This window comes from Siminovitchia terrae, from assembly GCF_003605405.2.
In the GTDB taxonomy this organism is placed as follows: domain Bacteria; phylum Bacillota; class Bacilli; order Bacillales; family Bacillaceae_C; genus Siminovitchia; species Siminovitchia terrae.
The window spans coordinates 1-57,671 of record NZ_QYTW02000027.1; the positions used below are offsets into that span (position 1 = coordinate 1).

The 57,671-nt window shown below is 38.1% G+C and carries 52 protein-coding genes, 2 pseudogenes and 1 riboswitch (1 of these 55 running past the window's edge); of the genes and pseudogenes, 39 read left to right on the forward strand and 15 right to left on the reverse strand.

Features of this window, described 5'->3' with window-relative positions; translation table 11 throughout:
* The 6 genes from D5F11_RS20275 to D5F11_RS20295 all read right to left on the reverse strand — a co-directional run.
* A partial coding sequence (locus D5F11_RS20275; RefSeq protein ID WP_185830816.1) for a helix-turn-helix domain-containing protein occupies positions 1–266 on the reverse strand: 266 nt, incomplete at its 3' end.
* Positions 267–392: 126 nt separating this feature from the next.
* Positions 393–881: a QueT transporter family protein gene (locus D5F11_RS20280; RefSeq protein WP_120117944.1), complete on the reverse strand. Its 489-nt coding sequence runs from the start codon at positions 879–881 to the stop codon at positions 393–395.
* A 7-nt stretch (positions 882–888) separates the two neighbouring features.
* Positions 889–933, reverse strand: a riboswitch (PreQ1 riboswitch).
* Between the two features lie 320 nt (positions 934–1,253).
* Entirely contained in the window at positions 1,254–1,424 is a 171-nt protein-coding gene (locus D5F11_RS26815; protein ID WP_185830817.1) for a hypothetical protein, read from the reverse strand.
* Between the two features lie 78 nt (positions 1,425–1,502).
* Complete coding sequence (locus D5F11_RS20285) at positions 1,503–3,470, reverse strand: aconitate hydratase (RefSeq protein WP_120117945.1); 1,968 nt, start codon at positions 3,468–3,470, stop codon at positions 1,503–1,505.
* Positions 3,471–4,231: 761 nt separating this feature from the next.
* Positions 4,232–5,365 carry a zinc-dependent alcohol dehydrogenase gene (locus D5F11_RS20290; protein WP_120117947.1) on the reverse strand — a complete coding sequence of 378 codons (1,134 nt, stop codon included), beginning with the start codon at positions 5,363–5,365 and terminating at the stop codon, positions 4,232–4,234.
* Between the two features lie 216 nt (positions 5,366–5,581).
* Positions 5,582–6,214: a spore coat protein gene (locus D5F11_RS20295; RefSeq protein ID WP_120117948.1), complete on the reverse strand. Its 633-nt coding sequence runs from the start codon at positions 6,212–6,214 to the stop codon at positions 5,582–5,584.
* A gap of 944 nt (positions 6,215–7,158) precedes the next feature.
* On the opposite strand from D5F11_RS20295, the gene D5F11_RS20300 reads away from it, so the two are divergent.
* Positions 7,159–8,016: an MBL fold metallo-hydrolase gene (locus tag D5F11_RS20300; RefSeq protein WP_120117949.1), complete on the forward strand. Its 858-nt coding sequence runs from the start codon at positions 7,159–7,161 to the stop codon at positions 8,014–8,016.
* 634 nt (positions 8,017–8,650) lie between these two features.
* On the opposite strand, the gene D5F11_RS20305 is transcribed toward D5F11_RS20300, so the two are convergent.
* Positions 8,651–9,739 (reverse strand): sensor histidine kinase, encoded by a 1,089-nt coding sequence (locus D5F11_RS20305; protein ID WP_120117951.1) that lies wholly within the window; start codon positions 9,737–9,739, stop codon positions 8,651–8,653.
* Positions 9,739–10,458 carry a response regulator transcription factor gene (locus D5F11_RS20310; protein ID WP_120117952.1) on the reverse strand — a complete coding sequence of 240 codons (720 nt, stop codon included), beginning with the start codon at positions 10,456–10,458 and terminating at the stop codon, positions 9,739–9,741. The genes D5F11_RS20305 and D5F11_RS20310 overlap by 1 nt, the downstream gene beginning before the upstream one ends.
* A gap of 90 nt (positions 10,459–10,548) precedes the next feature.
* On the opposite strand from D5F11_RS20310, the gene D5F11_RS26820 reads away from it, so the two are divergent.
* The 24 genes and pseudogenes from D5F11_RS26820 to D5F11_RS20405 all read left to right on the forward strand — a co-directional run bounded on the left by D5F11_RS26820 (position 10,549) and on the right by D5F11_RS20405 (position 32,559).
* The gene (locus D5F11_RS26820) at positions 10,549–10,686 is read left to right on the forward strand and encodes a hypothetical protein (RefSeq protein ID WP_185830818.1); all 138 of its coding nucleotides are present in this window, start codon (positions 10,549–10,551) and stop codon (positions 10,684–10,686) included.
* A gap of 363 nt (positions 10,687–11,049) precedes the next feature.
* Positions 11,050–11,970, forward strand: coding sequence for an ABC transporter ATP-binding protein (locus D5F11_RS20315; protein ID WP_120117953.1), 921 nt, complete (start codon positions 11,050–11,052; stop codon positions 11,968–11,970).
* On the forward strand, positions 11,963–12,667 hold the full coding sequence (locus tag D5F11_RS20320) for an ABC transporter permease (protein WP_120117954.1): 705 nt from the start codon (positions 11,963–11,965) through the stop codon (positions 12,665–12,667). The genes D5F11_RS20315 and D5F11_RS20320 overlap by 8 nt, the downstream gene beginning before the upstream one ends.
* Positions 12,668–13,495, forward strand: coding sequence for a DUF4097 family beta strand repeat-containing protein (locus D5F11_RS20325; RefSeq protein ID WP_120117955.1), 828 nt, complete (start codon positions 12,668–12,670; stop codon positions 13,493–13,495).
* 463 nt (positions 13,496–13,958) lie between these two features.
* Entirely contained in the window at positions 13,959–14,114 is a 156-nt protein-coding gene (locus tag D5F11_RS26825; protein ID WP_185830819.1) for a hypothetical protein, read from the forward strand.
* Positions 14,115–14,153: 39 nt separating this feature from the next.
* Positions 14,154–15,362 carry an acyl-CoA dehydrogenase gene (locus D5F11_RS20330; RefSeq protein ID WP_120117956.1) on the forward strand — a complete coding sequence of 403 codons (1,209 nt, stop codon included), beginning with the start codon at positions 14,154–14,156 and terminating at the stop codon, positions 15,360–15,362.
* A gap of 220 nt (positions 15,363–15,582) precedes the next feature.
* Positions 15,583–16,353, forward strand: coding sequence for an SDR family oxidoreductase (locus D5F11_RS20335; RefSeq protein ID WP_120117957.1), 771 nt, complete (start codon positions 15,583–15,585; stop codon positions 16,351–16,353).
* 66 nt (positions 16,354–16,419) lie between these two features.
* Positions 16,420–16,992, forward strand: a complete 573-nt coding sequence (locus D5F11_RS20340) for a TetR/AcrR family transcriptional regulator (RefSeq protein WP_120117958.1) — start codon at positions 16,420–16,422, stop codon at positions 16,990–16,992.
* 155 nt (positions 16,993–17,147) lie between these two features.
* Complete coding sequence (locus tag D5F11_RS20345) at positions 17,148–18,218, forward strand: phosphotransferase family protein (RefSeq protein WP_245998274.1); 1,071 nt, start codon at positions 17,148–17,150, stop codon at positions 18,216–18,218.
* 15 nt (positions 18,219–18,233) lie between these two features.
* On the forward strand, positions 18,234–18,962 hold the full coding sequence (locus D5F11_RS20350) for a 2-phosphosulfolactate phosphatase (protein WP_245998275.1): 729 nt from the start codon (positions 18,234–18,236) through the stop codon (positions 18,960–18,962).
* A 252-nt stretch (positions 18,963–19,214) separates the two neighbouring features.
* Positions 19,215–20,315 carry a YkvI family membrane protein gene (locus tag D5F11_RS20355; protein ID WP_120117960.1) on the forward strand — a complete coding sequence of 367 codons (1,101 nt, stop codon included), beginning with the start codon at positions 19,215–19,217 and terminating at the stop codon, positions 20,313–20,315.
* A 22-nt stretch (positions 20,316–20,337) separates the two neighbouring features.
* The gene (locus tag D5F11_RS20360) at positions 20,338–21,840 is read left to right on the forward strand and encodes a class I adenylate-forming enzyme family protein (protein ID WP_120117961.1); all 1,503 of its coding nucleotides are present in this window, start codon (positions 20,338–20,340) and stop codon (positions 21,838–21,840) included.
* Between the two features lie 33 nt (positions 21,841–21,873).
* Positions 21,874–23,091: a saccharopine dehydrogenase family protein gene (locus D5F11_RS20365; RefSeq protein ID WP_120117962.1), complete on the forward strand. Its 1,218-nt coding sequence runs from the start codon at positions 21,874–21,876 to the stop codon at positions 23,089–23,091.
* 32 nt (positions 23,092–23,123) lie between these two features.
* Positions 23,124–24,356 (forward strand): saccharopine dehydrogenase family protein, encoded by a 1,233-nt coding sequence (locus D5F11_RS20370; protein WP_120117963.1) that lies wholly within the window; start codon positions 23,124–23,126, stop codon positions 24,354–24,356.
* 8 nt (positions 24,357–24,364) lie between these two features.
* A complete protein-coding gene (locus D5F11_RS26830; protein ID WP_185830820.1) occupies positions 24,365–24,511 on the forward strand; it encodes a hypothetical protein in 147 nt (48 codons plus the stop codon).
* A gap of 91 nt (positions 24,512–24,602) precedes the next feature.
* Positions 24,603–26,141, forward strand: coding sequence for an acyl-CoA carboxylase subunit beta (locus D5F11_RS20375; RefSeq protein WP_425470878.1), 1,539 nt, complete (start codon positions 24,603–24,605; stop codon positions 26,139–26,141).
* A gap of 193 nt (positions 26,142–26,334) precedes the next feature.
* Positions 26,335–28,008: an AMP-binding protein gene (locus D5F11_RS20380; protein ID WP_120117965.1), complete on the forward strand. Its 1,674-nt coding sequence runs from the start codon at positions 26,335–26,337 to the stop codon at positions 28,006–28,008.
* A 45-nt stretch (positions 28,009–28,053) separates the two neighbouring features.
* Positions 28,054–29,610: an acyl-CoA carboxylase subunit beta gene (locus D5F11_RS20385; RefSeq protein ID WP_120117966.1), complete on the forward strand. Its 1,557-nt coding sequence runs from the start codon at positions 28,054–28,056 to the stop codon at positions 29,608–29,610.
* 154 nt (positions 29,611–29,764) lie between these two features.
* Positions 29,765–30,706: an MBL fold metallo-hydrolase gene (locus tag D5F11_RS20390; RefSeq protein ID WP_120117967.1), complete on the forward strand. Its 942-nt coding sequence runs from the start codon at positions 29,765–29,767 to the stop codon at positions 30,704–30,706.
* Between the two features lie 117 nt (positions 30,707–30,823).
* A complete protein-coding gene (locus D5F11_RS27870) occupies positions 30,824–30,973 on the forward strand; it encodes an ATP-binding protein (RefSeq protein WP_280519802.1) in 150 nt (49 codons plus the stop codon).
* 13 nt (positions 30,974–30,986) lie between these two features.
* A pseudogene (locus D5F11_RS27560) lies at positions 30,987–31,504 on the forward strand (ATP-binding protein).
* A gap of 149 nt (positions 31,505–31,653) precedes the next feature.
* Entirely contained in the window at positions 31,654–31,803 is a 150-nt protein-coding gene (locus tag D5F11_RS27565) for a hypothetical protein (protein ID WP_342776053.1), read from the forward strand.
* Complete coding sequence (locus D5F11_RS20400) at positions 31,796–32,008, forward strand: acetyl-CoA carboxylase biotin carboxyl carrier protein subunit (protein ID WP_120117968.1); 213 nt, start codon at positions 31,796–31,798, stop codon at positions 32,006–32,008. The genes D5F11_RS27565 and D5F11_RS20400 overlap by 8 nt, the downstream gene beginning before the upstream one ends.
* Positions 32,009–32,349: 341 nt before the next feature.
* Positions 32,350–32,559, forward strand: coding sequence for a Fur-regulated basic protein FbpA (locus D5F11_RS20405; protein WP_120117969.1), 210 nt, complete (start codon positions 32,350–32,352; stop codon positions 32,557–32,559).
* Positions 32,560–33,070: 511 nt separating this feature from the next.
* Here the strand turns inward: D5F11_RS20405 and D5F11_RS20410 are convergent.
* Entirely contained in the window at positions 33,071–33,295 is a 225-nt protein-coding gene (locus tag D5F11_RS20410) for a hypothetical protein (protein ID WP_120117970.1), read from the reverse strand.
* Positions 33,296–33,528: 233 nt separating this feature from the next.
* Here D5F11_RS20410 and D5F11_RS26835 point away from each other — a divergent pair, with 233 nt between their 5' ends.
* The 4 genes from D5F11_RS26835 (at position 33,529) to D5F11_RS20425 (ending at position 36,977) form a co-directional block, all read left to right on the forward strand.
* Entirely contained in the window at positions 33,529–33,705 is a 177-nt protein-coding gene (locus D5F11_RS26835; protein ID WP_185830821.1) for a hypothetical protein, read from the forward strand.
* 100 nt (positions 33,706–33,805) lie between these two features.
* Positions 33,806–35,464, forward strand: coding sequence for an AMP-binding protein (locus D5F11_RS20415; RefSeq protein WP_120117971.1), 1,659 nt, complete (start codon positions 33,806–33,808; stop codon positions 35,462–35,464).
* 86 nt (positions 35,465–35,550) lie between these two features.
* A complete protein-coding gene (locus D5F11_RS20420; RefSeq protein WP_126646642.1) occupies positions 35,551–35,739 on the forward strand; it encodes a hypothetical protein in 189 nt (62 codons plus the stop codon).
* Positions 35,740–35,834: 95 nt separating this feature from the next.
* Entirely contained in the window at positions 35,835–36,977 is a 1,143-nt protein-coding gene (locus D5F11_RS20425) for an HAD family hydrolase (protein ID WP_120117973.1), read from the forward strand.
* Positions 36,978–37,071: 94 nt separating this feature from the next.
* On the opposite strand, the gene serA is transcribed toward D5F11_RS20425, so the two are convergent.
* Positions 37,072–38,685: a phosphoglycerate dehydrogenase gene (gene serA, locus D5F11_RS20430; protein WP_120117974.1), complete on the reverse strand. Its 1,614-nt coding sequence runs from the start codon at positions 38,683–38,685 to the stop codon at positions 37,072–37,074.
* On the reverse strand, positions 38,678–39,835 hold the full coding sequence (locus tag D5F11_RS20435; protein WP_120117975.1) for a pyridoxal-phosphate-dependent aminotransferase family protein: 1,158 nt from the start codon (positions 39,833–39,835) through the stop codon (positions 38,678–38,680). The genes serA and D5F11_RS20435 overlap by 8 nt, the downstream gene beginning before the upstream one ends.
* 489 nt (positions 39,836–40,324) lie before the next feature.
* On the opposite strand from D5F11_RS20435, the gene D5F11_RS20440 reads away from it, so the two are divergent.
* The 5 genes from D5F11_RS20440 (at position 40,325) to D5F11_RS20460 (ending at position 44,960) form a co-directional block, all read left to right on the forward strand.
* Entirely contained in the window at positions 40,325–43,051 is a 2,727-nt protein-coding gene (locus D5F11_RS20440) for a GTP-binding protein (RefSeq protein ID WP_120117976.1), read from the forward strand.
* A gap of 41 nt (positions 43,052–43,092) precedes the next feature.
* Positions 43,093–43,500, forward strand: coding sequence for a methylglyoxal synthase (mgsA, locus tag D5F11_RS20445; protein WP_120117995.1), 408 nt, complete (start codon positions 43,093–43,095; stop codon positions 43,498–43,500).
* Between the two features lie 146 nt (positions 43,501–43,646).
* Complete coding sequence (locus D5F11_RS20450; RefSeq protein WP_120117977.1) at positions 43,647–44,231, forward strand: TetR/AcrR family transcriptional regulator; 585 nt, start codon at positions 43,647–43,649, stop codon at positions 44,229–44,231.
* A gap of 28 nt (positions 44,232–44,259) precedes the next feature.
* Positions 44,260–44,646 carry a DMT family transporter gene (locus D5F11_RS20455; RefSeq protein WP_120117996.1) on the forward strand — a complete coding sequence of 129 codons (387 nt, stop codon included), beginning with the start codon at positions 44,260–44,262 and terminating at the stop codon, positions 44,644–44,646.
* Positions 44,646–44,960 (forward strand): DMT family transporter, encoded by a 315-nt coding sequence (locus D5F11_RS20460; RefSeq protein ID WP_120117997.1) that lies wholly within the window; start codon positions 44,646–44,648, stop codon positions 44,958–44,960. Before D5F11_RS20455 ends, D5F11_RS20460 begins: the two co-directional genes overlap by 1 nt.
* A 744-nt stretch (positions 44,961–45,704) precedes the next feature.
* Here D5F11_RS20460 and D5F11_RS20465 read toward each other — a convergent pair.
* The gene (locus D5F11_RS20465) at positions 45,705–46,376 is read right to left on the reverse strand and encodes a CPBP family intramembrane glutamic endopeptidase (RefSeq protein ID WP_120117978.1); all 672 of its coding nucleotides are present in this window, start codon (positions 46,374–46,376) and stop codon (positions 45,705–45,707) included.
* On the reverse strand, positions 46,369–46,812 hold the full coding sequence (locus D5F11_RS20470; protein WP_120117979.1) for a MarR family winged helix-turn-helix transcriptional regulator: 444 nt from the start codon (positions 46,810–46,812) through the stop codon (positions 46,369–46,371). Before D5F11_RS20470 ends, D5F11_RS20465 begins: the two co-directional genes overlap by 8 nt.
* A 138-nt stretch (positions 46,813–46,950) precedes the next feature.
* On the opposite strand from D5F11_RS20470, the pseudogene D5F11_RS28240 reads away from it, so the two are divergent.
* The 4 genes and pseudogenes from D5F11_RS28240 to D5F11_RS20490 form a co-directional block, all read left to right on the forward strand.
* Positions 46,951–47,043, forward strand: a pseudogene (locus D5F11_RS28240) (N-acetylmuramoyl-L-alanine amidase); the annotation flags it as partial.
* 146 nt (positions 47,044–47,189) lie between these two features.
* Positions 47,190–47,375 carry a hypothetical protein gene (locus D5F11_RS20480; protein ID WP_126646644.1) on the forward strand — a complete coding sequence of 62 codons (186 nt, stop codon included), beginning with the start codon at positions 47,190–47,192 and terminating at the stop codon, positions 47,373–47,375.
* 34 nt (positions 47,376–47,409) lie between these two features.
* On the forward strand, positions 47,410–48,039 hold the full coding sequence (locus D5F11_RS20485) for a pyridoxamine 5'-phosphate oxidase family protein (RefSeq protein ID WP_120117998.1): 630 nt from the start codon (positions 47,410–47,412) through the stop codon (positions 48,037–48,039).
* A gap of 359 nt (positions 48,040–48,398) precedes the next feature.
* On the forward strand, positions 48,399–50,138 hold the full coding sequence (locus D5F11_RS20490) for an AAA family ATPase (protein ID WP_120117980.1): 1,740 nt from the start codon (positions 48,399–48,401) through the stop codon (positions 50,136–50,138).
* 54 nt (positions 50,139–50,192) lie between these two features.
* Here D5F11_RS20490 and D5F11_RS20495 read toward each other — a convergent pair whose 3' ends face one another.
* Positions 50,193–50,381 carry a hypothetical protein gene (locus tag D5F11_RS20495; protein ID WP_120117981.1) on the reverse strand — a complete coding sequence of 63 codons (189 nt, stop codon included), beginning with the start codon at positions 50,379–50,381 and terminating at the stop codon, positions 50,193–50,195.
* Positions 50,382–51,083: 702 nt separating this feature from the next.
* Positions 51,084–54,236: a hybrid sensor histidine kinase/response regulator gene (locus tag D5F11_RS20500; RefSeq protein ID WP_245998276.1), complete on the reverse strand. Its 3,153-nt coding sequence runs from the start codon at positions 54,234–54,236 to the stop codon at positions 51,084–51,086.
* 723 nt (positions 54,237–54,959) lie between these two features.
* Between D5F11_RS20500 and D5F11_RS20505 the strand changes: the two genes are divergently transcribed.
* Positions 54,960–57,671 carry the beginning of a Cna B-type domain-containing protein gene (locus tag D5F11_RS20505; protein WP_126646645.1) on the forward strand. 3,909 nt of this gene lie beyond the right edge of the window, so 2,712 of the gene's 6,621 nt are visible here — the first part of the coding sequence; its start codon is at positions 54,960–54,962; its stop codon lies off the right edge, out of view.

The window sequence follows — 57,671 nt, forward strand, 5'->3', positions numbered from 1 at the left end:
ATTAAGGAAGGATTGTTCAAGTTAAATTGAACTGCAGTTTCTAAATAAGAAGCACCTGTCTTTAACATAAATTGTACAGAATACTCCTTCTTTGTCTTTCTTCGTTTTAATCCTTCTATCCCTTGAGATTTATAGGCTTTCACCCATTCAACTATTGGTGTCTGGCTTCCCATATTATATTTTTTTGCCAATGATCCATATCCAAGATTTCCATATAAATACTCGGTGACAAGCTTTATTTTAAATTCTTCACTATATTTAGCCATAAAAACACCCCCGAAAGTTAGATTTTTCACTCTAACATTCGGGGGTCGGTACCTTTTCATGTGGTTTTATTTTACGACTTCTACTAATATCAATTCATTTTCAACTTATGTCCGATCCTCTTTTTCTTATGGCATAAGCCGGTCAAATCGGATTCGTTTGTTCAAGTAATAGACAACGGGAGCACCGACTGCCATGACAACAAACTCACCGACGGCTACTGTAAACCATGTAAAGAAAAACGGAAGGCCGAGTACTAAGTTCAGCTCATAGGCAATGATGAACATGGTAAGCGTGAAAACAGCTGTATTAAAAGCCATCCGCAGCCAGATGTTTTGGATGAATTTAGTTGAGGTGATGGTGATCAAAAGGGCAATCACTGACTGGGCTACGCCAAAAATAAGGTCATAAACGCCAAGCGGAGAAAATAATAAATTGGTCAAAAATACCCCTATGACAATTCCAAAAATGTACTTTTTGTTGAAGACAACCAAATGGTTGAACATTTCTGAAATGCGGAACTGAACATTTGTGAAGCCGAATGGCTGCACAAAAAAAGAAACGGCAATATATAATGCCGCTAAAATACCGTTGACAGCAAGTGTCCTGATTTTCATGATTAATCTCTCCCTAGTTTTTTTTCGTGGGATGGTTTCGAACCACGTCTTACTTAGCTTATAATACCAGTGTTTGCATAGGTTTGTAAATTTTCATGTTTAAAGCATGTGCAAAATGTTTTACATTGCCTCAAAGACATTGATTGTTTTTTTTCATCACCTTGTTTTCGTAGCTCTTTAATCATATGAGCGTATTTTTACATTTTATGAGCTTCAAAAAAAGAATATAGTTGAACCGGTAGGGCGGTGTCCCCATTGGTCGACATTACAATATATGTCAATATAGCAAATAACAAAAAAGCAATCGAAAAGCTTAAATAGCTTCTTCCTTAGTTAAATGGGGGAAAGAGCTTTGGGTAAAATGGTTTTTATTTAATCTAGCAGCCGGTTGTTTTCATCCACTTCCATGATTCTAGCGTTTGAAGTTTCTTCATTAATAAATCCTGCCCCCCTGCAAACACTGCATTTATACTGCCATCCTTCATCATCAGCCAGCATTCCTGTTCCATGGCAAGCTTTGCAATGACTATCCCGAACATCCATTACAGTCTCCTCCTTTTATTAAGGGGTCTGAGCCCCACCACGTTAAAGTGCTAAAGCGGGGTCTGACCCCAGAAATGCTTATTTTTCAATTGACGAAACTTTCTTCAGGCGCTCTTTCACTAGGTTGATCAATCCGCCTTGAAGTATCACATCGACTTGTCTCTGAGACAATGCATGAGAAACCTGGATAGATACATTTTTTCCTTTTACATTAATTGTAAACTCATTACTCTGTTGTACCTTATTCCGAAGATTATTAAGTTGAAGGATATCTCCCTGTTCTATTTGATCATAATCTTCTTCATTTACAAACGTTAAAGGGAGAACGCCGAAATTCACAAGGTTTTGCCAATGGATGCGCGCAAAATCCTTAGCCAGTGCAACGCGTAGCCCAAGGAACCTAGGGGCCAAAGCCGCATGCTCCCGACTGGATCCCTGACCGTAGTTGAATCCTCCAACGATGGCATGTCCTCCTGTAGTAACACTATCCATCCCCCTTGTATAATACGTCTTATCAATGATTTCAAAAGCAAATTTGCTTATTTCCGGGAGATTACTTCGGTACGGGAGCACCCGTGCTCCCCCTGCTAGTATTTCATCGGTTGAAATATTGTCATCCATTTTCAATAAAACCGGCAGATCCAATTCGTCAGGCAATGCATCCATAGGCGGGATGGAAGCGATATTTGGGCCTTTGTGCAGCTCGACTTTCTTTGCTTCTTCATACGGTAGCGGTTCGTCCAACAAAGAAGTATCAACTGTTGGATTTTCCGGTTCTTTGCTCTTTGGATACGGTATTTTAAGTGTTCGTGGATCAGTGATTTCTCCTTTTAATGCTGAAACTGCCGCAGTTTCCGGACTGCATAGATACACACTGTCTTCCTGTGTTCCGGATCGTCCGGGAAAATTACGAGGGGTAGTCCTTAGGCTGTTCCTTCCGGTAGCTGGTGCCTGCCCCATTCCGATACAGCCGTTGCAGCCCGCCTGATGAAGCCTTGCACCTGCCTGAAGGAGACTTGCGATATGGCTTTCCTTAACAAGGTCAGTCAACATCTGTCTGGATGTTGGATTGATATCGAATGAAATGCCGTTAGCGACCGTCTTTCCTTTGACGATTTCTGCCGCCACTGCAAAATCCCTGTAACCGGGGTTTGCCGAGGAGCCAATATATGATTGATAGATGGGGGTGCCTGCGACTTCAGAAACAGGTACGACATTTCCAGGGCTGGACGGTTTAGCAATCAGCGGTTCCAACTTGGAAAGATTGATCTCTTCCTCAATGTCGTATGAAGCGTCAATATCTGCAGTCAACTCAACCCAGTCTTCCGCCCGTCCTTGCTCCTTTAAAAATCTCCTGATTTCTTCATCTGAAGGAAATACTGTTCCCGTTGCCCCGAGTTCAGCCCCCATGTTCGCAATGACATGACGGTCCATGGCGCTTAATTGATCCAATCCGGGACCGTAGTATTCGATCACTTTACCGACGCCACCCTTAACATCATGCCTTCGAAGCAACTCTAAAATAACATCCTTGGCACTGACCCAGTCAGGGAGCTTCCCCGTAAGCTTGATTCCCCACACTTTAGGCATTTTTATATAAATTGGCTCACCTGCAATAGCTAACGCCACATCCATGCCTCCGGCGCCCATAGCGAGCATTCCCATACAGCCGTTTGCACAGGTATGACTGTCGGAACCAAGGAGAGTTTTACCCGGCTTTGCCAAACGCTGCATATGCACAGGGTGACTTACTCCGTTCCCTGGACGGCTGTAATACAGGCCGAATCTGCGTGTGGCGCTTTGTAAGAACAAATGGTCATCCGCATTTTTATTGTCGACCTGTATGATATTATGATCCACGTATTGCGCCGAAGCTTCTGTTTGAGCTCGCTCCACCCCCATGGCTTCCAATTCCAGCATAACCATCGTCCCGGTTGCATCCTGTGTAAGGGTTTGGTCGATTTTTAATCCAATTTCTTTTCCAGTAACCATCTCACCTTCAACAAGATGGGACTTGATCAGCTTTTCTGTAATATTCAGCGGCATCCTTCTTCCTCCTGTTAAAAATTTTGTGATGCAATACAATACTTTTATTTAGGATTGTTATTGTGGAAGTGAAATATTCATAGCTGCCTTTATTCAGGTTCACGGAATAATTCCCCAATCTTCTCTGAGGATTAATTAAAAATGTCGGCCTCCTTTTGATTTTTCAAGGAATGCTCTCACTTTTCTGTTACCGGTTCTTTATGAAAGGTCCAAACAGCAGGGCGGCCAAACCAAACAGAGCCAAGAATAAGAAGTCACGCAAAAACCATTTCCGAAGTATGCCTCCGATGGTTCCCTCATAAAGTCGACCATAAAGATAATAAAAGGACTTTATATTCATTTGCAAAGTTTTTCCTAATATGGCTTCTGTCAAGGGAGTGTTAGGGGAGAATTCAGCAAGTACAACGAAGCTTTCATTCACCGGAATAAGGTTCATTAATAATCAAAGTATTTTTTGGAAACTTCTATCTTCAATTGGAGCCTGCTCCATCATATCCAGCCAATTCTATTCCGATAAAACGAATTGATTCATAATTGTATTAATAATAAATAATGTTTTAATAAATGCATAAAGCAGTTATAACATAAGAAAAATGCTTAAACGACTATAAAATAATTTATGTAGGAATACTTTACCTTCAATTTTTATAGTGAAATAATCCTACATAATTTAATCCTTTTCTTTGGCAATTCCCGAATAAAACAGTTATAGAATTTTATAAATACATTGCGTTAAAAAGCCTGGTAGTTTAGATAGGTGACTATGGCTTTAATACAACTTTAATACAGTTATCTTCTTTGGTGTTAAATATATGATATCCGTGAGAGGCTTCTTCCAATGGCATAGTGTGAGTAATTATTTTTGTTGGGTCTATATCCCCGTTTTTTATTTTATCGAACAAGTATGGCATATAATGACGCGCTGGCGCTTGTCCCATTTTTATTGTGATGTTTCGAGCGAAAAAAGCACCTAATGGGAACATATTATATAAACCACCATAAACCCCTGTAATTTGAAATGTTCCACCTTTACGAACAGCCTTTGTAGCAATCTGGATAGCTCCTAACGTTCCACCTTGAAGCTTTAATTTCTGTTCTACCCATTCAAGTGGAGATTTTTTACCATCCATACCTACGCAATCGATCACAACATCTGCCCCGCCTTTTGTTAATTCCTTTAATGTTTCACCCATATCATTATATTCCGTGAAATTAAGTGTTTCTGTGTTATTCATTTTTTTTGAATGATCGAGCCGGTTTGTAATGTAATCTATAGCTATAACACGTTCTGCGCCTTTCTCCCAAGCAAATCGTTGAGCCATTAATCCAACGGGGCCACAGCCTAAGACAATAACAGTATCTCTTTTTTTTACACCTGCACTATCAACACTCCAATAGGCAGTAGGAAGTACATCTGATAAAAATAATAAGGACTCATCTTCTAACTCACAGCCCTTTGGTATAATAAAAGGGGTGTAGTTACCAAAAGGAACCCTTAAATATTCTGCTTGTCCGCCGGGATAATTTCCGAATTTTTCAGAATACCCAAAGTAACCCCCTGAATCATAGTGAGGATTAGAGTTATCACATTGACTTTCTAAATCATGTTGACAATATTGGCAGGTGCCACATGCTACGGTAAATGGAATGACGACACGGTCTCCCTTTTTTACAGCTGTAACATCCGGTCCCACTTCTTCAACAATTCCCATCGGTTCATGGCCAATAACATAACCAATAGGTAAAGGGAAATTTCCTTGATATAAATGAAGATCCGAGCCACATATAGCAGTTGATGTTACTTTTATAATCACATCTTCACGGTCTTGTATCTTTGGTGCTTCTACATTTTTTACCGCTATATCATATTTTCCTTGGTATGTTACAGCTCTCATGATATCCTCCTAACATATTCATAATGATACTATTATTTTTACTTACAAGAAGATAAAATGATCGAATACATTGAGCAAATCATTTCATTTGTAAGTAAAATCTTTTTCCAGCATTGGTTGAGGAAATGGAACGCTCAATACATTGATAATTGGGTGCTTTGATTAAGGAAAGGTAGCCACTTGTACAAAATAAAAAGATGTACAAGTGGTTATTTATTATTGATACATCTGATTACTTTCACCTGCTATTGGATTCTCATCAGCATATTTATGTAAAGTCTGCTGAATAATTTGTTGATCCTCTGGAACAACCTGGTAGGTTGAGCCAATTTTACTTATCATATTTTGGTCAGCTGGTTCTAATGGATAATAACCTTTTTTAACCATATATTGCCATATGTCATAGGCATGGCTACAACTCATCATAAAAGCAGTTTGTAAAAATGAGCGTAGTTCAGGATTTGCTGCTTCCATTGCAGAATAAGCATATTCTCTTCCTGCACGTTTTAGGGTTAGTAAATAAGCTGTGGCCATTTCACGGTCATTTAAGTCTGGTACTATTGTCCTTGGTTGAACAGGTGGGTACTGATTAACTGCGGATTGAGTATAGTCGGTTAAGTTTCCTTGTTCTTTGAAGAGAGGTAACTCTTTCTTTGCTCCCTCGGTTTGATTCAGAAACTCAACCTTCATATTATAATCTCTAATATGAAAAGGGTAATGTCTTTCTAGAAGACTTTTGAATTCTTGATCTTGAATATGTTGTAGCATGTAGGACATATTCGTAATCGAGTTTACACAACTCATTGTTAATTCGTGTAAATCTTGTAATTCATGGGCAGCTAACCTCATTTTTTTCCTCCTCATTTGTTTGTCTTAAGCAAGATTACTTTTTCCTTGATATTAAAAAAGATAATTGGAAGTTTATAGAAGTAATCAGATGATTATTTCTGAATGCTATGTATTAGTAATGTGCATTAAGGTATAAAGCTTCGGATTATTATTAAAAAGATGGGATTTTGGCATTAACGCCTAATTATTTATATGGTTGTTTATGTTGAATTAAGGGGATAAGAAAAAAATATGTGAATAACTCGCTGGTTATACAAAACTAGATTATTGTTGAACTAAACAGGGGATACTTGCCTTGATTGGACTAAAGGGGCCAGCTTCGTGGCGGGATAAAAATGCCAATTCAGTCATCGAATCAGTTCCTTATCAAATAACATCACTGGATAATCATTGGCTAAATCAGGGAACTGTTGAAGGGATCTTTGCGCATTGATAACCGCTTGAAGAATTTAACTTCATTCAGCAGAAGTCTCACACTTTTGTAAGTGGTGAGATGAATGCATATTGGTATTTCATTCAGTAGGGGTTCAACCCCCGGCTGAATAAAGTTAAAGCCTCCGGCGGATGCCACAGATTTTCAGAGGGAATTTATCGAACGGAGCTCGATAAAATCTGGGTACAAATACGCCAAGGCGCATTTGATATACGGGATACTCTAGCCCACAGCCAGATTCCTTTTTTGTTTATTTTACCTAATTTTTTTAAATTACGGCATAATAACGATGGTTGTTTAACTCATTCAGCAGAAGTCTCCCACTTCAGTAAGTGGTGAGATGAATGCCTATTGGTATTCCATTCAGTGGGGTTCAACCCCCGGCTGAATTAAGTTAAAGTCTCCGGCGGATGCCACAGATTTTCAGAGGAAATTTATCGAGCTTAAGCTCGATAAAATCTAGGCGCAAATACGCTAAGGCGCATTTGATCTCATTGAAGGAGGATTATAAATGGATAAAGAAATGAATTACGGAAGTGACTACAAATATATTCCAACAACCTCTATTGGAAGTGGCATTGGCATTGAGGTACTGCCAGATTTACTTTGTCATACTGTCCAAATCGTTAATATTCATTTAGTTGGAAATCCTGACATGAAGGAATTTGTACTAGTTGATACAGGAATGCCTGAGTCGGCAAATGAGATTATTTCCGTTACCGAAGAGCGCTTTGGGGCAAACAGTCGGCCAAAAGCAATTATTTTGACACACGGCCATTTTGATCATGTTGGGGCTGTTATTGATTTGGTTAAACATTGGGAAGTTCCTGTATATGCACATAAGTTAGAAATTCCTTTCCTGACAGGTCAGAAAAGTTATCCGGAACCAGACCCAACGGTTGAAGGCGGTATGGTTGCAAAAATGTCCCCTATGTTCCCTAATGAACCGATTGACTTAGGGAATAACGTGCAAATGCTACCTTTTGATGGAACGGTTCCCCATATGCCAGGGTTTAAATGGATTCATACACCAGGACATGCTCCAGGTCATATTTCGTTATTCCGAGAAAAAGATCGAGCGTTAATCGCTGGAGATGCTTTTGTTACGGTAAAACAAGAATATCTGTATAAAGTGTTCACGCAAGAACAAGAGATAAGCGGACCTCCTCGCTATCTGACAACGGATTGGGAAGCCTCCAAAGAATCCGTCATTAAACTTGAAGCATTGAAGCCTACAGTCGCTGTCACAGGCCATGGGTTGCCAATGTCTGGTGAATTGCTAACAACGAGTCTGAAAAAACTCGTTAATCAATTTGATCAAATTGCTGTACCTGATTACGGAAAATATGTAAATAAACATATGCAATAAAGAAGAAAGCGCCTTTTTTGGAATTAAGAAGTAGGGAGGATAAATGATATTATTGCTTAGGTATCCTTATTAAAAAATTTAACAACTTTATTTTACCCCCATCCAAAAACAGGACGGGGGTATGCGTGTTGGAATTACTAAGCTTGAACAATGCTCCTTGAATTTTGGATCCTTTATTAATTGTAATTCTGACATTTCCTTATTGCAGGTGATGACAGCTTCGCTGATTCTACCCCTACGATTGTGTTCTTTGGATTTTAGGGAAATAAAGAACTCCTATAAACGAAATTGTCCAATTTTATAATGTGGATTTCTTTACACAAATTTTACACCTTAAAAAGGGGCCTTACTTTTTTGTGTGAAAAGATTATAGCCTTGTTTTTTGGTAATCTACCTAGATATAACTTTCTTCCGCATTTGACAAATCATTTTTTCTTGCTGTTGGGCAGATTTTTGTAATTCTGTACAGTTTATAGTCTTCAGAGCTTGTCAGCAACTCCTTTGCACATACCCAATTTTTCTGGGAGTCTAACTGCGGGTTACATGCTTCATCATTAAATTGAAGCTGGGTGTCATAAAAGTCATTTTTCGAAACCAACTTCTAATTTTTGGGCTCCTCGTCAAACTCGCATTGTTAATTTAAAATAGGTAAGGTTATTGTGAATTTTGTACCTTGTTGCAACGCACTCTCTACTGAAATCGTGCCTTCATGCGCTTCAATCAAACTTTTCACAATCGCCATACCTAAGCCTGTTCCTTCAGATTTTTGTTCGGTCGTCGTACCTCGATAATAACGATTAAATAGATTTTGTTGTGTTTCCTCTGTCATCCCTATCCCGTTATCTTGGATACATATGTTTAACATTTCTTGTTGTTTTTCAATCGCAGTTGTAATCATAATGGGTGCTTCATTATGGATGACTGCATTCATATAAATATTTTGGAGTGCTCGTTTTAATAAATGTGGATCAAATCCCATGGTTAAATCATGTGATTCCGCTTGCAATTCAAAATGGTGCTTTTGTGCGCGCAAATCATTGCTAGAATCGGCTATAACATGTTGGACAAACGATACAATATTTTGTGTTGTTTTACGAATGGGTACAGACTGTGAGCCATCAAAGCGCATCGCTAAATTCAAGTCTTGCACAAGTTGCTCCATATGCGTCCCCTTATCATCAATTTCTTGAATGAAATTTCGCTGTTCTTCTTTTGACCAATCATAATCAGGATTTAATAATAATGTAGAATAGCCTTTAATATACGTTAAAGGTGTTTTCAAATCATGTGAAATCCCCGCAATCCAGTCCCGTTTTGCTTTCTCAAGTTGCGCGCGTTCGCCCTTGGCTTTTTGCAACTGTGCCCGCATATGATCAAGTTGGGTGATAACTTCTTGATATAAGTGAAAGCGCATTTTAAACTTTCCTTTACGATTATAAATTTTATTACGCTCTATGAGTGGTGAAAAATCTTCATTCCCCAATTGGTCAATCCATTTCATCACGAGTAATAAGGGGCTGCCAAAATACCAGCCGAACCATATGATCCATAGGATTGTAACAAAGCCAATGACAACCGTTACCAACCATTCATAACGTTCGTCACCAAAACCCAGTTTCGGCAAAATTCCTTCCATTGCAAGGGGCACAGTTAAAGCTAAAAGCAATAGCCAAAAGACAAAACCCAATAATAAATGCTGAATAAAGCGTTGCTGGATTTTCATTAAGCATCACCTGTTGGCGGAATAAATTTATAGCCAATCCCTCGCAAATTCACGATAATTTTTGGCTTCCTCGTATTGTCGCCTAACTTTTTGCGCAGCTTTGCAATATGAATCGTTACGGTTTTTTCTTCACCAAATACATCTTCTCCCCATACACGCTCATAAATTTGTGAAGTCGTAAATACGCGGTTTGGATTTTCGCAAAAGAAATGCAGTAATTCTAACTCTTTTGCGGTAGTTTGAACTACTTCCCCATGCACAGTTAATAAAGCTTCATCTGGTGAAAATGAGAACGCGTTATATACATAGTTTTTCATTTCAGATTGTGCTGGTTTTTTTTCGTACTCACGCTGCCGTCTTAAAATAGCACGTATTCTTGCTACAACTTCAAGAGGGTTAAAAGGCTTTGTAATATAATCATCACCGCCTACACTAAGCCCTGTTAATTTATCAAAATCACTGGAACGTGCACTAATAAATAAAATGGGGGCTGTTGTTTGCTGACGAATGGCCGAACATAATGCAAAACCATCTCCGTCCGGCAGCATGACATCCAATAAAATAATATCGAAATCCTGTTCCGTTAAGGCTTGCAGTGCCTCCGCTTTCGTTGCTGCCGTCGCAATATGTGTAAAATGCTCTTTTTGCAATGTGATCTCAAGGATTTTTAAAATGCCCACTTCATCATCCACTATTAAAATGTTTGCATCATCTGTCATGCGATTCCCTCTTTTTTGCAAGATAAAAAAGTTAATTTTTTTAGGTTTAACTTTATTCAGCAGAAGTCTCCCACATTTGTAAGTGGTGAGATGAATGCATATTGGTATTCCAATCAGTGGGGGTTCAAACCCCGGCTGAATAAAGTTAAAGTCTCCGGCGGATGCCACAGATTTTCAGAGGAAATTTATCGAGCAGAGCTCGATAAAATCTGGGCGCAAATACGCTAAGGCGCATTTGATCATTTTGAACAAAGTGCTTTGTTGTTCAGCTCCAGCGCCTATCGACTAGCAGACTTTGCGACAATGTGCTCCTGCGGCGAAGCGTATTCGAAGATGTTAACCTCACCTCGTCGCAAAGCTGCATGAAGCTTACTCACGAAGTAATCCAGTAAGCTGCTTTCCTACGATAAGTCAGTAGCACTCTAGTCTGTACGTCGATGAGCAAGGCGCTATTCTTATTCTATTCTAACAAGTTTTCTTCTGCCATACCTGTCTTTTAAGTAAAAATTACGTACATTTTCCTGCCTGTTTACTTTATTTTTACTTTCATCTTTTACGCTGTAATTAAGCAAATAAACGGGAGGCTTATGTATGGATAACATGATTCAAACAAATCTATTAACAAAACGTTATACAGTCAAACCTGTCATTAACCAAGTAAGTATGAATATTAAAGAAGGCGAAATTTATGGCTTTCTCGGTCCAAACGGTGCTGGAAAAACGACGTTGATGAAAATGATATTGAATTTGGTAAAGCCGACATCAGGGGAAATTTTCATTCAAAATCGACCCATTATGACAAGTTCGTATAAATATTTAAAGGACATCGGCAGCCTCATTGAATATCCGATTTTTTATGAGGAACTAACCGCACAAGAAAATTTGCAAATGCATTGTGCTTACATGGGATATAAGGACCAAAACCATATAAAAAAAGTGCTAGACATTGTAGGTTTACAGCAAATTGAAAAGAAGAAAGTAAAGGAATTTTCCCTTGGTATGCGTCAACGTCTGGCGATTGGGCGCGCCATTGTTGCTAAACCCAAAATTTTAATTTTAGATGAGCCCATTAACGGATTGGATCCCATCGGTATTAAAGAAGTGAGAGAGCTGCTTGTCATGCTAAAACAGCAATATGGAATGACCATTTTAATATCGAGCCATATCGTCTCAGAAATCGAATCCATTGCAGATACGATTGGCGTATTAAATGAGGGAGAACTAATTGAGGAAATTTCGATGCATTCCCTGCGTGATAAACAGCAATCCATGATAGAAATGGTGGTTAGTGACACGAAAAAAGCGAAACAGTTATTAGAGGAAAAATTCAACGCTAAAGTGCAGATCACGAATACTAGTACCCTGAATATTCAACAAATACACGAAAAGCCATCAACATTAACTAAGCATTTAATCATGCATGGTATAGATGTAGATGAGGTCGAAACTTTACACCAATCGTTAGAAGAATACTTTGTCAATCGTATTAATGGGAGGAAACAACATGCTTAAATTAATAAAATTAGAATGGCGCAAGCATCAAATGGGACGTTATATTACAAGCTTTTTCTCCTGTGTTATTGGCATCTATGGCTTTGTGGCACTCATTTCATTAACTTCAAAAAATGATGTAGACGCAGCTATGGAGTCCTTTCAGGAATTTATGTCAGTAGTTAATATTTTATCGAATATTACATTTATTATTTTGGGCAGTGTTATTTTATCTCGCTTGATCATTTCAGAGTTTCGTACGAAAACGATGCAAGTATTGTTTACCTACCCTATAAAGCGTAAAAAACTTTTATTTGCTAAGTTAACGCTTGCTTACTTATTTACTGCAGGTAGTTTATTTGCCGGGGTTTGGCTTATGCAAATAATCACATACTTTTTACAACCTTCACTCGGGTTATTTGAAGGCACAGTATCCATGCAAGATTTAGTTGCGACATTTCCAAAAACATTGACTAATGCGTTAACGATGAGCGCAATTGCTTTAATTCCGTTATTTTTCGGTATGCGTAAAAAATCGACCGCGGCCACAATTACATCTGCCGTCATTATTGGCTTTTTGATTAACTCAACCGTTTCTGATGGCGGTGCAACATTTAGCTTAGCCAATGTTGTATTTATTCCACTCCTATTAGCACTGCTTGGCATTGGTATTGCCTATTTATCATTCCGCAACATTGATGTAAAGGATGTGGCTTAAATGATCCGAAAAATGTTATTTGTACTATTGCTTGGAATAATCACTGTAGCCATTATTCTTTTTATGAAACAACCGGCTAAGACGATGACAATAGGTGAATATGAAGCGATGCCACATATCGATGTGACACTTGATGAGTTAAATATCGCTATTTCCAACTCACCAGATGATAAAATACATGTTCAAATCCAAGGACATAAATTAAATAAAAATATGCTGACAATCAATGAAGAGAACAATCGATTCTTCATTAAGGAGCAGCAGAGTAAGGAAAATTGGAAAGAAAATATCCGTTTTCGTCCAACGCCAACCATAATCGTACAACTCCCCAAATCCCAAAGTAAATCACTAACACTTAAAGGTGCAGATGGAGATTTCAACATTGAAGATTTAGCGTTGGATACAGTACAAGTAGAAACGTCGGCAGGCATGGCTTATTTAAAAAAACTGTCCATTTCAAATGCTGAACTTCATACGAACGATGGCAATGTGACAATCAATAAAAGTGCTATAGAAAACTTAAATATTGCATCAAGTGCAGGTGATGTTGCCATAAAAGAAAGCACAGGCTCAGAGCATATGATACAAACGATTGATGGGCAAATCAAAATGACAGAGGCAACAGAACAGCCGAATCTACATGTAAAAAGCGTTTCGGGTGATATAGTCATTCATTATAAAAAAGTACCAACTTCACTTCAAGTAACGACCGTGGGACCAGATATTGAAAATACTTTACCAAAATATGATAAGAAAACCCACATGATTGGTAATGGTGCAAATGTGCTTTCAGCTGAAACGAAAGATGGTGTTATTACGATTAAATAGAAAAATAGAGTGAGAACTCTATGAGATCATCCTCTAAAGAAGACCTTAAAAAGGTTGGTGACCGCTAAGAACATACTTATAAAAGGAAAGGGGGTTATGCAGGTAGCAGAACAGTTCAAAAGCGTCTGTGGCTGCTGCTTTTAATTTTATTCAGCGGGGGTTCAAACCCCGGCTGAATAAAGTTAAAGCCTCCGGCGGATGCCACAGACTTTCAGAGGAAATTTATCGAGCTAAAGCTCGATAAAATCTGGGCACAAATACGCCAAGGCGCATTTGATTAGTAAAAAAACACTTGCGTTTTTTCAAGCATTGGGATAGTATATCTTTAACCAACATACTATACGGTAGGTATATATAGAAATTTCAGTCTATTTATCACTAGCTGTTTTAATGGCTAAACTGCATATGTTAACTTCATTCAGCAGAAGTCTCTCACTTCAGTAAGTGGTGAGATGAAAGCGTATTGGTATTCCATTCAGTGGGGGTTCAAACCCCGGCTGAAATAAAGTTAAAGCCTCCGGCGGATGTCACAGATTTTCAGAGGAAATTTATCGAGCTAAAGCTCGATAAAATCCTGGCACAAATACGCCAAGGCACATTTGATTTAATTTGTCTTTAATATACTGACTATTTAGTATTATCGAAAGGAAGGATATGTTTGGATTTTTCTGTTTCGGAGAAAGTAGAAGTCTTACAAAAAGAATTGACAGAATTTATGGAAGAGTACATTTACCCAAATGAAAAAGTGTATCAAGATCAGCTGGAAGCCCAAGATGATCGTTGGGGCTCTGTTCCAACGATCATTGAAGAGTTAAAAGAAAAGGCAAAATCTCAAGGGTTATGGAATTTATTTTTGCCGGATAAAAAGTATGGAGCTGGTTTAACAAATATAGAATATGCCCCTTTAGCGGAGATTATGGGACGTTCCATGATCGCACCTGAAGTTTTTAATTGTAATGCCCCTGATACGGGGAATATGGAAGTACTCGTTCAATATGGTTCCCAAGAGCAAAAAAGAGAGTGGCTGGAACCATTGCTGGAAGGTAAAATTCGCTCGTGTTTTGCCATGACAGAACCGAGTGTCGCTTCTAGTGATGCGACTAATATTCAAGCAACTATTGTTAGAGCTGGTGATGAATATGTCATTAATGGGATAAAATGGTGGTCTTCTGGAGCTGGTGATCTCCGTTGCAAAGTGGCCATATTCATGGGGAAAAATGACCCAAGCGCCCCCCGCTATGAGCAACAGTCTATGATTCTTGTACCATTGGATACTCCTGGTGTAACGATTAAAAGAATGTTGCCTGTATTTGGTTACGATGGGGCACCCCATGGTCATGCAGAAATTGAGTTTAAAAATGTACGAGTTCCTGTTTCAAATATGATTTGGGGAGAGGGGAAAGGATTTGCGATTGCTCAAGGACGATTAGGACCAGGTCGTATACATCATTGTATGCGCTTAATCGGTTCCGCTGAACGAGCTCTTGAGTTAATGACGAAACGTACCCTGCAAAGAAGTACTTTTGGTGAGAAATTAGCAAATCATGGTGTTATTCAAGAATGGATAGCTGAATCAAGGATGGAGATTGAGCAGGCAAGATTATTGACACTTAAAGCTGCCTATATGATGGATACCGTCGGAAATAAAAAGGCAAAAACGGAAATTGCTATGATTAAAGTGGTAGCACCAAATATGGCACAACAAGTGATTGATCGAGCGATTCAATTGTTTGGTGGGGCAGGAGTTAGTGAAGATTATCCACTTGCCCATCTGTATGCAAATGCAAGGACATTACGGATTGCTGATGGCCCAGATGAGGTTCACAGGAGACAAATTGCAAGGTTAGAAATGAAGAAGTATTTTTAACTTCATTCAGCAGAAGTCTCTCACTTCAGTAAGTGGTGAGATGAAAGCATATTGGTATTCCATTCAGTGAGGATTCAAACCCCGGCTGAATAAAGTTAAAGCCTCCGGCGGATGCCACAGATTTTCAGAGGAAATTTATCGAGAGGAGCTCAATAAAATCTGGGCGCAAATACGCCAGGACGCATTTGATATAATCTATTATTTATGAAGGAGTAAAGTTATGACAATACTAGACACGTTTAAATTATCGAATAAAACGGCCATTGTAACGGGAGGTGGAAGAGGATTAGGGGCTCATATAGCTGAAGCTTATGCTGAAGCTGGAGCGAATGTAGTTGTTTGTTCTAGAGACATATCCGCTTGTGAAGAAATGAGTCATAAACTTAAAACATACGGTGTTCAGTCATTAGCAATAGAATGTGACGTTACGAACCAGGAGCATATCAAAAATGTTGTCAATGAGACACTAGAAAATTTCGGATCGATTGATATTCTAGTAAATAATAGTGGATCATCATGGGCTGCACCTGTTGAAGAAATGCCTTATGAAGCTTGGGCTAAAGTCATTGATGTGAATGTAACAGGAACATTTCTAATGAGTCAAGCAGTCGGTAAAGTCATGATCGAACAGAACAAAGGAAAAATAATTAACATTGCATCAATTGCAGGGTTTGGTGGAACACCAGCTTTTATGCAAACGATTGGATATAACACGAGTAAGGGAGCCGTTATGACGTTTACAAAAGATTTAGCGGTAAAATGGGGAAAATATAATATTAATGTAAATGCAATAGCACCGGGTTTTTTCCCAACAAAAATGTCTAAAGTACTGATCGACTATGGTAAAGAAACTATACTAAGCAATACTCCGTTAAAAAGATTAGGAAAAGATTCTGATATAAAAGGGGTTGCAGTATTCTTAGCATCAAATGCCTCAGATTATATAACGGGTGATATATTAACCGTTGATGGTGGAGCGCATGCATTGTAAGTGATGGAGAATGATAGATGTTTATGGTAAATTAAACATAAAAATAAAATAGTGGTGAATTCAAAAATGAAGAAGAAAATTACAGAAAAAAGCATCGAACTTTTTGAAAAAAAAGGTTTTACCCAAACATCTATCCAAGATATAGTAGATGAATTAGAAGTAACAAAAGGTACATTTTATTACTACTTTTCTAGTAAAGAGCAATTATTAATGGCCATTCATCTTGAATATATAGATGATTTATTGGAACGACAAGAGAAAATTATGAAAGATGAAAGAAAATCTAGTGTTGAAAAAATAAGGAATGTAATAGCGTTATTAATTAATGATATTAAAGATAAAGGACCTAGTGGGCGTGTTTTTTTTCGAGAAATAAGGCATTTATCTAATCATAATATCGGTATTATAAAGAAAAAGCGCAACCAAATTAGATTAAATATTGAAAAGGTTATTAGAACTGGAATGGACAATGGTGAATTACGCCCTAATCTAAAACCAGATATCATTACTTTTGCCATTTTAAGCTTAACGAATTACAGCTATCAATGGTTTAAACCAAATGGTGAAATTCATTCAGATGAATTAGTTCAAATTTATGCAGATGTGATATTTAATGGAATAATGGAAAAAAATGATTAGATTTTGAGAAGTGTCCTTTTTTTAGTCGTACATACTAAACGGTTAGTATGGTATGTGGGCAGTAAGATCCTGTCTATTTAAATGATGTGGGATAAAACGGTCATAATTTTCATTAAAAGAGCCAAAGCCAATAAAGAACAATTGGGGAGATGAAAATGGTACAAAACTATAAAGATACAATCCAAGTAAGGAAAGGCGAGGAACTATCAAAAGAAAAACTAAAACACTTTTTACAAAAAACACTTTTGGAAACTGCCAATCATGAGTTAGAAATTGAGCAATTTGGGGCTGGACATTCAAACTTAACTTATTTATTAAAAATGGGAGATTGGGAAGCTGTATTACGTAGACCGCCTCATGGACCAGTAGCGGCTAAAGCACATGATATGAAAAGGGAATACACATTCTTAAAATATATTCACAGCGTTTATAATACAGCACCGAAACCATTGATATATTCGGATGATGAATCGGTCGTTGGCAGCCCATTTTTCATTATGGAGAGAAAAAAAGGAATTATACTTGATACACAGTTTCCAGATCATCTATCTTATCGTCCTGAACTAGGAAAACAAATATCTAAATTGATGGTAAATAAATTAGTAGAGTTACATCAGATAGACTATAAACAAACAGAGCTTATTCAACTCGCAAAACCAGAAGGGTTTATGGAGCGGCAGGTAAATGGATGGATTAAACGTTATGAACGTGCCAAAACGGATGAAATTAAAGAAGTTGAAAAACTAATCCACTATTTATTAAAACATATACCTAATTCAACTGAAGCGACTGTTATACATTATGATTACAAATTAAATAATGCCATGTTTACGGAAGATTTTACACAAATGACAGGGCTATTTGACTGGGAAATGTCAACCATTGGCGATCCTTTAGCAGATGTTGCTGTGGCGATGAGCTATTGGATTCAAGAAAACGATAATGATCTATTAAAATTTGGCTTAGGAAAACCTCCTGTTACTATAATGGATGGATTTTTTACACGGAATCAATTTATTGAAGAATATGCTTCTAATAGTGGTCGTGATGTCTCAACAATCGACTATTATATTACTTTTGCATATTTTAAATTAGCCGTAATCGGTCAGCAAATATATTATCGGTACAAAAATGGCCAAACAAATGATCCTCGTTTTGCGAAATTGAATATTCTTGTTAAAAACATGATGCGGCAAGCATTACAAAGTGCAAATCAATATAACTAGAAGAGTGTGAATAAATTGAATGTCAACTTAATAATGAAAAAGGAAGATATCGATTCATCGAAAATTACTGATCAGCAAATTGTCGTTGTATTGGATGTTTTGCTTGCAACTTCAACAATCGTAACATGTTTATTCTACGGAGCTAAAGAAATATTTCCTGTAAAGGATAAAAGGGAAGCTCTATTATTAGGAAAATCACTTATCAATTTTAAGCCCCTTCTTGTAGGGGAAGTGGATGGTAAAACGATACAAGGATTCTTAGATCCTACTCCGCTGTCTTTAAGTAAGATAGTAAAAGATAAAAGTATTATTTTAGCTACAACAAATGGTACGATAGCCATCCGTAAAGTAACATCTGCCAAACATGTTTTAATTGCCTCTCTACTAAATGGCGGTGCAGTAGCAGAATATATTCATAAGTATTTTGAAAACGATTACAGGATTATTGTTGTTTGTTCCGGATCGGGGAATCGTTTCTGTATGGAAGATTTCTATGGGGCGGGTTATTTTATTCATCGCCTAGTCAACGAGTGTAATAAGAATGAAATAGAATTAACGGATAGTGCCATAAATGCCAAACTATTTTATGAAAAATATGAGAATGAAAGCAAACAAATTCTTTCTGCAACAAGGGTTGGTAAAATGCTAGTGGACTATGGATTAGCAAATGAAATTTCCTATGTTAGCCAGCAAGATGAAATTCCGATCGTACCTCAGTTAATAGGCGACCGAATTATTGTATGAAACAAGAGGTGCTCCTGATCAAGGGCTAACGTTATTAAATTTAACTTCATTCAGCAGAAGTCTCCCGCTTCTGTAAGTGGTGAGAGGAATGCCTATTGGTATTCCATTCAGTAGGAGTTCAAACCCCGGCTGAATAAAGTTAAAGCCTCCGGCGGATGCCACAGATTTTCAGAGGAAATTTATCGAGCGGAGCTCGATAAATTCTGGGCGCAAATACGCCAAGGCGCATTTGATAGTATTGGAGGGAATCAAATGTCTGAAAAGAAAATCAATTGGAAACGCGTTTTTATTTTAGCTGGTGCGTTATGTGCGTATTTAATAGGGTCAGCTACAGCCACAGGTCAGGAGTCGATGCAATTTTTTACAGCACATGGTTATATAGGTATTGCTTCTATCATTGTTACGTTATTAGTATTTGGTTGGGCAGCTTCATCACTTATTGTGATAGGTAATGAAACAAAAAATCTTGAAGGAAATGTATATCAATATTTTCTTGGTAAATTTTTTGGCAAAGTGTTTGAATGGTTTGTTACCTTATTTCTCTTTGCCTTAACAGTTACTTTAATATCTGGATCAGGTACAATTTTTGCAGACTTTTATGGAGTAAATAAACTGGTTGGTGCAGGGGTAATGGTCGTGTTAATCTACATCACTGTTTTACTTAGTCTTCAAAAACTGGTCGATATTCTCAGTTTTATTGCACCAATCATTATTATCTTTACAACCATCATAAGTATGATCAGTATTTTTGATAGTATTGATAATCTTTTTATAGCTGAACAATTAATGAAAGAAGTAGAGGTGGTAAAAGCAGTTGACTCTTGGCTGCTTTCAGGGATATTGTATGCTGCTTTAGGAATCACTGTAGCTGCACCATTTCTTATTAAAATGGGTTCTACAACACAGAGTCGCGGAGAGGCATTATTAGGTGGTTTATTGGGTGCATTGATTTACTCCATTACGATATCAATTATATCATTTGCATTGCTTATTAATATTAAAGATATTTTTGATAAGGAAACTCCACTTGTGTATTTAGCAGAAGGGTTTCATCCGATATTTGGTTGGGTGTTTTCATTCATTTTATTGGCAGGAATCTATACGACTGGTGCTCCGATGTTTTGGTACGTTTGTAATAGCTTTGGAGCTGAAAGAACAACAAAATATAGAGTGATTTCTCTCATTTTGATATTTATTGCCTTTTTAGGTGGGTTATTTTTACCTTTTGGAAAACTAGTTGGAACTATTTTCCCTTTGACTGGAGTTTTAGGGTTAATTCTTTTAATTGTTATGGCGTATAAACAAATTAGGCTTAAAGTGAAGACTAAACAATTAGAGAAAAAAGCAATGTAAGGATGAGGAGGGGGTTTTTAAAATGAATATCGCTGAAATGGCTGTTAAAAATATCGAAAACTATGGTGAGTATCCTTTTATAACATATGAAGGTAAAAATTATACTAACTTGGAATTGGAGGAAAAGTCCAATAAATTAGCAGCTTATTTAAGGGAGCAGGGGCTTGAGGAAGATGATCGAGTGATTATTATGCTTCCAAACATGCCAGAAGTACTCATTAGCTATCAAGCAGCTTTAAAGAATGGGGCAGTCATTGTCCCCATTAACGATTCATTAAACAAATATGAAGTTCAATATGTTGTCAACCATTGTGAGCCAACTTTTATCATTACTAATGCAGAAAATGAATATAAAATCCCTGAAAATTGTACTGGAACTATACCAAACACTATTGTAATAGATTCAGATGAAATAAGACATGTTTTTAAACAGAAGGATTGTGAAGCAATAGATATTGTTTATAAACATAAAGATGATGTTGCAGCAATTATTTATACTTCAGGAACGACAGGAACTCCAAAAGGTGCGATGATTACACATGGAAATATACATTCTGTTTATTTGGAATTGCAAGCTTTAGAATTACTCGGGAAAGATCATAAGACTTTAGTAGAATTAGGATTTTCTATGTTAGTTGTTTTACCTATCTCACATATTTACGGATTAACTGTAACGATGATGTCGTATTTAGCTGGTGCTCGTATCGTACTAATGCCTCGTTTTGATATAGAAGAAATTTTCCAACATATTGAAAATGAAAAAATTCGCCTGTTTTCAGGTGTCCCAACTATCTTTTATCGAATGGCGCAATATGGTCAATTGAAACATTTTGATGTTTCTTCTGTTAAATATTGGATTTCTGGTGCAGCACCTTTATCAGAAGAAGTTCGTAAGTTTTTTGAGAGTCAATTTAAGACGCGGATGATAGAAGGCTATGGATTAACGGAATCAACTTCAAGCTTTGCTTTACAAAGATTACATTCAATTAAAGATAATTCGGTCGGGAAGCCTTTTCCGGAAAGTGACGTTGCTGTTTTTGATGAAAATCATCGCCAGTTACCAAAGGGAAGTGTAGGAGAATTAGCGATTAAAGGACCGAATGTGATGAAAGGTTACTATAAAATGGCTGAGGAAACTGAACGTGTACTTCGAGAAGGCTGGCTCATGACAGGAGATGTCGGATATATGGATGAGGACGAGGATATCTTTATCGTAGACAGGAAAAAGGATATGATCATCCGAGGTGGATTTAACGTATATCCCGTTGAGGTTGAAAAAATTCTTAATCAACATCCAAGTGTATTAGAAGCAGGTGTAATTGGTGTTAAAAATAAAGATATGGGTGAAAAAGTAAAAGCATTTGTCGCATTACAACCTGGTAAAGTAGTTACGGAAGAAGAGCTCTTGAATTATTGTAAGAGTAAATTGGCTACATACAAGGTACCCGAAGAAGTAGCCTTTCTATCTGAATTACCAGTGAATGAGCTCGGAAAAGTCGTACGGAAAGAATTGAGAAAATTGTAATTAGTTAATGTTTGAGGGGAGGATGGTAAACAAATGAAAATCATCGTTTTAGGCGGTGCTGCCAATATGGCACAACCAGCAATCAATTATTTAGTACAACAAGAATCAGTTAAAGAAATTGTATTAACAGATATAAATGAGAAACGTCTGCGGCAGATTGTTGAACAACTTGGTTCCAAAGCTTCCGCAAAAAGGTTAGATATTCATAATTATGAAGAGCTTACATCAATCATGACTCATGCTGATTTAGTGATGAACTTTGTCGGACCGTATTATCGATATAAAACAGCGGTATTAGAAGCAGCAATCAATAGTGAAGTAAATTATATAGACTTATGTGATGACTATGATGTCACGATCGAGGCGTTAAAATTGGATAAATTAGCAAAAGAAAAAGGTGTTACAGCGATCACTGGAATGGGTGCTTCTCCTGGGGTAACGAATGTATTAGCTCGTCTAGGTGCAGATGCACTTGATCGAACAGATGAAATCAATACATATTGGGTTGTCGGTGATGCTGAGCCAAGTGGATTTGGAGCCTTGATTCATATGTTTCATATAATGGAAGGGAAAGTACCAACTTTTCTAGAGGGAGAGGAAAGGTGGATACGCGCTTTTCAGCGAGATACGGCAGAGAAAATTGATTTTGGTGAACCAGTCGGTGAGGTAACGCTATATCATGTAGGTCATCCAGAACCAGTTACCCTATCTAAATATATTCCAAATGTTAAAAAGGTGACTAATCTAGGGGCACTATTACCTGAGTTTCAAAATCCAATGTTTAAAACATTAGTTGATTTAGGACTTACAAGTGAAGAACCGATGATGTTTAAAGATGAGCCAGTTGTTCCACTAGAGTTTCTGCTTAGTTTATTTCAGCATAAACAAACAAAAGCGAAACAACGTTCTGGGAAAAAGAAGAGATCAGTCAGTGCAGCAAGGGTTGAAGTAATCGGTGAAAAAGGTGGACAAAAAGCAAGTTATACTTTTACAAAATCAGCATATGATCGAATGGATCAGGGGACGTCAGTTCCAGCAGGAGTTGTCGCAGCACAGTTATTAAATAAAGAGATTAATATACAAGGGGTAGTTGCTCCAGAATGTTTAGCGCCCAAACAAATAATGGCTAGTTTACAAGAAATTGGATATTTTGAAGGAGAAAAAGGTTTTCAGGTAAAACGAACCATCGAGGATAGTACGGTAACAAGTTCCATTATAGACACTGAAACATTTCCGGAACTATGGGAATAGAGACCGATAAAGGTAATTGGAGGTAATGAAAGATGAGTAAGGTAGTCATATTAGGAGGGGCAGGAGGGATGGGATCAATGGCGATAAAAGATCTCGTCTTAAATAAGCGTTTCTCCGAAATAGTGATTGCGGATATAAATATAGAAGCGGCGAATCAAATTGTACAAGAAATAAATAGCGATCTCGTTTCAACTGCATCAATTAATGTAACAGATCGAAAAGAATTAATACAATTATTATCGGATACATCAATCGTTATTAATTTTGTAGGTCCATTTTACCGATTTGCTCCAATGATTATCGAGGCTTGTATGGAGGCAAAAACAAATTATGTCGATATTTGTGACGATTATGATGCAGCAGAAGAGATTTTAAAAATGGACAAGCGTGTAAAAGATGCTGGAATTACCGTATTAACAGGAATGGGGACTTCTCCAGGGATAACGAATATTTTAGTGAAAATGGGTATGGATCAATTGGATGAAACTGAAGAGGTGGAAACGATTTGGGTAATGGGAGAATCAGAGACAGGATCAGCCATTTTGTACCATGTATTTCATGGCGGAACGGGTCTCGTACCAGGCTATTCAGAAGGAAAACAAACGATGATAAAACCTTTTCAAGAAGAAGGTTCATTAGTTGTTGAATTTCCGGAACCACTTGGGAAGGTAAAAGTGTATGATGTTGGTCATCCGGAGCCAATTACCATTCCGCACTTTTACCCTGAAGTAAAAAGAGTAACGAATAAAGGGGCGCTGTTACCAAGTAAGATTGTGGATAATTTCAAAAAACTATTCGATTTAGGCTTTGGTTCAACGACACCTATAAATGTAAATGGGACGGACATCGCACCAAGAGATTTTGCAGTTCGTTTTTTACAAGAAAATCCTGAATTGCTTGCAGTAGGTGAATCTAATGGACTTGGTGGATTAAAAGTAATAGTCAAGGGGAAAAAAGAGGGAAAAGATTTAGGATTTGTTTATACAACTGTTAGCTCTGAACCGACAGCAGCTTCAGTAGCTATTCCAGCAGTAGTAGGGGCAGAATTAATTAAGGATGGGAAGGTAGATTCGATTGGAGTAATTGCCCCGGAAGTATTAAATCCTATGGATGTATTTGATTATTTAGGAAGCCGTAAAAGCGTAAATGAAGCATCTGTAAGCTCTGGTTTAATCATTGATATGATCTTAGATGATGGTTCCATTCAATCCATTAAAAAGGGACGACCTTTAACTTCATTCAGCAGAAGTCTCCCACTTCAGTAAGTGGTGAGATGAATGCCTATTGGTATTCCATTCAGCGGGGGTTCAAACCCCGGCTGAATAAAGTTAAAGCCTCCGGCGGATGCCATAGATTTTCAGAGGAAATTAATCGTGCGGAGCTCGATAAAATCTGGGCGCAAATACATCAAGGGCATTGATCATACTTAACTAAAGTTTGAAGGAAACGGTTGGTTATTTTGAAGGTTAATTAACTGAATATTATAAAATATAGTGTTGAGGGTGAAGGTAATGAAAAAAGATATAGACGAGTTATTGAGAAGAAAAGAGAACGCCAAATTAGGAGGCGGAGAAGAGAAAATAAAACGACTACATGATGTGGGTTTCTATACGGCAAGGGAACGAATTGAGAAACTGGTTGATAAAGCTACATTTCTAGAGTTCGGGATGCTTGCTCATTCCGATCAGGTTGGTAGTGAAGACAAAAGTGCTGGTGATGGTATTATTACCGGTCTTGCTAAAGTAGATGGTCGCCCAGCTGTAGTTCAAGCTATTGATAAAACAGTGTTTGCAGGAACAACTGGTATGGTACATGCTCGAAAAACTAAATCGATTCATGCATATGCACTTAAACGAGGTCTACCGATGTTCAATTTAACCGAAGGCGGAGGTTTACGAATGCCAGATGGTATGGGGTCAGATGGCGTGAGTCAAAGCTTATTTCCTGAAGAATTGTTGTTACATAGGCGGCAAGTACCAATGATGACAGCAGTTTTAGGTGATAGTTTTGGTGATCCAGCATGGGTAGCAGTAACCTCTGATTTTGTTTCTCAACGTAAAGGTACTACGATGGCTGTTGCAGGCCCACGTATTTTAGAGATGGCCACAGGTGAGAAAGTAAGTGATGAGGAGTTAGGTGGCTGGAAACTGCATGCTAATACTACAGGACAAGCTGATCATTTTTCAGAGACCGAGGAGGAGAGCATTGAAGAATTAAAACGATTTTTTTCCTACATGCCCCTCAATGCAGATGAAGAACCGCCGTTTAAACAATCAAATGATGATCCTTACAGAAGACTTGATGAAGTAATCGACCTTGTACCATCCAGAAGAGCACAAGTATACGATATGAAAAAAGTGATTCAATCTATTGTCGATGATGGAGATATATTTGAAATAAAGTCCATATATGGTCCAGCATTGCTAACTGTATTAGCGAGAATTGATGGACGTGTTGTAGGAATTATCGCCAATCAACCATTGAAATATGCAGGATCTGCAGGCCCACATGAAGCTGACAAAGCTACTGAATTTATTTGTCTCTGTGACTCGTATCATATCCCCATGATTTTTTTACATGACACTCCTGGATTCCGCGTATCACGCGATGCGGAGAAATATAAAATGCCTACGAAGATACTACTTTGGAATCAAGCCCTTGCCCAATCATCTGTACCTAAAATTTCGGTCGTCATTAGAAAAAGTATCGGTGCAGCTTTTGCTAATATGTGTGGTCCTACAATGGGCGCTGACTTTGTTGTGGCTTGGCCGGGCGCTGAAATTAATTTTACAGGACCAGAAGTTGGAGTAAATGTAGTATATGGCCGCAAATTGCAACAGTCTGAAGACCCTGAGAAAGAACGATTAGAATTATTAAAAACATGGGAATTCGATAGTTCACCTTATAAAGCTGCTGCGAAGTATTTGCTTGAGGATATTATTGACCCACGAGACACAAGGAAATTTTTGGCTCAAACATTAGAATATGCTTGTGTTAAAAATGGGCCTAAAAGTAAACGGCAGCTAGCTAACTGGCCAACACAGTTTTAACTTCATTCAACGGAAGTCTCCCACTTCTGTAAATGGTGAGATAAATGCTAGTTGGTATTCCATTAAGTAGGGGGGCGAAGCCCGGCTGAATATGGCGGATGCCACAGATTTTTTAGAGGAAGTGTATCGAGGGAGCTCGGTAAAATCTGAGCGCATTTGATCGTTAAAAATTTGTTAAAGGGAGGGAATTACATTGCAAAATTTAAAGAAAAAAAGTTGGCCAAGTTATTTACCAAAACAATTGGACTATAAGCTTGGAGAAAAACCACTACATGAGTATTTAAATTACAATGCAGAAAAATATCCAAGTTGTGTACCTTACAACTATTATGGTAATAAAATAACTTGGGCGATGTTAAATGATTATACGAATCGACTAGCCCAATTTCTGAAAGAAAATCATATTAAAAAAGGTGATCGCGTCGCTTTATATATGCAAAATTGTCCACAATATATCATTGGCTATTTTGGGATTCAAAAAATTGGCGCTATCGTTGTTCCTTTAAACCCAATGTATAAAGAAGCAGAATTAGATTACTTCATTAATGAAGTTGATATAAAAGCAGTTATTTCAACAGTAGACTTATATCCACGTGTATATGCAATTAAGGATAAAACACCAACTGTTGAATTTATCATTACTACAAGGTACCTTGACTTTTTGCCAGAAGAAATTGAATTACCTATTCCAGATGAACTAAAGATAGAAAATCAAAAGATTGATAGTACCTATGATTTTGTAGCAATAATGGAACAAGTTTCTCCTTTAAAAGAAATAGAGGAAATCGATATATGGAACGATGTTTGTCTAATGTCATTTACTTCTGGTACGACAGGAAGACCAAAGGCAGCCATGCTAACATATGGAAATGCATTATTTAAAGCGGCTGCTACTACAAATGCATTCGGATTTACTAAAGATGATAAAACAATCATTATTCCTCCGCTTTGTCATATTGGCGGCAAGATATTGGGAGTTAATATTCCTATTTACAGTTGTTGTGAAAGCATTTTAATGTCGCGGTTCGATCCAGAGGCAACCATTCAGGCAATCGAAAAATATAAAATTAATTTACTTTATACATTACCGCCAATGAATGTAGCGATACTAGATTATCCAAATATAGAAGAAAGAGATTTATCCTCTCTTAAGATTAACTTCGCTACAAGTTTTGGCATTCCAGTCAGCAAAGAGCTTGCCCAAAAATGGAGGACTTTAACAAATGGATGTTTATTATATGAAGCTACATATGGATTGAGTGAGACACACGATGCTGATACGTTTATGCCTAGAGATAATATTAAATTTGGTAGTGTTGGCATTCCAACTTTCGAAACGGAAATGCGAATTATCGACCTGGATACTGGAGAAGAGTTACCAACTGGAAAACAAGGGGAAATTGTAATAAAAAGTCCTGGAGTTTTTAAGGGGTATTACAAGCGCCCAGAAGATACTTATGAAGTGTTAAAGAATGGTAGGTTACATACTGGAGATATAGGTTCATTTGATGAAGACGGTTATTTATTTTTACATGGACGTGTAAAAGAAATGATAAAAAGTTCTGGTTATAGTGTTTTTCCTGAAGATGTAGAAGCTTTGCTTGATCGACATGAGGCAATTTTACAAGTAGCTGTTGTGGGTGTTCCAGATGAAAAAAGAGGGCAAAGTGTAAAAGCGTTTGTTGTATTAAGACAAGAATATAAAGGAAAAATTATGGAAGAGGATATCATTCATTGGGCTAAAAACAATATGTCAGCTTATAAATACCCGCGTTATGTAGAATTTAGAGACCATTTACCTGAAGCGATTTCTGGAAAAGTACTGCGAAAATATTTGCAAGAGGGAGAAGAAAAAGAACGTTTATAGAAAATATTTACATTCTTATAAACTTTTATAAGGGGTGAGTAAGATATGTCTTGGCAGCCAGAAATTGATGAATTACATAAAAGGGAAAAGATAGCTTATCAAATGGGTGGAAAAGAAAACGTGAATAGGCATAAATCTAGGGGAAAGATGACTGTAAGGGAAAGAATTAACAGCCTTCTAGATAAAGACAGTTTTCATGAGACTGGAGCAATTGCTGGAAATGCAGATTTTGATCATGATGGTGAACTAAGAGATTTTCAACCAACAAATGTAATTATTGGACGGGGAAAAATTGATAATAGAAAAGTAGTAATAAGTGCTGATGATTTTACAGTACGAGGTGGTGCAGGTGATTTAGAAAGTATGGAAAAGCAAGTGTATGGTGAACTGATGGCACACGAGCTCAAACTACCTATGGTTCGACTTGTTGATGGAACCGGTGGTGGAGGAAGTGTCACCTCAATAGATGAATTGGGATATGCTTACGTACCTGTTAATCCTGCTTGGGATCATGTTGTAAATAATATGGGGAGAGTGCCTGTTGTTGCAGCTTGTTTAGGATCTGTTGCAGGATTAGGGGCAGCACGTGTAGTAGCCTCACATTTTTCAGTTATGGTGGAAGATATTTCTCAGATGTTTATTGCGGGACCATTAATTGTGAAGCATGGTATGGGACAAGATTTAACAAAAGAAGAGTTAGGTGGTGTTCAAGTACATCGTTCAAGTGGGGCAATTGATAACGTGGTAAAAACGGAAAAAGATGCTTTTGAACATATTAAAAGGTTTCTATCTTTTCTTCCGAGTAATGTGTGGAAGTTACCACCAATAATGGAATCAACAGATTCTCCAGATAGGAAAGAAGGAGAACTGATTTCAATTATCCCAAAGAATCGAAGACAACCTTATAAAATTAGAACAATTTTACAAATGGTATTTGATAAGGAATCCATCTTTGAGATGGGGAGTCATTATGGTGGGGATACAGTTACAGGATTTGCAAGATTAGATGGTCATTCAGTCGGATTCTTAGCAAATGATCCGATAGTTGGAGGAGGCGGTCTATCTGTAAAGGCATGTAATAAAATAGAACGTTTTGTAGATTTGTGTCAAACTTTCCATCTGCCAATCATTAATTTTGTAGATCAACCTGGCTTAACTATCGGACTGGCTGCTGAGAAACAAGGATTAATACGACATGGAGTTCGAGCTATATCAGCTATTTATCAAGCAACAGTTCCAATGATTGAAATCATTCTTAGAAGAGTATATGGAGTCGGAGGAGCAGGAATGATAAATGGTCATGGCCTTCATCTCCGCTATGCTTGGCCTTCTGGGGATTGGGGTTCATTACCGATTGAAGGCGGTTTACAAGTTGCTTATAGGCGTACATTGGAAGAAAGCGATAATCCACAAGAATTACTTGAGAAATTAGCGAGTCAATTCGAAAGTTTTCGATCTCCTCTACGAACTGCTGCTGCATTTGGGATAGAGGAAATTATTGATCCACGAGATACACGGCCGCTTTTGTGTGATTGGATTGTAGATGCATATGAATTGTTACCAGAATTATTAGGTCCTTCACGACATACAATGCGGCCATGAATTAACGTAATATTCAACCTTTTTATGCACTACTCCTCGTTCAGATGAAGATTGTTGAGAAAGTGGTAAAATTTAGATTTAATCTTGCAAGAGAGTTGATATACCTGCAAACAATTAAATTAACATAGGACAATTAGATAGAGGGATGAATCATATGCTAAAAAAATTAGGAATTGAAATAGTAAAACTTGATCTTCCGTTTCGGCTTAATCATGTAAATTGTTTACTTGCAGAAGGAGAAACTGGGTGGGCGATTATTGATACAGGATTACATGATACAAAAACAATAGCTAGATGGGAGGACATTTTACAAGCGAAAAAAGTAAGTGATCTATATATTTCTCACTATCATCCTGATCATTTTGGCTATGCAGGAGGGTTGCAACAAAAGACAGGTGCCAAAGTTTCAATGACACAAGTTGATGAAAAATCTGGTAAAACGGTGTGGGGAGAAGAGTTTATTCAAGAGATTAGGAAAAATTATACTCTATCAGGGGTTCCAGATCATATCACCCAGCTAATGACAGTAAACACAGAAGAATTCAAGGAAGTTATTACACCATATCCTAATGTAGATCACTATTTTCAAGAGGGGGAAAAAATTCTATTTGGTCAACATGAGTATGAAGTTATTTTTACTCCCGGACATGCTGATGGGTTAGTGGTGTTTTATAGTAAAGAAAATAGTGTTCTTTTATCAACTGACCATATTTTACCACGCATTACTCCAAATATCGCTTATTGGTTTCATGGAATAGAGAATCCCTTAAAAGCGTACATGGAATCTTTAGAAAAAATAAAAAGGTTAAATGTAGAATTTGTTATTCCATCACATGGGGAACCGTTTTATTATGCGAATAAACGGATTAACGAAATTTTAAATCACCACGAAGAAAGGTTAGCATTTGTGCTGAAATCGATCGGGAGAGGGATCACTGCCTACTCATTGAGTAAGAAATTGTTTGCCTTTGAGATGGATGCACATGAACAACGGTTTGCATTAGGAGAATCAATAGCACATTTAGAATACTTACGGTATAAGGGCTACATCAACAAAGAGATTCATAATGGTATTTGCTGGTACTATATTCCATAAATTAATTTTTTGTATGGGAAAATGGCCATAAAGTGCGAAGAAGCTGGTTTTATCTTTATTGGGCCTAGTCCAACTATTATGGAACATATGGGAGACAAAATGGCTGCAAGTTAATGGATGAAAAAAGTAGGTGTTCCTGTTATACCAGGAACAGATGAGCCACTTTCCAATTTAGAAGAAGCATTAGAAATAGCCAATACAATTGGTTACCCAATTATGCTGAAGGCAGCAGGTGGTGGAGGTTATTGGCCTTCAAATTGTACATGATGATGTGGAGCTAATGAAGAGTTTTGCAAGTAACTCTAAACGGGCTGAACAATTTTTAGGAAATAGTTCGATGTTTATTGAGAAACTATTAAAAAATGTACTGCATATAGAAATACAAGTACTAGCTGATCATTTTAGCAACATTGTTTAATCCAAAGAAGAAACCAAAAAATAATTGAAGAAGCTCCATCTTCCTTTATTTCAGAGAGCACAAGAAAAAAGATGGGAGAAGTATCTGTTCAAGCTGCAAAAGAAATTGGCTATACAACCGCTGGAACAATTGAATATTTAGTAGATGGTCAGGAGAACTTTTACTTTTTAGAAATGAATATAAGGATACAAGTAGAACACCCCGTAACAAAGGAAATAACAGGATTGGATATCGGCGAAAATCAGATTTTGGTTGCTAATAGAGAAAGACTTCGTTTAGATCAAAATTTATTAAAAATAAATGGGCATGCAATAGAGATAAGAGTATATGCAGAAGATCCGGTCCGCTTCTTTCCGTCACCTGGAAAAATAACGAATTAAACGAGCTCAGCTGATGTTTTTATTCGTATGGAATCATCTGTTACGAATCAAAGTGTAGTATCACCATTTTATGATCCAACGATAAGCAAACTCATCGTTAAAGGTAAGAGGCTATCACTAGACTTAAACGAGCCCTTGTAAAGTATAAAATTGAAGGAATTAAAACAAATCTGCCAATGCTGCAGAAAATTGTGAATCATGAACAATTTTTTTTACAGGGAATACTACGACAAATTTTATTAATAAATATTATATACCGACTAACCAGAAATGATATAAGGAGGAAAAATCATGAGTGAAGTAAAAGCAACGATGCCGGGGAATGTATGGAAAGTAATAGTCGAAGTAGATGATGAAGTTACAGAAGATCAAGATATTGTGATTTTAGAATCAATGAAAATGGAAATCCCAATATCTACTGGAACAGCGGGTTTAATTCAGGAAATAAAAGTATCAGAGGGCGATTTTATAAATGAAGGAGATGTTATTGCAATTATCAAGTGAAAGCCACCGGCGGATGCCACAGATTTTCAGAGGAAATTTATTGAGCGGAGCTCGATAAAATCTGGGCGCAAATACGCCAAGGCGCATTTGATAAAGAGCAATGGATACCTTTAATCCAGGTCTATTCAATTTTCACACTCTGACGATTCTAGAATAAAAAAGCCTGGGGGTAACTGTTTAACAGTCACTCCCGGGCTTTGCCTTCTATGGTATAGCAAAAAGTTAGTTAGCTGTGCTCAAAGTCTTGGATAATCCATAGTTGACAAATAGGAATTATATGTTTTAGTATAAGTATAAGATATTGATCGGATCATCTACATCAATGAAAGGGGAGAAAACGAATGAGCCAAATCACACAGACAGTTGAAAGCAGAAGGAAAGAGTTAATTGACAAGCTTGTGATGATGGGAGTATACAAGCACGGAGACAAACATCTTTTCGAATTATCTTTGAGAGAATTGGAATATAAATATCGCAAAGTCAGGTCAAGCAGCCACCCTCACAGTCAAACGGGTTCCATTCGTTGGGTGAGAAAAAAAGTTAACGTATAGTTTTGGGGAATCAGTTGGCGGAAAGCGGTTTGTTCGTTTTTCACCGACTGATTTTGCATTTGTGAGGTTTCATCCAGAAAGCAGCTAATGGATGCCCGCCACATCGGTGCATTTAAGAGGAATCGGCGGATGACTATATATTCTAGATATGTGAGCCATGGCCCCATTATTTGGGCACCTGACCGAATAACCGACGGTCAAACATACTCGCTACCTTAGAAAACCAAAATACTGTTTGTGTAAGGCAAATCCCGTCTGAAAAAAGTCTTATTTTCCAATTTAGCTGGGATAATGTCAAGAAAAACGAACTACTGTCCGAACACGAGGGAATACGATCCGAAAAAACGGAATACTGACCAGAAAATCGAAATACGATCCACTTTGGTCAAAATACTGTCTAGAAAAGAAAAATACTTTAGGTTGATCTCTATTATTAACCATTAAGCAATAAAGAACGGGCATTAAAGCCCGTCCTAACATCTGCTTTCCTTTCTGGTTACTCCTGTTACTATCAAATTTTATCCAATGAATCTCCACGCATGAAGCGCTCGAATTCTTCCATATCTTTATTCTTATTTTTGGATAGCTGGAAGGGGTTTCGCTCTCTTTTCTCATCATCGACGAATACGCCCAGTTGCGGGCTTTGCGTTGCTGTCGGATCATTGATTACACTCTCATATTTACCGTCGGAGTGAGGGGTAGCATTTGAGTGGACATCTTCAGTTTTTCTTGGCATGATATCATCTCCTTTTCATTATCTTTGGAAAAACAAAGGATTTTATGTGATAAATATTCATTGATCACATTTCATTTGGAAACATTACATATTATAATATTAAGAAAATATTGATTTAATTATTCAATTCTATATAATAAAATGTAAAATTAAGTCAACTATTTTGTAAGCGCTTAAAAACACAAAAGTTTAAACTTCATTAGCAGAAGTCTCCCACTTCAGTAAGTGGTGAGATGAATGCCTATTGGTATTCCATTCAGTGGGGGTTCATCCCCCGGCTGAATAAAGTGAAAGCCTCCGGCGGATGCCACAGATTTTCAGAGGAAACTTATCGAACGAAGCTCGATAAAATCTGGTCGCAAATACGGCAAGGCGCATTTGATAAGGGCTGTTTATTTGTGAAGGGTTAATAAACCCATGTCCCTACTAAAAGCATGAATCTAGGTGTTAAATGCATCATCAGAGACTCCATCGTCAACCGCTTAATAATAAAAAAACAAGGAGGAAAATATGCCTGGTTTAATACACAAAACGATTGGTCAGTTGTTGGATGAGGTTGCCGGAAAATATCCAGAAAACGACGCGGTTGTGTTTCCAAACCGGAAGCTTCGTTATTCCTACGAGGACTTTAATCGACATTGCCAACAGGTGGCAAAAGGTTTTATGAAGCTCGGTTTGGAAAAAGGGGATCATCTCGCCGTTTGGACGTCCAATCAGCCGGAGTGGTTATCTGCCCAGTTTGCTACAGGAAAAATGGGAGCGGTGCTTGTTACGGTAAATACTAATTTTCAAACAGCTGAACTTGAATATCTGCTTTCCCATTCAGATTCGACAACACTGATTTTGATGGAGTCATATAAAGGAACCTCTTATGTAGATATGTTGTACGAGATTGTTCCCGAACTCAAAACTTCCGAACCCGGAAAACTTCAGTCTAAATCACTGCCATTTTTGAAAAATGTTGTTATTTTAGGGGAGAAGCGTTTTCCAGGAATGTTCTTATGGTCGGACATAATGAGGCTTGGACTAGAGATTGATGATCAAACATTTGAAAGAAGACAAGCGGAACTGCAACCAGATGATGTAATCAATATGCAGTATACTTCAGGAACAACAGGTTATCCAAAAGGTGTCATGCTGAGCCATTATAACTTAATTAATAATGCAAATAGTATTGCGACCTGCATGGAATTAACAGAAAAAGACCGATTATGTATTCCGGTACCATTTTTCCATACATTTGGCTGTGTTCTGGGTACGCTGACAAGTGTGACTGCTGGTACGACCATGGTAATTGTAGAAGAATTTCAAGCGGAACAGGTGCTGGAAGCGATTGAAGCGGAAAAATGCACTGCCCTTCATGGTGTCCCAACGATGTTTATCGCGGAATTGAACCACCCGGATTTTGAAAAATATGATTTAACTTCTTTGCGAACTGGTATAATGGCAGGCTCAACCTGTCCGATTGAAGTGATGAAGGCTGTGACAGAAAAAATGGGGGCTAAGGAAATTACAATTGCCTACGGACAAACAGAGTCATCGCCTGTTATCACTCAGACAAGAACAAATGATCCATTAGAAATCCGTGTTGCTACTGTTGGCCGTGCACTGCCAAATGTGGAAGTGAAAATTGTTGAACCGGGAACGAATCGAGAAGTCCCCAGTGATGTAGAAGGGGAATTGTGTACAAGAGGGTACCACGTGATGCGAGGGTATTACAAGAATGAAAAAGGAACAAGAGAAGCCATCGATGATGAAGGCTGGCTTCATACCGGTGATTTGGCCGTACTGGATAAATATGGATACTGCCGGATTGTAGGGCGTCTGAAGGATATGATCATCCGAGGCGGTGAAAACATTTATCCGCGCGAAATAGAGGAGTATTTTTATCAGCATCCGAAAGTGTTGGATGTCCAAGTAGTCGGTGTGCCAGATGAATTTTTCGGTGAAGAGGCTATGGCTTGGGTTATATTAAAGGAAAACGAAACAGCCTCGGAGGTGGAAATAAAGGAGTATTTCAAAAGAAAGATATCCCGTCAAAAAATACCCCGTTACATTCAATTTTGTGAGGGATTCCCGCTTACAGCATCCGGAAAAATACAAAAATTTAAGCTGCGGCAGATGGGGCTTGAATTAATTAATGCCCGTGTTTTGAAAGGCGAATCCTAACTTTCAAAATTCATTATGACAAGAGCCCCTAGAGAATGTATTTTAACTTCATTCAGCAGAAGTCTTCCACTTCAGTAAGTGGTGAGATGAATGCATATTGGTATTCCATTCAGTGTGGGTTCAAACCCCGGCTGAATAAAGTTAAACCACAGATTTTCAGAGGAATTTATCGAGCGGAGCTCGAGAAAATCTGGGCGCAAATACGCCAAAGCGCATTTGATAAGTCCCATGATTCGGACCGCAAGGAGCTTAGCTTCGATTTTCCTGCAAAATAATAATGTGATAATGTGAAAGTTCATCGTACATGAAGAAATAATCCTCATCCTATGATACACTAAAGGGAAAAAGCAGCCAGGAAAAGGAGATACTCATGGTAAAGACGGTATTATTCGATGTAGATGGTGTGTTATTAAGTGAGGAGCGCTATTTTGACATGTCCGCCCTTGCTGTATGGGAAGTTTTGATCAGTCCTAATTATTTGGGAATAGATTCTGAAAAATTTAAAACAAACCTCACAAATGAGGAAATTGAAAATATACGGAAAGAAATCTTTGTAGATGATAGAGTATTGAAATTTTTAAAAGCAGGTGGACTGAACGCCAATTGGGATATGATCTATTTGACAGCCGCTTATCAGCTCCTTCACTTATTGGAGCAAGTAAAGGACGAACTTGAAAACAACATTACAAAATGGCTGACGAACGAGATTGACCGCAAAGTTTTATTGGAAATAGGAGAGGCGTTGGATGGCAGAGATCTGGTATTCGATTTTCAAAAATTCCTTGTTGACTTTCAAGGCGCCAAGCCGACACAGCAGGGGTTGATGGATCATTTGGATTATCTGTCAAAAGAAAAGTTCGGTGTCGAAACAAGAATGTTCGGGAAGATGGATCAGCTTTGGTCAACATGCGAGCTTGTTTCCCAAGAGTGGTATGTTGGAGATGAACACGTGCTTGAATCCACCGGAAGACCATCAGTCCAGACTGGAAAAGCCGGATTCATGTCTGATGAAAAAGTGCTTGCCGATAAAGAAAAGATTGCTGAGCTTTTTGATACACTGACAAACAGCGGTGTAAGGGTCGGAATTGGCACAGGACGTCCAGAGCTCGAAACGATCGAGCCATTTAAAGCGTTGGACTGGATGAAACATTTTGACACAAGTTACATTGTTACAGCAGATGATGTATTAAGAGCTGAGCGGACGCATCCTGAAGGACCTTCCCTTTCAAAACCTCACCCATTTACCTATATAAAGGCTTTATCAGGCAAGACGAAGACAGATGACGAATGTCTTGCAGAGGAATTGCCTGTTGAAAATGGCCATGAGACGCTTATTGTTGGCGATTCTCTTGCAGATCTATTGGCTGCAAGAAAGATGGGGTGCTTGTTCGCAGCAGTCCTTACCGGATTATCTGGTAAGGATGCACGTCCTGAATTTGAGGAATATAATGCGGATTATATTTTAGACGGTGTCCTTGATGTGAAGAACCTCATACTTTCTTTAGTAAAATAACATTAAAAAGAGATCCTGCACTTTGATTGAGAGCAGGATCCCTTTTTGTAACAAATTTTAATCGAATTGCATGTCCAGATTGATCAAAAGTCGATTAACCGTGATAAACTGGTATGTTTTCGTTCGGCAGTTCAAGGAACTGAACAGCTCTCAAGCCGTCCATTTCAACCAAATCTTTGGCAACTTCATCGTCGACTTTTTTATCGAGGGTAAGAACCATAATGGCTTCTCCACCAGCTTCGGCTCTTCCAACCTGCATCGTACCAATGTTGATCTGGTGGCTGCCGAGGATGGATCCGACACGTCCGATCATTCCAGGGACATCGTGGTGTTCGATATATAGCAAGAAGCGCTCTGGACGAACGTCAACGCTGTATTCGTTCATCTTCACGATACGTGCGCCATAACCGTTAAGGATAGTGGCTCCGATGCTGGCGCTGTCGTTACCATTATACAAAGTTAATTCCATATAGCTCGCGAATCCTTTGGAAGTCGGATTGTTGGTAACGTTAAAAGAGACTCCTTGGTCATTCAATAAATGAAGAACGTTAATCATATTAACGGAATCACTTAAATGATGTGATAGGATTCCTTTAATCATCGTTCTTGTTAAGAAGTCGTTATCTTCTTTGGCTAGATTTCCGTAATAATTTATTTCAATTTTTTCTGGAGCTTGTTTCAGCAGTTGGATTGCAAGAATTCCAACTTGTTCTCCAAGATCAATAAATGGTTGAAGCTTTTTCTGAGTTTCGCCAGAAACTTGCGGCATGTTAATCGCATGGCGAATGGAATCTGTTTCGAAAATATCGATGATTTCTGCACTGACTTCCTGCGCTACTTTTTCCTGTGCTTCTACAGTCGAAGCGCCAAGGTGAGGTGTGACAATTGCATTTGGATGGCTGAGTAATTCTTGATTGGAGGCAGGCTCAGTTTCGAAAACATCGATGGCTGCACCTGCCACTTGTCCGGAATTGAGTCCGCGAACAAGGGCGTTTTCATCAATGATGCCGCCACGTGCGCAGTTGATGATTCGTACACCTTTTTTTGTTTTAGCCAAGTAATCGTCATTGATCAGGCCCTTTGTATCCTTCGTAAGCGGTGTATGGACGGTTATGAAGTCTGCAGCTTCGGCAATTTCATCCAAAGTGGCTTTTGTGATGCCCATTTGGTTTGCGCGATCCTCAGTCAAATAAGGATCGTAGCCCAGGATTTTCATGCCGAATTTTTTCGCTCTCTTTGAAACTTCTGCCCCAATTTTACCCATTCCGATAATACCGAGGGTTTTTTCATATAATTCAACGCCTTTGAAAGCATTGCGATCCCAGTTTCCTGCTGAAGTAGACATGTGTGCATGTGGAATTCGGCGGGCCAAAGAAAGCATCATGGCCATTGTATGTTCCGCAGCAGCAATTGTGTTGGCGCCAGGAGCGTTGATTACGAGAATTCCCTTCTTAGTTGCAGCATTTACATCAATATTGTCAACCCCAACACCAGCGCGGGCAACAACGCGAAGTTTTTCAGCTGCGTTAAGGAGATCCTCTGTCACCTGTGTCTGGCTTCGAACAATCAATGCGTCGTAGTCTTTGAAGATTTCTTTTATCTCTTCAGGAGATAATCCTGATTTCTTATCTACGGTAAAATTCGGATGATCATACAGTGCCTTTAATCCCGTATCGCTGATTGAATCTGTTACTAACACTTTATACATGTTCAGCCCAAACCTCCTGTGCTCTTCTAGTGGCGACGCCGAGTGTGTCTTTGCCTTCAATTGCCTTGATGGTCATTTCAAGTGCACCTAATACAGTTAACACGTCAAATGGCGTGCAATATCCCATATGACCAATCCGGAAAATTTCACCGGATAATTTTTGTTGACCGCCAGCAAGTGAAATTCTGTATTGATCAAGCATCATTTTTTTCATTTCATTCGCTTTTCCATTTTCCGGTTTTACAGCTGTGACGGTTGGAGAAGCAACATCATCAGATGTCAAAAGCGGGATGTCCAATGCTTTGACCCCTTCGCGAGTCATTGTTTTTAAGAGCTCATGACGCTTGATGACATTTTCCATTCCTTCTTCTTCGATCATCTGGCAGACTTCTTGGGCCCCGTAAATAAGAGAGACCGCTGGAGTGAACGGAGTGGATCTTTTTTGGTCATAGGAATCGAAATAACGGTTCAAGTCAAAGAAAAAGCGGTTGGATTTATTGTTTTTGATTACATCTTTTGCGTGATCACTAACTGCTACGAAAGCGAGCCCTGGTGGAAGCATTAACGCTTTTTGTGAGCCAGAAACCAAAATATCGATATTCCAGCCTGCCATATCAGCAGGTACGCCACCGATACAGCTGACACCGTCGACGATGAAAAGCGCATCAGATACACGCTTGGTCACCTCGCCGAGTTCTTTGATTGGATGAATTACAGCAGTGGAAGTTTCACAGTAAGTGGCAAAAACTGCCTTGAAACTTGTATTAGCTGTCTTAATAAAATCTTCAAGCTGTTCAGGCTGGCATGCTTTGCCCCATTCCACTTCGAGTCTGTGCACATTGGCTCCATGAGCTTCACATATTTTTGCAAAGCGATCGCCAAAAGCTCCACCAACGATGACGACAACATCGTCGCCTGGTTCAATTGTGTTGACTGCGGCAGTTTCTAAAGCTCCTGTTCCGCTGCCTGAGATGATGCAAACAGGATTGTCCGATCCAAAAACCGGCTGAAGTCTTGTGGACACATCTTCTAGTAATGCAGGGAATGCAGCACTGCGATGGCCGATCATCGGCTTGCTCATCGCAACATTCACTCGATCTGGAATCGGAGTAGGTCCAGGTGTAAACAGATACTCTTTGTCTAAAAACACTGATTGTTCATCCTTTCAAAATGAATTAAATGAAAAACCCCTCATAACAGGCATAGATGCCTTGTTATGAGGGACGTAAATATCCGTGGTGCCACCCTCGTTCACTACTTAGAAAATAACATTTCCTGAAATAGTCTCGAGAAGATAACGGCATATGGCCGGGCGCAGGCGCCAGTTCCGGAGTGCTGGGCTGTTTGAGGTAAAATCATCGGTTTTCACCAACCACCGACTCTCTCAAGATCTTACTTCAAGCCTTCTCCATCATTACAGATTAAGGTGATTCAATTATATGAAACATTTTAGCACAACAAAGTGTCAATAAAAAGGGGGAAAGTTAAGAAATTAAGTTTAAAATGTTAACAAAATACTGAATCCGTTTACAAAAGGTGTTGCCAATTAAAAGTGATTCATACGAGAATCTATCATAGAAATATAGTAATATGGATAAAAGTGATAATCTAAACAAACGGGCGGGTGAAGGTATTGAAAATGGAAGACTGCTTGGTAAAAAGAGCATATTACGAGGAAAAGTTCTTGCAAGGAGACTTGGAGGAGCATCCCATTCGCCAGTTGGGAGAGCTTTATTTAGAAGAACAAAAAAAGGATATGGCCGATCTGTCTTATATTCGATTTGCCCAAGGTGAAGTGTACTTTCATAACTGTGATTACGAGGCAGCCATTTTTAAATGGGAGAACATACATAATGAACTGGAGCCTTGGGCAAAAAAGAATATCGCTGATGCGTACTTTGAACTTGGCTTTTTGAGCACAGCGGAGGATATTTACAAATCAATAACATCAGACTCCCTTATCTTGAATACAGAAGTGGCTCTGCAGTTGTTCACACTTTATTTGGAACAGCAGAAGTATCCAGAGGCTGACCAAATGATTAAAAATGCCGTTGCTATTCATCCGGATTATCAGAATGTGACGGAGCTGGCATGCGCCTTTTTTGAAGAACAGGAAGATTGGAACAGTGCAGTTGAGCTTGCTGTAAACGAAGCGGCGCGGACGAAATTGCCTGAATGGTTCCAAAAGATTCATTCTTTCATTGAGAATGGTCATACAAAATCGCAGGGGGCCTCTCATTTTGTACCAATCCTATATTTGGCACAAAAGGTGGATCTTGCTTTATTTGAAAAATTGATGGCAGCCCTTTGGAAAAGCCATGAACAGCGTGAAGATTATTTGTCATGGATCACGGAAGCCACCATCATTTTACTTGATTCAGATTTGCAGCATTCGTATAAATGGAAGTCATTGCCTGAGTTAATAAATAACACTTTTATACAATTGCTTTCGGGAAGGTATAATTTGGCAGACCTAACAGAAATCTTGCCGAATCTTTTGACTGCATGGCTGAAGGTTGCGGATATTAAAACGACTCCATTGGCATCAGCTGGTGTGTTAGCATGGAACGATGTCTTTCCTTCACAGATGAATCAGGAAGTAGTCCACTCTGCGGAAGAAAGTCTGGCAAAATCGGCTGATCAGGGGACGCTGATGGAAAAAATATCCGGACTGGTCGAGGTTATCCAGAAATGGGCAGATGAAAGAGATTTGAACCTTCACAAAAGATTCGAAAGCAGCTTAAACCAGCTTTCAGATTTAAAATCGAGAAGGTGGATGATCGCGGGCAAATCAAACAGTGGGAAGTCCTCATTTGTCCATTTAATGCTTAAGCAGCCAGACAGCAGCTTAATTGATACATCTCTTCCCGTTTTATACAAGAACGGAGAAGAAACTGGATTTCAGTTGATGGCTGATGAAGGAATATCGGCCGTTACAACGAGCAAGGAAATTATTGAGGCAGAAAGTCGGCAGGACACCATGCTTGTCTACTTAGAACCCAATGCTTTTTTACAAAAGCATGATGTTGCGATCATCGATTATCCAGATCTGAATGGACTGAACAAAAAAAATAAACATTTTCTGGAATATGTGAGGATGAGCGACAGCTTGTTATTCGTCCTAAATTCAATTGAACCATTTTCTACTCAAGAATGTGAGTTTTTATTGGATGTGACAGAAAGAGTCCCTTTATGTCCTGTTCATTTTGTATTGAAAAAGAGTGAACAGCTGACCTCTGATAAGATTTCTGTTATTGGAAAAAGAATCAAAAACTATTTCCCAGATGCTGAGTTGATCATATACTCTGCAGAAGAGGACGATGAACAGCAGCAGGAGGCACTGTCCCATTTTATCGATCAGCACCTTAAAACAGAGCGGAACGAACGACTTCGGAGTGGAAACATGCTGTTTTTTATCCGTGGAACAATCAAACACTTACTTCAGCAGCAAGTAAAGGTGGAGGAAAAGCTGCTCAAATCCATACAATTCGATGAGGATTTGCTTTCAAAACTTCAGGGGGCTATCCATCAGCTTTATGATTTGGAAGAAGAAAAGACAAAAGTAATTCAAAGTGCTTACCGGTCGCTTAAAGATGAAATACAAGCTGATATTTTAAATACGATTCCGAAATTGATTAAAGAATCTGCAGATATTCTTCGCGAGGATAGTGATTTTGGCAACATTCATCATGAATTGAATGATGAAATGAACAAAAGGATTGACGAGTACTTGCAATATACCGTCCACCCCGCATATATCAGTTCCCTGCAAAACTGGATCAGCTTATCGGAAGGCGAGCTGAATGAAGCTCAGGAACTATTGATCAGTTGGAATGACAGCTTCAATGATCTGATGGGGGAAGAGCGGATCCGTTTGGAATGTGATTTTCAAATTTTAGCAGATTGGCAGCGGGATGCTGACAGGATGACTGGAGCTATTCAAATGGACCAGGAAAATATTTTGTTAAAGAGGACTCCTTCTCAGGTGCTGCTGAAAAGTGCAGGGAAGATATTCGGCGTTATCCCAGCGAATAATACGATGATGTATAACAGATATAAAAGCTTCGTTGAAAATGAAAATTACAATGAGACTGCGGAATCGATCGCAAACAAGTTTTTCCGCCAGTTTGAAATCCTTGAAAAAGCCATTCCGCGGGATATTTCCCTGTTTTTCAAGGAACCTTTTACAGCTTTGAAAAAATCAGCTGCTTCTTATCAGGAGCAAGTTGATCAAAACAAGACAGCGCTCACTGAAATGAAATCTCATCCGGAGACTTTCCGTGATCCAATCAGACTGTTTGATGTGCGCTTGCGCCAACTGGAATGGCTTGAATTTCAGGAGAAAAGCAACAAGCACGTATACTGATTATAAGGTCTTTGAATTTTAATGAAGAAAGAGGGAAAGCTTTGAACGTAGCCTTGATTGCTCACGACAAGAAAAAGGATAACATAGTCCAATTCGCAATGGCCTACCGCCATATCCTAAAGGATCACAAACTTTACGCAACAGGAACAACCGGATCTAGAATTCAAGAAGCAACCGGCCTAGACATCCAGCGGTTCGAGTCCGGGCCGCTTGGAGGCGACCAGCAAATTGGAGCATTAGTTGCTCAAAATCAAATAGACATGATTATTTTCCTCCGAGATCCCCTGACCGCTCAGCCGCATGAGCCGGATATATCGGCATTGATGAGGCTGAGTGATGTGTACGGTGTTCCCTTAGCTACCAATATGGGGACCGCTGAACTGTTAATTCGGGGCTTGGAACGCGGAGACCTTGAATGGAGATCAATCATTCACAGTGAATTACATTAAAAACAGCAGCCTTAATGAACTGTACTCCAATTGTTAGATAATAATCGGGGTGCAGTTTTTTAGTTTATCTGGATAGAGACAGAAAGCTGCTGGACAAACTGAAAAACTTCTGATAAAATGACTGATAGTCAGTCATTGAGGGGAGGATGGTCGATATAAGTAAGAAAGAGAAAATAATTAATGCTGCGGTTCAGGTTTTTCAGGAGAAAGGCATTGAAAAAACCAAGGTTTCAGATATTGTCAAATTAGCTGGAATCGCGCAGGGAACTTTTTATTTATACTTTCCTTCAAAGCTGTCAGTGATGCCTGCCATTGCTGAGGTAATGGTTAAAAAGTTTATGGTCGAAGTCAAAAATGAGGTGGATGAGAGTGACTCAATCTCCACTCAGTTGTCCCAAATTGTGAATGCTATTTTCAGGGTTACAAAGAATTATCGGGAAGTATTGGCATTGATCTATGCAGGGCTTTCCACTGATGATAATTTGAAAAACTGGGAAACGATTTACGATGCTTTTTACTCTTGGATGAGTGACTTTTTAACAACTGCTAAATTAAATGGGAAAATAAGGAGTTCTGTTCACCCGGAACGTACGTCAAAGTTAATGATTGCCTTTATAGAGGCTGCTGCTGAGCAGATATACTTGTATGATGCAGTGAATGAAGAAGAAGAGAGAATGCAAAAATCAGAACTTATTATGTTTTTGGAGCATGCACTGGGCATTCAGAACTAATTTACCAGCGCATTTCTTTTTGAAGAAAATGACTGATAGTCAGTCAAGGAATAGATGGAGAGTGTTATTTGTGAATAAGTCATGGTTGTATGTTGGATTAACAAGCTTGTTTGAGTTATTTTGGATCTTTGGTTTTAATCATGCTGCAGTATGGTGGCATTGGCTAATTGTTGTCGGATTGATCATAGTAGATTTCCAATTTTTATATAAAGCTTGTGAGGGTCTCCCGACCGGAACAGTGTATGCCGTTTTTGCCGGAATTGGTACAGTGGGTACAGCATTAATGGACGTTTTCCTTTTTGGAGGAAGCTTTAATGGCGGAAAACTACTATTTATTTTTATTGTAGTGGTCGGAGTCATCAGCTTAAACATTGCTGATCTGAAAGATGAACAAAAAAGAGAGGCTGTAGAATGATGGGATGGTTATTCGTATTTTTAGCATCAGCCAGTGAAATAACAGGCGTGATGGGGTTGAAAATGTTCAGTGAAAAGAAAACGATCAGAAATGGAGCGATCTATCTCGGTGGATTTGCAGCTTCTTTCGTTTTCCTTTATGAGTCACTAAATTATTTACAGTTGACTGTTGCTTATTCCGTATGGATTGGAGTAGGAACGGCAGGTGCTGTACTTGTTAACATGCTTTTTTTTGGTGAATCGAAAAGTCTTGCGCGAATTGCAAGTTTGTTTTTGATCATTGTCGGAGTGACAGGACTTAAAGCAGTTTCGTGAGGCGGGGAATAGCTTGTCAAAATAATTAAAAAAGGTTCCAACCACCAAAGCGGACGGTTGGAACCTTTTTTATAGGTTGCTTTTTTGCTTAAATAGCATACTGGTTGTTCGTGGCGATGTATTACCTTAAGTTCACAGCCATGAACGCAAATCCTCATTCGTTTTCCGCTTTCTCTTGGCTCCTTATGGACAAACGGGTAAAACGCAAATTGGCCTTTAGGACCTAAAGACTCGCTCCACCTCAAATTCACGTTTTCTGTGTAGAACTTCCCCGGTCTTCTCTTTTGAAAGCTGTTGAGCATAAATATGCTGAAAAGTAACAAACAGAATCTAAACAAAGAAAAAAAGAAATTATTTATTAGATGATAGTAGTTTAATTTTTATCTCTGTAAAAATCTTCTTACTCATAATTTCTACGTCACCATGTTGATTTCTCTAGTTGTAGTTCTTAATTATAGGTAGACTTTTTATGTTTCTACTTTATAGAGTACACTTTAACTTCATTCAGCAGAAGTCTCCCACTTCTGTAGGTGGTGAGATGAATGCCTATTGGTATTCCATTTAGTGGGGGTTCAAACCCCAGCTGAGTGAATAAAGTTAAAGCCCCCAGCGGTGCCATAGATTTTCAGAGGAAATTTATCGAGCGGTGCTCGATAAAAGTGGGGCTATTTTATTTTTTTCGAACGTAATTCTTAACCATGAGAGATGTAGTTTTAGTTGGATTATTCTGACGGTTTATTCTGGTCACTTTTTTAGAACTTTAACTTCAAACGGATATAAAGTTAAATGAAAGCACATATGAACCAGTATTGCAGCAAATATGCCATTATCATAAAATTGCCATCCACAAATAATGCCTACAAGCATATTACCAATAAATATGTAGCTATACAGTGTAAATGATTTCCCGACTATTGAGGAACCGTGATAATGTGCTAGGGTAAAAATCAAACTAGATACAACTATAGATATGAGCACCGATTGCGTGATCCAAAGTAGTAAACTCAGGATTCCCCAACGAAAGATTAGCTCTTCAACTACACTAGCATACAGTATTCGATTAGCGATGCCAATTGAATTTCTATGTTTTTCAATCTTATAAAAAGCTTTGCCTAAAAGAGGTTTAAAGAAACCATAATAGATTAAAATATGTGTAATTGAACATCCAATACCTACTATAGCTGCCTCAATCCAACTACTAATATAGATATTCTCTGCATTAAGATTTATTTTATTGATTAATGCGACACCCAATGCTACAAATATACTTAGGAAAACCATTTGTAAAATAATAGCTACAATAATAGGTACTTCTCTTTTTCCCGAAGCCGATTTTTTATTAAGCATAATTGAAGAAATAGTCGTACCTGGGATAGAGATAGAAACGAGAGTTAAAAACACCGCCCAATTAAACATGGTCAGATTCCTCAGTGATTAGAGTATACAATTTTTTGGCAAAATCTCTAAATTGCTTTGTTTCTTTTATGGATAATTTAGAATAATACTTTTCTATAACTAAGTCATCCATTTCCTCATACTTTTTAAAAAATTCCTTTCCTTTCTTACCTACTGTCACCAAAATTTCCCTTCTATTTTGGGGATTAATACTTCTTGAGACATAGTTTTCTTGCTCTAGCTTATTAACCAGTTGACTTACTGAACTCATTGATAGGTGTAACTGATGAGATATGTCTTGAATCTTTGCTGGTTCAATTTCATTTATAAGATGTAGTACCATAAACTGCTTTGGTGAGAGTTCAATTTCTAGTAAAGAGTAATAGTTTATTACTAAATGATGATTGATTTTATCAAATAATAAAAAACCTTCTTTAATAAATTCACCTTGGTTCAAATTATTCACCTCTTAATATTTATAAAGTTAAACATTTTATGTATATAAATAGTTCGTTTGGTTAAACTATATGCGTTGTATTTAGAATTGTCAAGAAAGTACAGGGCAGATATGAGGTAAAGGCTCTGTATTTATAGTGTAGATACTCTGACATTGAATGGCTCCAAGATGTACAAGTTAAAATCAGGTAACTATATTACAGCAAATACACAGTATGTGGAAAAAGTGTAAATACAAAAATAACCGGCGCTGACCGGCCTTTATTATGCGAATATGGATTTAAGTGTGGTAACAAACGTAAGTTTGTTATTATTAAACTAACAGTCTAGTTTATTAACTTCATTCAGTAGAAATTTTCCACTTCTGTAAGTGGTGAGATGAATGCATATTGGTATTCCATTCAGTGGGGGCTCAAACCCCGGCTGAATAAAGTCAAAGCCTCCGGCGGATGCCACAGATTTTCAGAGGAAATTTATCGAGCGGAGCTCGATAAAATCTGGGCGCAAATGCGCCAAGGCGTATTTTATCTGCTATTGTGTAAATGTAGAGTTTTTTGTGGTTAATTGGTTATCTCAAAGAAGAGGGGAAGGTATGGAAATGGGATCTAATCAAAGGTTTAGTCAAACTATTGAATCTGAGGAAGAGCTTCGCACGATTGTAGGATCTCCTAGTAAATTAGTAGAGAATAAGGTAATTACATATTTAGATACTCATTGTTCAAATTTTATTTCTAAATCATCATTTTTAGTTATTTCTACAGCAGATGATGCTGGTTGTTGCGACGCTTCTCCAAGAGGAGATAAGCCAGGGTTTGTTCTTGTCTTAGATGAAAAACACTTAATTATACCTGAAAGACCAGGAAATAGAAGAATTGATTCTATGCGTAATATTCTATCAAATCCCAGAGTGGGGCTTCTCTTTATAATTCCAGGTATGGAAGAAACGCTTAGAGTTAATGGAAAGGCCACTTTAGTGAAAGATGAAGAACTACTTGAAAAAATGAAAGTTAATGAACGAAAACCACTTTTAGGCATTGGTGTAAAAGTTGATGAATGTTTTATCCATTGTGCCAAAGCCTTTAAACGTTCAAATTTATGGGAACCGGATTCTTGGCCGGATAAAGAAACATTGCCTTCTGCTTCAAAAATTTTATCTGCTCACTCGAAAATTTCAAATCAAAAAGTTGTTGATATTCTTGAGGAAAGTTATACGAAACGGCTTTATTAAACTAAAAAATGTACGTCAGTTGAAAAAGGATAGGATATATAACAACCTCCTACTATTTTCCAAATATCCAATGTTTTTAAGCTAATTAAGAAATTGTTTACATTAAAACAAGCCCGGTTCTCAGACCGAGCTTGTTTTTTACTATCTAGCATCTACCCATATATTATTTTTAAGTCCCAAATCGCTCCAAAAGTAGCCCTAAGTACGTGCTTTTTTATACATTATCCTGCAATCTGAAATATTACAAAAAACTGGTAAACGTTGATATATCAATACTTTTTGATATTTCGTACTGGTGTTTACGTCTAAATGATATTATACTATGTAATAGATTTATATAAATTAAGGGAGCTGGACCGGTGAAACCTAATTCGAAATTCACAACGAAGATTGTTCCTCTAGCCATTGGTCTTATTGTCATTGTTGCAGCATGCATCGTGTGGGCGGTTCAAACAATGGATAAGGGAACCGTCATTCCATTTTCTAAGATGGAAGACACGATCAAAGCTCAAAGTGGCGAATTGGTTTCACTCAAGGAAACGTCCGATGGGACATTGTATCTTAAAACTCCAGATGGTAAGTTTATCTCCCATGTTAGGCCAAATAGCCAAATGGTGGAAAAGCTTGTTGAGACTTACCATATTGATTATAAATATTCGAACGGCAGCCAAGCAGGGAATTGGGTCGTCGGAGGCCTTATTATTCTTATGGCAGGAGCAGCGTTCGTTTTGCATAAGAAGGGAAAAATTGGCGTTACAGCTATGAAGAACAGCACTTCAAAGGAAGTGCCGCTTCCTTCCATCACTCTTGATGATGTGGGAGGATTACCTGAAGAAATGAAAGAGGAAATCCTTCAGACATTGGAGATTATCAAAGATCCGGACAAGTCTGCCAAGGTAGGTGTTGAGGCTCCAAAAGGAATTTTATTGTACGGGCCTCCTGGAACGGGTAAAACATTGCTGGCACAGGCAATTGCACGTGAAATTGGGGCTTCTTTCTTCACTGCTTCAGGTTCCGCTTTCAACGAGCTATTTGTTGGTGTTGGAGCTTCACGTGTCCGCTCCTTATTTGAAAACGCCCGGAAGCAGAAGCCAGCTGTTATTTTTATCGATGAAGTTGACGCACTTGCCGGCAAACGTAAGGCCCATGGCGGAGAAGAAACGGAAAAAACGTTAACTGAGCTACTTGTACAGCTTGATGGCGGGCATGATAACGAGAGTGTTCTATTTATTGCTGCTACTAATAGAAAAGATATGCTGGATGATGCGTTTCTGCGTCCTGGCAGAATTGACTTTACATTCAATGTTCCTCTTCCTGACACAAAAGGCCGAAGAGAAATCATCGATATCCATACAAAAGGCAGAAATCTTGCACAGGATGTCGTTGCTTCCCTTGGCATCCTTGCCGAAAGTACATCTGGTTTCTCAGGGGCAGAAATCAACTCATTGTTTGAGTCAGCAAGCAGAAGGGCTGTCCGTGAAGGAAGGGAACAAATCAATAAGAAAGACCTCGACTATGCGATTGACCGGACAATCCTTGGCAGCACTTCCCGATCTCTGAATGATCCGGAAACGAAAAGACGTGTAGCCATCCATGAAGCTGGACATGCTCTTGTACAGGCAGTCACCAAGCCGGGCACTGTAAGGAAAGCGACAATCATTCCGCGTGGTCAGGCACTTGGCTATGTGGCTCCTATTCAAAAGGAACTGCACCTCTCCACAACAAGCGAACTGCTTGACCAGGTAAGTATGATTCTTGCTGGGGGTGTCGCTGAACGTCTTTACTTTGGTGAGCACAGCATTGGCGTTAGCGGCGACGTGCAGCAGGCGAAAAAACTTTTGGAGCAAATGGTTGATACGGGTATGCTCCAAGACGGTTTTACACTTACTTTTCAGAAGCAGAAAAAAGAAGAGAAAATGCAGGAACTCTTCAATGACGCTTTGGAAAAAACAAAGAACATTATCAAGTCATATCAAACGGAGTATGATAACCTTGTCGAGATGTTAATGCATAAGGAAACTCTGGACGGTTCCGAAGTTCAGGAGATTGTGAGCGGTCAAAGGAATAATCTAGATAATGACTATGCGTATAACGTATAAAAAATCCCTCTGTTGCCCAGCAAACGGCAATAGAGGGATTTTTTGTATCCAACATCAGATAATATTCCTAGGGAAAAGTATGTTTGAATTGAACCCATTATTTTTTGCCTTATCGATCTCTACAGCCTCTTCAATCCAGTTGCGTATTAAAGCGGATGGTTGGAGATTCTCTCTTTTGCAGTAGGTATAGAACTCTTCTTTTAATTCTTTTGAAATCCGTATGTTTATTTGGGGTCTTTCCATTTCAGAATCCACCTCCAATTCCTTATATTGGATATAAAAGAATCATAGCAATGTCGTCTATACAAAATCTGAAAGAGTGTTTATTGTTTTTCTTATAGTCCATTTATAATAGGTAAAATTTATTTTCATATCTGAGATCAATTTTTTTCATATTAAGGTGTTTTTTCATTGTTTGTAGATAAAATTATCGAAAAATCATATCTATTATTTAAATAACGAGAGAATTTTTATAGAATTTGTCGAAGAATTTTTTCGGAAATGAAGAGCAATAATTGAATGGATTAGCTATTTAGTACTAAAAAGAACTGCGGGATATAGTATTTTTTTACTATTTTCAGAAAAATGTTCACCGTTTATTTCACTGAGTCCTGATTAGGTGCCTGATCAGCAGCGCTTATACTAGTAAGAAGGAGAAAATTGCGGAATGCCTGCGACTGACACAATTACCAATGGATGAATAGGTATTATTGTAGCAATAAATTGCCTAGGCCGTTTTAAGAAGACGGACTCTCGAGAAATAAAAAAAGAACGATGTTCAGGGAACCATACCTGAGGATCGTTCTGTCATGTGATTTTCTAAAGCTTACTTTAATTAAACTTGGGTCTCTATAAAGATCCTATAAGTGCTCACTTCAAAATTGTAGTCTTTAACTGGTTAGTTTATTAAACGAGAATCAGTTTTGTAGAACAGATGAATATTATTCACTTTGTCATAATAGGAGCTTTGTTTTTCACGATAAAGGATACCTTTGTTCCATGCCCAGGTGTACTTTCGATTTCAAGGCCTGTTCCAAAGTGCCGTATTAAACGCAAGTTAGTATTAATCAGGCCGACTCCAGACTTACTTTCTGTCCTTGTCTCTTTGATTTGGCTTAGTGTGTCTTCATCCATTCCTTCTCCATCATCCTCCACAGATATCTCAGTTTGAGTTCCGTGGACAGAAACCCGGATGAAAATCTTACCTCCATGAATACGTTTCATAATACCATGCCGGATTGCATTTTCAACTAAGGGCTGGATTGTAAGGAATGGAATTCTTAGAGTTTCACATTCATCAATCTCCCAAATGACTTGAAGCCTGTTTTCGTATCGTACTTGCTCAATGTATAGATAAGAACGTACTACGCTTAGTTCTTCTTCAATAGAAATTAGCTCATTCATATTTTGGAATTTAAATTTATGCCTCAAGAAATGACTGAATTCTTCGAGCAGATCGCGCATTTTATCCAAGTCAATTTCACTTAGAGCTATCACTGCGTTTAAAGTATTGAAAAGAAAGTGAGGTTGGATCTGTGCTTGCAACCATGCAGCTTCTAATTGCAGTTGCTCTTGAACGACTTTTTTGACTGTCGTCAATCCTTCGATCCTTGATCTTATTTCCAATGCTTCAACAGGTTTTTTTACATAGTCGTTTGCTCCGGCTAAGAAACCGCTTTGGATATCCCTTGGTTCGCTTCTTGCTGTAAGCAATAAAATGGGGAGTTCAGTAAGTGAATACCGCTCGCGAATCAGTCGAGTGAGTTCATACCCAGACATATGAGGCATCATAATGTCCGAGATGACCAGATCCCATTCCTTTTTATCCAACAGAGCTAAAGCTTCTTTGCCACTTGTGACCATGGCGACATCATATTTTTCAGGAGGCAATATTGTCTCAAGCACTTGAAGATTAACTGGATCATCATCAACAACTAATATAGGCGAGCGACACAAAGCTCCTTCTTTTGAAACTCTTCGCTCAAACACTGAAGGAGTTCCGCTTTCTTCCATACCAAGTGTGCTTTTTTCCTGAGCATGACCAATCTCCGGTGGTGATGATATAGGGACGGGATTCTCTTCTATTTCTTTTGAATGTGCCAGACTAAGGGAGAATGTAAATTCAGATCCTTCTCCCGGAACAGATGATACTTCTACAGTCCCTCCATGAAGTTCGACCAACTGTTTAGTTATACTTAGCCCTAATCCAAATCCGCTTTCGATCATCGTCTCTTTGGAATTCGCCTGTTCATAAGGATTAAATAGGCGCTTAAGCATGTCGCTATCCATTCCGATACCGGTATCCTTGATGACAATGAAGGCATCTTGGTTCTTTACAAAAGCTCGTATTGTAATTTGGCCATCATTTGTATATTTGACCGCATTATGAAGTAAATTGAAAAGGATTTGAATCAACCGGTTTTCATCAGCAAATACTGGCGGAAAATCATCTGAAATTTGATTTACCATCTTCAAAGATTTGGCATCTCCTATAAATCGAAGCATATCCAGAACTCCCTCAACAATGTGCTGGACCTCAATCGCTTTTTTCATTAGGGTTGGATTACCTTCCTGAAGGCTTCTAACTTCAAGTAAATCATTCAATAACAGTGTCATCCTACGACCAACTGATAGAATTGTTTCGAGCTCTTTCACACTTCGTTCTTGCAACGAATCCTGTTCCCTTTCCAAAATAGATTGTGACATGTTCAACATACCATGAAGCGGGTTTTTAAATTCATGCGAAGTAGTAGCCAAAAATTGATCCTTATGATCATTCATCCTTTGTAACGTTGATGCCAATTCTTTTGTTTCAGCATGTACTCTAAAGTAACCTTTGAACCAAATAGATGTAAAGCATCCAATTGAAATAAATAAATCAAATGGATAATAGGTTACACTGATCCCGCTTTCTCGCCAAATAATGCCCCAGGTGAAATGATGACCGAGTGCGGCTAGAGAAAGGAGCAGCAAAAGATTGCCTTTTATATCTCGAATGAGTTTGTTCAATATCGCAATCAACACAATTACTGCAGTAGTGCCAGCCATCAGGAAATAAACTGGAAAAATCGTCATAATTTGGGAAGGGGTTAAAATCATTGTAATTCCGGCTGTGCACCAAATGAGAATAGAATAAATCGGAAAGATTCTACGCCAATAGGGAAGCAGGCGATGATCCGTACATTCCAGCAAGGTATAGCATGCGACTGGTATCAGGACATTCGCCAACCGAAAATCCCATTCATATCCTATATAAAACATTTGATGAAATAACTTTTCATCGTTACTTAATAAATTCATCAATGCCACACAAAAAGTAAGCACCGAGAAATATAGAAGTTTTTTGTCCTTGTTTCCCAGAAAAAATAAAATAATTGCATAAACAGAATGTATAAGAAAAATAGCGGCAGCTAGGAGCTGCATAGAGGAGGAAAACTTTACTTTCTTGGCAATGGCTTCTTCTGAACCGAATTTAACCGAACGGATGACCCCGCTGCCCCGTATATCCTCATAATTAGCTGCCTGAATGATAATTTCAATAACTCCGTTATCATCTGCCGTAAAAGTAGTTGAATAAGGTAGATTTTTTGCGACGTATTCATCTTTATTTTTTGCTATCTCTCCCGATTTTGCCAGAAGTCGCCCGTTGGCATAGACTTCTGAAGAACTTCGCACGCTTGGTATTTGAATACTATAATTCAAATCCTTTTCCGGATTTACATAAAGAAACAAGCGATAGGAAGCAAACCCAAATGGTGTTGGCTCTTTAGCGTTTAAAGCTTCATTCCATTTTCCCGGAACCTCGATGAGCTTTGGAGCTTCAGTCTCTAGTCGAGACTGAGGTTCCTGTTCTATTAATAGTTGTGAGGGATAAAACTCCCATTCCCCATCCAGTAAAAGGACTTCACCTTCCTCAGCATTCCAGTTACGCAAATCTAAATGTCCGTTTATGATCGGCAGTTGTTTTTGATTACTTAAGGTTTCAGCCCAGAAAACGCGAGAACTGGATAAAATAACTAAAAATATTCCCAGAATTAAAAAAATATATCTTAATTTCATTAGAGTTGTTGGCGGGTTTTTGCCAACTCCCCCTTTCATATTGTTGAATCTTCAAGTCTATTATAACAGTGAACTCTAACACTGTGCTAAGGAGGATGATGAACATTTCTTTCAAATGCTGAAACTTCTAGAAATAGAAAAATCCCTGTGAAGGGATTTTACAAAAATGCAAATTGTTACATTATATTGTTCGGCAAAAATTACTTTGAACTCAACCGGTTGTTTTTAACTCTGTCAGCTTCAATAGTCTCTTTGATCCAATGGCGTATTAATCTCGAGGGCTTAAGATGATCCTTTTTACAGTATGAATAAAACTCCTCTTTTAGTTCTTGCGATATTCGTATATTTATTTGTTGTCTTTTCATACAATCCTCTCCCGCATAAACTAGATTCTTTTATTAGAATCATAGCACCTTCGTCTTTACATTTTCTGAACCAGATATTCATGTTAGCTTCTGTAAACCCTTTCTAAGTTTGGAGACAAAAATATAATTCGACAAAAATCGACAAAAACAGAATAAAAATCAACAGTTTTTTATAAATGAAAGCGCCATTTTTGTTAAAAAGCTCTTTTATAGGTTTAAATGTACAGATTTTGTTCAGTTTATCAGTTCATAATACCTATTTGTTGAGAAAATGTTCAGTTTGAAAAAGATACTTAAAAAATTTGATAACTAATAGGTCAAAAGGAGGGATTTGTTTATCAGCAGTTAGGCGACAGTATGGCAATGTGAAAAATAAACATGGGAGGAGAATATTGAAATGAGAAGAAAGATTGGTTTGATCACTTTTATATTTGTCCTAGTCTCACACACAGTCTTAAGTTCGTCCGTCCCGCTTACGGCAGTAGCGAAAGAACTAGAACAGAGTATATTTACTAATGTAACAATAACAGACGAACAAGGGACAATTATAGACGCAGACCAAAATTCAGTTAATCAGCTGAACATAGATGAGCAGGTGAATTTGAATTTCGATTGGTCTTTAGCGGATATGGAGGTGAGTGAAGGGGATACCTATTCATATATGCTTCCTTCAGAAGTGATTCCAAAAGCACAAGACGAAAAGCTGTTGACATCTGGGAATGAAGAAATCGGTACTTACAATGTTTCTGCCGATGGACACGTGACATTCGCTTTTAATGAGAAAGCAGATGTTAATGCCGAAGGTACGTTGACACTTCAAGTCAATTTTAATAAAGAAGTCATAGCTGCTGATGAAAAAGTAGCGATTCCTTTTACCTTGAATCAACAAGAAAAAGTTATTCATGTTTCTTTCCAAACAGACAATGAATCAGAATCAGAGGATCCACAATCGGAAGATGAGCTGGACCAGGCTGCAGAAGTAGCTGAGGAAGACCATTCAAAAGCTGAGACAGAAGGAACATCAGCGGAAGAAACGTCCATTAAAGAAAAGAAATCAGATTCTCAAACGCAAGTGTTAAATGAGGGGGAAAAACGTGCTCCGAAACCAATCGAAGAAAATATTATCATAGATGGATCACTCGTTTTAAAAAAGGCTGATGAGTCAGCAATTCAAGATGGAGAAATGATTAATTCAGAGGAAAATTTAAGAGTAGAATTTGATTGGGCATTACCTAATAACCATGAGTATATTGCAGGTGATACATTCGAGTTACAATTACCTGAACAACTGGCTATTTATAATGAGATCAGTAATGTGTTAACAGATGGGGAAACGGAATTTGGAACATATAAAGTAAGCTTAGATGGTAAGGTCCAATTCACTTTTAATGAAAATATTGAAAAGGTACCGAATGTTCGCGGTCATTTCTACGTTCAAACAGAATTGAACAAACAAAACATCATAACGACAGAAAATATTCTAGAATTTAAAGTGAATAATGAAGTAATCGCAGAAATCCCAGTAAATGTAAAACCGGAGCATGGTCAAGCGATTGCTAAATCGGGTCAACCGCTTGGTGGATCATTTAATGCAGAAGAGATTGAATGGACTGTCATTGTGAACACAACAAGGGACTCGTTAAAAAATGCCATCATTCAAGATCCGATATTAGCAGGTCAAGAATTAATTATTGATTCCATTGTATTAAAGGAAGTAGAAGTAGATTTAAAAGGAACTATAGTAAAAGAAAAAGACGGTACAGTTGACTTTGAAAACAATTCTAGTAAAGAACTACTAGAATTAGAATTAGGCGATACAAATAAAGCATATAAACTTACATTTAGAACAAAAATCAAAGAAGATGAAAAGGATAAAGAAGGCGCAACTACGTATCATAATACAGCAAAGCTAGTTTCGGATAATAAAGATGACGCCGAAGCAGGTACATCCGTATCCGTTTCCCGTCCAAAATCACTTGAAAAAACATCAAGTTCATTTAATAAAGGTGATCGTTCCGTCGAGTGGACAGTAAATGCGAATTTTAATGAAAAAGCATTAAAAGCAGGAGAAACGATTACAGATGAGTTCACATTTACAGTCGGTGACAAAGCCTTAAACGATATATTTGAAATTAAAAATATCGACATTAAACAAGTGGACTCTTTTAACAACGATGGTTCGGTGGGAAGTACTTCAATTGCACCAGAGGATTTATTTGAAATAAATATAGTTGGAAATAAAATAACATACACGTTAAAGGCAGATACCAACAAAGCTTTTATTTTCAAATACAAAACGAAAGTCAAAGATGGAGCTTATATTACACATGATGGAACGATAACGAATGAAGTATTATTAAATGGGAAGACAGCGGAAAGCAGCCAAGGTGTTTACCAGCAAGTTGGGAGAAAAGGCCATGGTGAAATCAATTATAAAGATCAAACGATCGACTGGACCATTACAGTAAATGGAGATAACCAGAATTTGCACAACTTCGTTTTAACAGATGACTTTTCCGGGTCTGGTCAAAAACTAGTAGAAAATTCCATTAAGATTACGCCTGCAAAAGAGGGTGTGGTACCTACTATAGATGCGGACAAAGAAGGTTTTGAGATTGACTTTGGTCATATTACCGAAGCTTACACCATCACGTATCAAACGAAGTTTACGTATGATTTTGGCAAAGACAAAGAAAAACCAAACTTTACGAATGGTCTACACTTGTCCTATAAAACAAGTGATGGGAAGGACTACGAACTTGAAATTGGAGATAAAGTCGATCCAAATCATCAAACGAAAAATAATGGTGTCAAGAACGGTTCAGTAGATAATGAGACAAAAGAAATTACCTGGACTGTTGATGTGAACTACAACCAGTTAAGCCTAGAAAATGCGGAGTTCCTTGATAAAATTGCTGATAACCAAAAATTAGTAGATGGCTCATTTAAAGTGTATAAAACGACTATAGATAAAAAAGGTGGAATATCAGTTGGAGACGATGTAACAGAAAACCTCGCAATAACCACTGATAACGATGAAATTCAGATTAATTTAGGTGAAATAGATCAAAGCTATCGTATAGTGTTTAAAACCATCGATGAAGATGGT

Coding starts and splice junctions, on each gene's coding strand:
- D5F11_RS20280 (WP_120117944.1), bottom strand. CDS start 881: ATGAAAATCAGGACACTTGCTGTCAACGGTATTTTAGCGGCATTATAT.
- D5F11_RS26815 (WP_185830817.1), bottom strand. CDS start 1,424: ATGGATGTTCGGGATAGTCATTGCAAAGCTTGCCATGGAACAGGAATG.
- D5F11_RS20285 (WP_120117945.1), bottom strand. CDS start 3,470: ATGCCGCTGAATATTACAGAAAAGCTGATCAAGTCCCATCTTGTTGAA.
- D5F11_RS20290 (WP_120117947.1), bottom strand. CDS start 5,365: ATGAGAGCTGTAACATACCAAGGAAAATATGATATAGCGGTAAAAAAT.
- D5F11_RS20295 (WP_120117948.1), bottom strand. CDS start 6,214: ATGAGGTTAGCTGCCCATGAATTACAAGATTTACACGAATTAACAATG.
- D5F11_RS20300 (WP_120117949.1), top strand. CDS start 7,159: ATGGATAAAGAAATGAATTACGGAAGTGACTACAAATATATTCCAACA.
- D5F11_RS20305 (WP_120117951.1), bottom strand. CDS start 9,739: ATGAAAATCCAGCAACGCTTTATTCAGCATTTATTATTGGGTTTTGTC.
- D5F11_RS20310 (WP_120117952.1), bottom strand. CDS start 10,458: ATGACAGATGATGCAAACATTTTAATAGTGGATGATGAAGTGGGCATT.
- D5F11_RS26820 (WP_185830818.1), top strand. CDS start 10,549: ATGAATGCATATTGGTATTCCAATCAGTGGGGGTTCAAACCCCGGCTG.
- D5F11_RS20315 (WP_120117953.1), top strand. CDS start 11,050: ATGGATAACATGATTCAAACAAATCTATTAACAAAACGTTATACAGTC.
- D5F11_RS20320 (WP_120117954.1), top strand. CDS start 11,963: ATGCTTAAATTAATAAAATTAGAATGGCGCAAGCATCAAATGGGACGT.
- D5F11_RS20325 (WP_120117955.1), top strand. CDS start 12,668: ATGATCCGAAAAATGTTATTTGTACTATTGCTTGGAATAATCACTGTA.
- D5F11_RS20335 (WP_120117957.1), top strand. CDS start 15,583: ATGACAATACTAGACACGTTTAAATTATCGAATAAAACGGCCATTGTA.
- D5F11_RS20340 (WP_120117958.1), top strand. CDS start 16,420: ATGAAGAAGAAAATTACAGAAAAAAGCATCGAACTTTTTGAAAAAAAA.
- D5F11_RS20345 (WP_245998274.1), top strand. CDS start 17,148: ATGGTACAAAACTATAAAGATACAATCCAAGTAAGGAAAGGCGAGGAA.
- D5F11_RS20355 (WP_120117960.1), top strand. CDS start 19,215: ATGTCTGAAAAGAAAATCAATTGGAAACGCGTTTTTATTTTAGCTGGT.
- D5F11_RS20360 (WP_120117961.1), top strand. CDS start 20,338: ATGAATATCGCTGAAATGGCTGTTAAAAATATCGAAAACTATGGTGAG.
- D5F11_RS20365 (WP_120117962.1), top strand. CDS start 21,874: ATGAAAATCATCGTTTTAGGCGGTGCTGCCAATATGGCACAACCAGCA.
- D5F11_RS20370 (WP_120117963.1), top strand. CDS start 23,124: ATGAGTAAGGTAGTCATATTAGGAGGGGCAGGAGGGATGGGATCAATG.
- D5F11_RS26830 (WP_185830820.1), top strand. CDS start 24,365: ATGAATGCCTATTGGTATTCCATTCAGCGGGGGTTCAAACCCCGGCTG.
- D5F11_RS20375 (WP_425470878.1), top strand. CDS start 24,603: ATGAAAAAAGATATAGACGAGTTATTGAGAAGAAAAGAGAACGCCAAA.
- D5F11_RS20385 (WP_120117966.1), top strand. CDS start 28,054: ATGTCTTGGCAGCCAGAAATTGATGAATTACATAAAAGGGAAAAGATA.
- D5F11_RS20390 (WP_120117967.1), top strand. CDS start 29,765: ATGCTAAAAAAATTAGGAATTGAAATAGTAAAACTTGATCTTCCGTTT.
- D5F11_RS27870 (WP_280519802.1), top strand. CDS start 30,824: ATGAAAAAAGTAGGTGTTCCTGTTATACCAGGAACAGATGAGCCACTT.
- D5F11_RS20400 (WP_120117968.1), top strand. CDS start 31,796: ATGAGTGAAGTAAAAGCAACGATGCCGGGGAATGTATGGAAAGTAATA.
- D5F11_RS20405 (WP_120117969.1), top strand. CDS start 32,350: ATGAGCCAAATCACACAGACAGTTGAAAGCAGAAGGAAAGAGTTAATT.
- D5F11_RS20410 (WP_120117970.1), bottom strand. CDS start 33,295: ATGCCAAGAAAAACTGAAGATGTCCACTCAAATGCTACCCCTCACTCC.
- D5F11_RS26835 (WP_185830821.1), top strand. CDS start 33,529: ATGAATGCCTATTGGTATTCCATTCAGTGGGGGTTCATCCCCCGGCTG.
- D5F11_RS20415 (WP_120117971.1), top strand. CDS start 33,806: ATGCCTGGTTTAATACACAAAACGATTGGTCAGTTGTTGGATGAGGTT.
- D5F11_RS20420 (WP_126646642.1), top strand. CDS start 35,551: ATGAATGCATATTGGTATTCCATTCAGTGTGGGTTCAAACCCCGGCTG.
- D5F11_RS20425 (WP_120117973.1), top strand. CDS start 35,835: ATGGTAAAGACGGTATTATTCGATGTAGATGGTGTGTTATTAAGTGAG.
- serA (WP_120117974.1), bottom strand. CDS start 38,685: ATGTATAAAGTGTTAGTAACAGATTCAATCAGCGATACGGGATTAAAG.
- D5F11_RS20440 (WP_120117976.1), top strand. CDS start 40,325: ATGGAAGACTGCTTGGTAAAAAGAGCATATTACGAGGAAAAGTTCTTG.
- D5F11_RS20450 (WP_120117977.1), top strand. CDS start 43,647: ATGGTCGATATAAGTAAGAAAGAGAAAATAATTAATGCTGCGGTTCAG.
- D5F11_RS20455 (WP_120117996.1), top strand. CDS start 44,260: ATGACTGATAGTCAGTCAAGGAATAGATGGAGAGTGTTATTTGTGAAT.
- D5F11_RS20460 (WP_120117997.1), top strand. CDS start 44,646: ATGGGATGGTTATTCGTATTTTTAGCATCAGCCAGTGAAATAACAGGC.
- D5F11_RS20465 (WP_120117978.1), bottom strand. CDS start 46,376: ATGTTTAATTGGGCGGTGTTTTTAACTCTCGTTTCTATCTCTATCCCA.
- D5F11_RS20480 (WP_126646644.1), top strand. CDS start 47,190: ATGAATGCATATTGGTATTCCATTCAGTGGGGGCTCAAACCCCGGCTG.
- D5F11_RS20485 (WP_120117998.1), top strand. CDS start 47,410: ATGGGATCTAATCAAAGGTTTAGTCAAACTATTGAATCTGAGGAAGAG.
- D5F11_RS20495 (WP_120117981.1), bottom strand. CDS start 50,381: ATGGAAAGACCCCAAATAAACATACGGATTTCAAAAGAATTAAAAGAA.
- D5F11_RS20500 (WP_245998276.1), bottom strand. CDS start 54,236: ATGAAAGGGGGAGTTGGCAAAAACCCGCCAACAACTCTAATGAAATTA.